The sequence below is a fragment of the Shigella flexneri 2a str. 301 genome (assembly GCF_000006925.2).
Taxonomy (GTDB): domain Bacteria; phylum Pseudomonadota; class Gammaproteobacteria; order Enterobacterales; family Enterobacteriaceae; genus ECMA0423.
The window spans coordinates 169,295-221,618 of the sequence record NC_004851.1; the positions used below are offsets into that span (position 1 = coordinate 169,295).

General features: G+C 49.4%; 65 protein-coding genes, 2 pseudogenes and 22 other annotated features (2 of these 89 cut by a window edge). Of the genes and pseudogenes, 42 read left to right on the plus strand and 25 right to left on the minus strand.

The window, feature by feature from the left end; all coding sequences use genetic code 11:
* Positions 1–207, plus strand: a mobile genetic element (partial); it begins 1,567 nt to the left of the window's first position.
* The 7 genes from CP0204 to CP0210 all read right to left on the minus strand — a co-directional run.
* On the minus strand, positions 1–67 hold the beginning of the coding sequence (locus CP0204; RefSeq protein NP_858337.1) for an ISSfl4 ORF3. Its footprint begins 1,535 nt before the window's first position; the window shows 67 of its 1,602 coding nt (coding positions 1–67); the start codon lies at positions 65–67; its stop codon lies beyond the left edge, outside the window. It overlaps the preceding feature by 1,602 nt.
* Positions 64–414 carry an ISSfl4 ORF2 gene (locus CP0205; RefSeq protein ID NP_858338.1) on the minus strand — a complete coding sequence of 117 codons (351 nt, stop codon included), beginning with the start codon at positions 412–414 and terminating at the stop codon, positions 64–66. The genes CP0204 and CP0205 overlap by 4 nt, the downstream gene beginning before the upstream one ends.
* Positions 202–1,167 (plus strand) — a mobile genetic element (partial). It overlaps the preceding gene by 213 nt.
* Positions 411–1,085: an ISSfl4 ORF1 gene (locus CP0206; RefSeq protein ID NP_858339.1), complete on the minus strand. Its 675-nt coding sequence runs from the start codon at positions 1,083–1,085 to the stop codon at positions 411–413. Its footprint overlaps the feature before it by 675 nt. Before CP0206 ends, CP0205 begins: the two co-directional genes overlap by 4 nt.
* Positions 1,033–1,770, minus strand: a complete 738-nt coding sequence (locus CP0207; RefSeq protein ID NP_858340.1) for an IS2 ORF2 — start codon at positions 1,768–1,770, stop codon at positions 1,033–1,035. Before CP0207 ends, CP0206 begins: the two co-directional genes overlap by 53 nt.
* Positions 1,168–2,297, plus strand: a mobile genetic element (partial). (Overlaps the previous gene by 603 nt.)
* A complete protein-coding gene (locus tag CP0208; RefSeq protein NP_858341.2) occupies positions 1,841–2,206 on the minus strand; it encodes an insertion sequence 2 OrfA protein in 366 nt (121 codons plus the stop codon). (Overlaps the previous feature by 366 nt.)
* Positions 2,298–2,677: 380 nt before the next feature.
* Complete coding sequence (locus CP0209; protein ID NP_858342.1) at positions 2,678–3,316, minus strand: hypothetical protein; 639 nt, start codon at positions 3,314–3,316, stop codon at positions 2,678–2,680.
* Between the two features lie 180 nt (positions 3,317–3,496).
* Positions 3,497–3,837 (minus strand) — a mobile genetic element (partial).
* Complete coding sequence (locus CP0210; protein NP_858343.1) at positions 3,673–3,945, minus strand: iso-IS1 ORF1; 273 nt, start codon at positions 3,943–3,945, stop codon at positions 3,673–3,675. It overlaps the preceding feature by 165 nt.
* A 116-nt stretch (positions 3,946–4,061) precedes the next feature.
* Positions 4,062–6,815: a mobile genetic element, on the minus strand.
* Here CP0210 and CP0211 point away from each other — a divergent pair.
* From CP0211 to CP0214, 4 genes are all read left to right on the plus strand, one after another.
* Entirely contained in the window at positions 4,144–4,818 is a 675-nt protein-coding gene (locus tag CP0211) for an ISSfl4 ORF1 (protein ID NP_858344.1), read from the plus strand. Its footprint overlaps the feature before it by 675 nt.
* Positions 4,815–5,162 carry an ISSfl4 ORF2 gene (locus CP0212; RefSeq protein NP_858345.1) on the plus strand — a complete coding sequence of 116 codons (348 nt, stop codon included), beginning with the start codon at positions 4,815–4,817 and terminating at the stop codon, positions 5,160–5,162. The genes CP0211 and CP0212 overlap by 4 nt, the downstream gene beginning before the upstream one ends.
* Complete coding sequence (locus tag CP0213; protein NP_858346.1) at positions 5,182–6,783, plus strand: ISSfl4 ORF3; 1,602 nt, start codon at positions 5,182–5,184, stop codon at positions 6,781–6,783.
* A 156-nt stretch (positions 6,816–6,971) precedes the next feature.
* Positions 6,972–7,205, plus strand: coding sequence for an IS100 ORF2 (locus tag CP0214; RefSeq protein NP_858347.1), 234 nt, complete (start codon positions 6,972–6,974; stop codon positions 7,203–7,205).
* Positions 6,973–7,168, plus strand: a mobile genetic element (partial). (Overlaps the previous gene by 196 nt.)
* Before the next feature lie 51 nt (positions 7,206–7,256).
* Here CP0214 and CP0215 read toward each other — a convergent pair.
* Complete coding sequence (locus CP0215) at positions 7,257–7,547, minus strand: hypothetical protein (protein NP_858348.1); 291 nt, start codon at positions 7,545–7,547, stop codon at positions 7,257–7,259.
* The gene (locus tag CP0216; RefSeq protein NP_858349.1) at positions 7,516–7,767 is read right to left on the minus strand and encodes a hypothetical protein; all 252 of its coding nucleotides are present in this window, start codon (positions 7,765–7,767) and stop codon (positions 7,516–7,518) included. The genes CP0215 and CP0216 overlap by 32 nt, the downstream gene beginning before the upstream one ends.
* A 451-nt stretch (positions 7,768–8,218) precedes the next feature.
* Between CP0216 and CP0217 the strand changes: the two genes are divergently transcribed.
* The 3 genes from CP0217 (at position 8,219) to CP0219 (ending at position 9,010) form a co-directional block, all read left to right on the plus strand.
* The gene (locus CP0217) at positions 8,219–8,503 is read left to right on the plus strand and encodes a hypothetical protein (protein ID NP_858350.1); all 285 of its coding nucleotides are present in this window, start codon (positions 8,219–8,221) and stop codon (positions 8,501–8,503) included.
* The gene (locus CP0218; RefSeq protein ID NP_858351.1) at positions 8,503–8,778 is read left to right on the plus strand and encodes a hypothetical protein; all 276 of its coding nucleotides are present in this window, start codon (positions 8,503–8,505) and stop codon (positions 8,776–8,778) included. The genes CP0217 and CP0218 overlap by 1 nt, the downstream gene beginning before the upstream one ends.
* Before the next feature lie 52 nt (positions 8,779–8,830).
* Positions 8,831–9,010, plus strand: a complete 180-nt coding sequence (locus CP0219; RefSeq protein ID NP_858352.1) for a hypothetical protein — start codon at positions 8,831–8,833, stop codon at positions 9,008–9,010.
* Positions 8,989–9,756: a mobile genetic element, on the minus strand. (Overlaps the previous gene by 22 nt.)
* Here CP0219 and insB read toward each other — a convergent pair.
* Entirely contained in the window at positions 9,004–9,507 is a 504-nt protein-coding gene (gene insB, locus CP0220; protein ID NP_858353.1) for an IS1 ORF2, read from the minus strand. It overlaps the preceding feature by 504 nt. The genes CP0219 and insB overlap by 7 nt on opposite strands.
* Here insB and CP0221 point away from each other — a divergent pair.
* The 7 genes from CP0221 to ospG all read left to right on the plus strand — a co-directional run bounded on the left by CP0221 (position 9,582) and on the right by ospG (position 15,120).
* Positions 9,582–9,884, plus strand: a complete 303-nt coding sequence (locus CP0221; RefSeq protein NP_858354.1) for an IS1 encoded protein — start codon at positions 9,582–9,584, stop codon at positions 9,882–9,884.
* Positions 9,885–10,092: 208 nt before the next feature.
* Complete coding sequence (locus CP0222) at positions 10,093–10,311, plus strand: hypothetical protein (RefSeq protein NP_858355.1); 219 nt, start codon at positions 10,093–10,095, stop codon at positions 10,309–10,311.
* A gap of 18 nt (positions 10,312–10,329) precedes the next feature.
* Complete coding sequence (locus CP0223) at positions 10,330–10,710, plus strand: ISSfl4 ORF3 (RefSeq protein NP_858356.1); 381 nt, start codon at positions 10,330–10,332, stop codon at positions 10,708–10,710.
* 535 nt (positions 10,711–11,245) lie between these two features.
* Positions 11,246–11,464, plus strand: a complete 219-nt coding sequence (gene ccdA, locus CP0224) for a plasmid maintenance protein CcdA (RefSeq protein NP_858357.1) — start codon at positions 11,246–11,248, stop codon at positions 11,462–11,464.
* A gap of 1 nt (position 11,465) precedes the next feature.
* Positions 11,466–11,771 (plus strand): plasmid maintenance protein CcdB, encoded by a 306-nt coding sequence (gene ccdB / locus CP0225; protein NP_858358.3) that lies wholly within the window; start codon positions 11,466–11,468, stop codon positions 11,769–11,771.
* 392 nt (positions 11,772–12,163) lie between these two features.
* Positions 12,164–13,801: an invasion plasmid antigen, secreted by the Mxi-Spa secretion machinery gene (gene ipaH9.8, locus CP0226; RefSeq protein ID NP_858359.2), complete on the plus strand. Its 1,638-nt coding sequence runs from the start codon at positions 12,164–12,166 to the stop codon at positions 13,799–13,801.
* A gap of 728 nt (positions 13,802–14,529) precedes the next feature.
* The gene (gene ospG, locus CP0227) at positions 14,530–15,120 is read left to right on the plus strand and encodes a protein OspG (protein ID NP_858360.1); all 591 of its coding nucleotides are present in this window, start codon (positions 14,530–14,532) and stop codon (positions 15,118–15,120) included.
* A 67-nt stretch (positions 15,121–15,187) separates the two neighbouring features.
* Here the strand turns inward: ospG and mob9 are convergent, their stop codons facing one another.
* The gene (gene mob9 / locus CP0228) at positions 15,188–15,367 is read right to left on the minus strand and encodes a plasmid mobilization protein (protein NP_858361.1); all 180 of its coding nucleotides are present in this window, start codon (positions 15,365–15,367) and stop codon (positions 15,188–15,190) included.
* A gap of 372 nt (positions 15,368–15,739) precedes the next feature.
* Positions 15,740–17,075 (plus strand) — a mobile genetic element (partial).
* Positions 15,806–17,127: a sequence feature (Similar to Shigella flexneri orf, conserved hypothetical protein ref: NP_085397.1 (439 aa). BLAST with identity of 77% in 438 aa. This CDS contains an in-frame stop codon. The sequence has been checked and is believed to be correct.), on the plus strand. Its footprint overlaps the feature before it by 1,270 nt.
* Between mob9 and CP0230 the strand changes: the two are divergent.
* From CP0230 to CP0233, 4 genes and pseudogenes are all read left to right on the plus strand, one after another.
* Positions 15,806–17,127: pseudogene (locus CP0230) on the plus strand. (Overlaps the previous feature by 1,322 nt.)
* Positions 17,076–18,384 (plus strand) — a mobile genetic element. Its footprint overlaps the pseudogene before it by 52 nt.
* Complete coding sequence (locus CP0231) at positions 17,130–17,459, plus strand: IS629 ORF1 (protein NP_858364.1); 330 nt, start codon at positions 17,130–17,132, stop codon at positions 17,457–17,459. (Overlaps the previous feature by 330 nt.)
* The gene (locus CP0232) at positions 17,674–18,342 is read left to right on the plus strand and encodes an IS629 ORF2 (RefSeq protein NP_858365.1); all 669 of its coding nucleotides are present in this window, start codon (positions 17,674–17,676) and stop codon (positions 18,340–18,342) included. Its footprint lies within the feature at positions 17,076–18,384.
* A gap of 278 nt (positions 18,385–18,662) precedes the next feature.
* Positions 18,663–18,991: a mobile genetic element (partial), on the plus strand.
* Positions 18,814–19,032, plus strand: a complete 219-nt coding sequence (locus CP0233) for an IS3 ORF2 (protein ID NP_858366.1) — start codon at positions 18,814–18,816, stop codon at positions 19,030–19,032. Its footprint overlaps the feature before it by 178 nt.
* Here CP0233 and CP0234 read toward each other — a convergent pair.
* Positions 19,020–21,932, minus strand: coding sequence for a hypothetical protein (locus tag CP0234; protein NP_858367.1), 2,913 nt, complete (start codon positions 21,930–21,932; stop codon positions 19,020–19,022). The genes CP0233 and CP0234 overlap by 13 nt on opposite strands.
* 482 nt (positions 21,933–22,414) lie before the next feature.
* Between CP0234 and shf the strand changes: the two genes are divergently transcribed.
* The 4 genes from shf (at position 22,415) to msbB2 (ending at position 26,312) form a co-directional block, all read left to right on the plus strand.
* Positions 22,415–23,257, plus strand: a complete 843-nt coding sequence (gene shf, locus CP0235; protein NP_858368.1) for a carbohydrate transport protein — start codon at positions 22,415–22,417, stop codon at positions 23,255–23,257.
* Positions 23,258–23,259: 2 nt separating this feature from the next.
* A complete protein-coding gene (gene rfbU, locus CP0236) occupies positions 23,260–24,348 on the plus strand; it encodes a UDP-sugar hydrolase (protein ID NP_858369.1) in 1,089 nt (362 codons plus the stop codon).
* Between the two features lie 4 nt (positions 24,349–24,352).
* Positions 24,353–25,303 (plus strand): hypothetical protein, encoded by a 951-nt coding sequence (gene virK, locus CP0237; protein NP_858370.1) that lies wholly within the window; start codon positions 24,353–24,355, stop codon positions 25,301–25,303.
* Positions 25,304–25,367: 64 nt separating this feature from the next.
* Positions 25,368–26,312 carry a lipid A biosynthesis (KDO)2-(lauroyl)-lipid IVA acyltransferase gene (gene msbB2 / locus CP0238; RefSeq protein NP_858371.1) on the plus strand — a complete coding sequence of 315 codons (945 nt, stop codon included), beginning with the start codon at positions 25,368–25,370 and terminating at the stop codon, positions 26,310–26,312.
* A gap of 130 nt (positions 26,313–26,442) precedes the next feature.
* Positions 26,443–27,390 (minus strand) — a mobile genetic element (partial).
* On the opposite strand, the gene CP0239 is transcribed toward msbB2, so the two are convergent.
* The 3 genes and pseudogenes from CP0239 to CP0242 all read right to left on the minus strand — a co-directional run bounded on the left by CP0239 (position 26,466) and on the right by CP0242 (position 28,590).
* Positions 26,466–27,422 carry an IS630 orf gene (locus CP0239; protein NP_858372.1) on the minus strand — a complete coding sequence of 319 codons (957 nt, stop codon included), beginning with the start codon at positions 27,420–27,422 and terminating at the stop codon, positions 26,466–26,468. Its footprint overlaps the feature before it by 925 nt.
* Positions 27,391–28,654 (plus strand) — a mobile genetic element. It overlaps the preceding gene by 32 nt.
* Positions 27,431–28,252: a sequence feature (Similar to Shigella flexneri orf, conserved hypothetical protein ref: NP_085323.1 (272 aa). BLAST with identity of 100% in 272 aa. This CDS contains an in-frame stop codon. The sequence has been checked and is believed to be correct.), on the minus strand. It overlaps the preceding feature by 822 nt.
* A pseudogene (locus CP0240) lies at positions 27,431–28,252 on the minus strand. It overlaps the preceding feature by 822 nt.
* Positions 28,288–28,590 (minus strand): IS600 ORF1, encoded by a 303-nt coding sequence (locus CP0242; RefSeq protein ID NP_858375.1) that lies wholly within the window; start codon positions 28,588–28,590, stop codon positions 28,288–28,290.
* Between CP0242 and traD the strand changes: the two genes are divergently transcribed.
* Positions 28,629–28,814 (plus strand): DNA transport protein, encoded by a 186-nt coding sequence (gene traD / locus CP0243; protein ID NP_858376.1) that lies wholly within the window; start codon positions 28,629–28,631, stop codon positions 28,812–28,814.
* Before the next feature lie 8 nt (positions 28,815–28,822).
* Here traD and mvpA read toward each other — a convergent pair whose 3' ends face one another.
* Positions 28,823–29,221, minus strand: a complete 399-nt coding sequence (gene mvpA / locus CP0245) for a plasmid maintenance protein (RefSeq protein ID NP_858378.1) — start codon at positions 29,219–29,221, stop codon at positions 28,823–28,825.
* The gene (gene mvpT / locus CP0246; protein ID NP_858379.1) at positions 29,221–29,448 is read right to left on the minus strand and encodes a plasmid maintenance protein; all 228 of its coding nucleotides are present in this window, start codon (positions 29,446–29,448) and stop codon (positions 29,221–29,223) included. Before mvpT ends, mvpA begins: the two co-directional genes overlap by 1 nt.
* A 60-nt stretch (positions 29,449–29,508) precedes the next feature.
* Between mvpT and CP0247 the strand changes: the two genes are divergently transcribed.
* From CP0247 to yigB, 7 genes are all read left to right on the plus strand, one after another.
* Complete coding sequence (locus tag CP0247) at positions 29,509–29,901, plus strand: oriT nicking and unwinding protein (protein ID NP_858380.1); 393 nt, start codon at positions 29,509–29,511, stop codon at positions 29,899–29,901.
* 20 nt (positions 29,902–29,921) lie between these two features.
* On the plus strand, positions 29,922–31,286 hold the full coding sequence (locus tag CP0248) for an oriT nicking and unwinding protein (RefSeq protein NP_858381.1): 1,365 nt from the start codon (positions 29,922–29,924) through the stop codon (positions 31,284–31,286).
* The gene (locus CP0249; RefSeq protein NP_858382.1) at positions 31,283–34,783 is read left to right on the plus strand and encodes a conjugal transfer nickase/helicase TraI; all 3,501 of its coding nucleotides are present in this window, start codon (positions 31,283–31,285) and stop codon (positions 34,781–34,783) included. Before CP0248 ends, CP0249 begins: the two co-directional genes overlap by 4 nt.
* Positions 34,784–34,802: 19 nt before the next feature.
* Positions 34,803–35,549: a conjugal transfer pilus acetylation protein TraX gene (gene traX / locus CP0250; RefSeq protein NP_858383.2), complete on the plus strand. Its 747-nt coding sequence runs from the start codon at positions 34,803–34,805 to the stop codon at positions 35,547–35,549.
* Positions 35,550–35,603: 54 nt separating this feature from the next.
* On the plus strand, positions 35,604–36,164 hold the full coding sequence (gene finO, locus CP0251; RefSeq protein ID NP_858384.1) for a conjugal transfer fertility inhibition protein FinO: 561 nt from the start codon (positions 35,604–35,606) through the stop codon (positions 36,162–36,164).
* A gap of 130 nt (positions 36,165–36,294) precedes the next feature.
* The gene (gene yigA / locus CP0252) at positions 36,295–36,507 is read left to right on the plus strand and encodes a hypothetical protein (protein ID NP_858385.1); all 213 of its coding nucleotides are present in this window, start codon (positions 36,295–36,297) and stop codon (positions 36,505–36,507) included.
* Positions 36,508–36,690: 183 nt separating this feature from the next.
* Complete coding sequence (yigB, locus tag CP0253) at positions 36,691–36,993, plus strand: hypothetical protein (protein NP_858386.1); 303 nt, start codon at positions 36,691–36,693, stop codon at positions 36,991–36,993.
* Positions 36,991–38,254, plus strand: a mobile genetic element. Its footprint overlaps the gene before it by 3 nt.
* On the opposite strand, the gene CP0254 is transcribed toward yigB, so the two are convergent.
* Together CP0254 and CP0255 are read right to left on the minus strand one after the other, a co-directional pair.
* Complete coding sequence (locus tag CP0254; RefSeq protein NP_858387.1) at positions 37,034–37,852, minus strand: IS600 ORF2; 819 nt, start codon at positions 37,850–37,852, stop codon at positions 37,034–37,036. (Overlaps the previous feature by 819 nt.)
* Entirely contained in the window at positions 37,888–38,190 is a 303-nt protein-coding gene (locus tag CP0255) for an IS600 ORF1 (protein NP_858388.1), read from the minus strand. Its footprint lies within the feature at positions 36,991–38,254.
* A gap of 57 nt (positions 38,255–38,311) precedes the next feature.
* Here CP0255 and CP0256 point away from each other — a divergent pair.
* The 6 genes from CP0256 to CP0261 all read left to right on the plus strand — a co-directional run bounded on the left by CP0256 (position 38,312) and on the right by CP0261 (position 41,903).
* The gene (locus CP0256) at positions 38,312–38,479 is read left to right on the plus strand and encodes a hypothetical protein (protein ID NP_858389.1); all 168 of its coding nucleotides are present in this window, start codon (positions 38,312–38,314) and stop codon (positions 38,477–38,479) included.
* Positions 38,480–38,772: 293 nt separating this feature from the next.
* Positions 38,773–39,363, plus strand: a complete 591-nt coding sequence (gene yihA / locus CP0257; protein ID NP_858390.1) for a hypothetical protein — start codon at positions 38,773–38,775, stop codon at positions 39,361–39,363.
* Positions 39,364–39,602: 239 nt separating this feature from the next.
* Positions 39,603–39,863, plus strand: a complete 261-nt coding sequence (repB, locus tag CP0258) for a replication protein (RefSeq protein ID NP_858391.1) — start codon at positions 39,603–39,605, stop codon at positions 39,861–39,863.
* A 223-nt stretch (positions 39,864–40,086) separates the two neighbouring features.
* Complete coding sequence (tap, locus tag CP0259) at positions 40,087–40,161, plus strand: leader peptide RepL (protein NP_858392.1); 75 nt, start codon at positions 40,087–40,089, stop codon at positions 40,159–40,161.
* On the plus strand, positions 40,154–41,011 hold the full coding sequence (gene repA / locus CP0260) for a replication protein (protein NP_858393.2): 858 nt from the start codon (positions 40,154–40,156) through the stop codon (positions 41,009–41,011). The genes tap and repA overlap by 8 nt, the downstream gene beginning before the upstream one ends.
* Positions 41,012–41,711: 700 nt before the next feature.
* A complete protein-coding gene (locus tag CP0261) occupies positions 41,712–41,903 on the plus strand; it encodes a hypothetical protein (protein ID NP_858394.1) in 192 nt (63 codons plus the stop codon).
* 43 nt (positions 41,904–41,946) lie between these two features.
* Positions 41,947–42,237: a mobile genetic element (partial), on the minus strand.
* Here the strand turns inward: CP0261 and CP0262 are convergent.
* Entirely contained in the window at positions 42,133–43,329 is a 1,197-nt protein-coding gene (locus CP0262; RefSeq protein ID NP_858395.1) for an IS1294 transposase, read from the minus strand. It overlaps the preceding feature by 105 nt.
* Positions 42,233–43,646 (minus strand) — a mobile genetic element (partial). (Overlaps the previous gene by 1,097 nt.)
* Positions 43,339–43,527 (minus strand): IS1294 transposase, encoded by a 189-nt coding sequence (locus tag CP0263; RefSeq protein NP_858396.1) that lies wholly within the window; start codon positions 43,525–43,527, stop codon positions 43,339–43,341. (Overlaps the previous feature by 189 nt.)
* 26 nt (positions 43,647–43,672) lie before the next feature.
* Here CP0263 and CP0264 point away from each other — a divergent pair.
* Positions 43,673–43,840 (plus strand): transposase, encoded by a 168-nt coding sequence (locus tag CP0264; RefSeq protein ID NP_858397.1) that lies wholly within the window; start codon positions 43,673–43,675, stop codon positions 43,838–43,840.
* 17 nt (positions 43,841–43,857) lie between these two features.
* On the opposite strand, the gene ipaH1.4 is transcribed toward CP0264, so the two are convergent.
* From ipaH1.4 to CP0266, 3 genes are all read right to left on the minus strand, one after another.
* Positions 43,858–45,585: an invasion plasmid antigen, secreted by the Mxi-Spa secretion machinery gene (ipaH1.4, locus tag CP0265; RefSeq protein ID NP_858398.2), complete on the minus strand. Its 1,728-nt coding sequence runs from the start codon at positions 45,583–45,585 to the stop codon at positions 43,858–43,860.
* A 388-nt stretch (positions 45,586–45,973) separates the two neighbouring features.
* Positions 45,974–46,240 carry an OspE1 gene (ospE1, locus tag CP0265a; RefSeq protein YP_001449237.1) on the minus strand — a complete coding sequence of 89 codons (267 nt, stop codon included), beginning with the start codon at positions 46,238–46,240 and terminating at the stop codon, positions 45,974–45,976.
* A 100-nt stretch (positions 46,241–46,340) separates the two neighbouring features.
* Positions 46,341–46,467 (minus strand) — a mobile genetic element (partial).
* Positions 46,468–46,887: 420 nt separating this feature from the next.
* Complete coding sequence (locus tag CP0266; RefSeq protein ID NP_858399.2) at positions 46,888–47,040, minus strand: hypothetical protein; 153 nt, start codon at positions 47,038–47,040, stop codon at positions 46,888–46,890.
* Positions 47,015–47,355: a mobile genetic element (partial), on the minus strand. Its footprint overlaps the gene before it by 26 nt.
* On the opposite strand from CP0266, the gene CP0267 reads away from it, so the two are divergent.
* The 5 genes from CP0267 to icsP/sopA all read left to right on the plus strand — a co-directional run bounded on the left by CP0267 (position 47,079) and on the right by icsP/sopA (position 51,953).
* Complete coding sequence (locus tag CP0267; RefSeq protein NP_858400.1) at positions 47,079–47,462, plus strand: IS600 ORF1; 384 nt, start codon at positions 47,079–47,081, stop codon at positions 47,460–47,462. Its footprint overlaps the feature before it by 277 nt.
* Positions 47,460–48,708: a mobile genetic element, on the plus strand. It overlaps the preceding gene by 3 nt.
* Entirely contained in the window at positions 47,496–47,834 is a 339-nt protein-coding gene (locus CP0268) for an IS911 ORF1 (RefSeq protein NP_858401.1), read from the plus strand. It overlaps the preceding feature by 339 nt.
* Positions 47,861–48,700: an IS911 ORF2 gene (locus tag CP0269; protein NP_858402.1), complete on the plus strand. Its 840-nt coding sequence runs from the start codon at positions 47,861–47,863 to the stop codon at positions 48,698–48,700. (Lies within the feature at positions 47,460–48,708.)
* Positions 48,709–49,470: 762 nt before the next feature.
* Positions 49,471–49,651: a mobile genetic element (partial), on the plus strand.
* Positions 49,473–49,625, plus strand: a complete 153-nt coding sequence (locus CP0270; protein ID NP_858403.1) for an IS3 ORF2 — start codon at positions 49,473–49,475, stop codon at positions 49,623–49,625. (Overlaps the previous feature by 153 nt.)
* Before the next feature lie 1,354 nt (positions 49,652–51,005).
* Entirely contained in the window at positions 51,006–51,953 is a 948-nt protein-coding gene (gene icsP/sopA / locus CP0271) for an outer membrane protease (protein NP_858404.2), read from the plus strand.
* Here the strand turns inward: icsP/sopA and CP0272 are convergent.
* On the minus strand, positions 51,922–52,089 hold the full coding sequence (locus tag CP0272) for an IS629 ORF1 (protein NP_858405.1): 168 nt from the start codon (positions 52,087–52,089) through the stop codon (positions 51,922–51,924). The two genes, icsP/sopA and CP0272, sit on opposite strands and share 32 nt — an antisense overlap.
* Positions 51,990–52,143: a mobile genetic element (partial), on the minus strand. It overlaps the preceding gene by 100 nt.
* Between the last annotated feature and the right edge of the window lie 181 nt (positions 52,144–52,324).

The following is a 52,324-nucleotide window of genomic DNA, read 5'->3' on the forward strand; positions in this document are numbered from 1 at the left end:
GCCGACTCTGTTGCTTACGCAACATGGCTTTAAGCAGCTCAATATCATCGGGGAGTTCATTGTTCATTCCCTTGTTTTATCACGGGTTATATCCGGATGCCAGGCCGTTCTGTCCGTTTGGGATGTTGCCACGCGATCCCCTCCAGTAGCATGGATAACTGAGCTGGCGTCAGGTGCACTTTCCCTTCCCGGGTCACCGGCCAGACGTTTGGCGAACAGGCATAACCCGTCACGATCGGCCCACAGTATTTTCACCATTTTGCCACTGCGGCCCCGGAAGACGAAGATATGCCCGGAGAACGGGTCATCTTTCAGCGTGTTCTGCACCTTCGAAGCCAGGCCATTGAAGCCACAACGCATATCTGTGATGCCAGCGATGATCCAGATTTTGGTACCGGTCGGCAGCGTTATCATCGGATACCCCCTTTCATTTCGCGGATTAGCGCCCGTAACAGTTCCGGAGTGAGAGGGTCAAACAGTTTTACCACACCTGATTTAAGATGCAGCTCGCACCGTGGGACGTTTCCGGGAGCCCCCTCAGGGCGCTCATCATGCTTGTTACGCCAGAAGGGATTTGTAACTGGTCTGGTCGGCTCCGGCGTATCAGTCAGTGCCACCGGGACAGGCATGCATTCCTGTATGTCATCATCGCTCAGTAAGCCGTCCTCGTACTGGCTTTTCCATTTAACCAGCAGGTTATTATTGATATCGTGTTCTCTGGCGATCCGGGCAACAACAGCCCCAGGCTGTAATGCCTGCTTAGCCAGACGGACCTTAAATTCACGGCTATAGCTGGTTCGCCGTTCTTTTCGCCATGAGCCTTCTCTGATTTGAGGCTCTGTTAATTCCTTCTTTCTGTTGGCATAAAGGATGGCGTCAAGTTGAGCGAATGAAACTGAATCGGGCAATGGCCATGCGATACCGGATGCAAGAAATCGCTGAAAAAGCGTATGTATTGTGGAATGACTGAGACCCAGACGCTGAGCGATGGCCCGGATGGTCAGTTTATCTTCAAATCTTAAACGCAGGGCATCAGGCAAATAAGAACGGAAGCAGGGAATATCTTTTGTTGTCTGGGAATTCATCGTTCGTGTCCATCAATATAGATGGGCGCGATTGTTGCCAGACAGGACAATTTTCACAAGACGTCGCTGATGGGGCGCTTACCGTTTTCACGAAGCTCTCTGCTATTCCGTTACTCTCCGGACTCCGCACCGCCGTGTTCTTCGGTTCAAGTCCCAACATCCGGGCGAACTGGCGTGTTTCATTAGCCCGGTAGCATGAACCATTATCCGTCAGCCACTCCACTGGAGACGACGGAAGATCGTTGCCGAAGCGGCGTTCCACCGCTCCCAGCATGACGTCCTGTACTGTTTCACTGTTGAAGCCGCCGGTAGTCACCGCCCAGTGCAGTGCCTCACGATCACAGCAGTCCAGCGCGAACGTGACACGCAGTCTCTCTCCGTTATCACAGCAGAACTCGAACCCGTCAGAGCACCATCGCTGATTGCTTTCTTTCACGGCCACTCTGCCTGTATGTGCCCGTTTCGATGGCGGTACAGCAGGTTTTCGCTCAAGCAACAGCGCGTTCTGGCGCATGAGCCGGTAAACACGTTTGGCATTGATCGCAGGCATACCATCAAGTTCTGCCTGTCTGCGAAGCAGCGCCCATACCCGACGATAACCATACGTGGGCAGCTCTCCGATAACATGGTGTATACCGAGAAGCACATCCGTATCATCAGTGTGACTACTGCGGGGGCCATCCATCCAGTCATCGGTTCGTCTGAGAATGACGTGCAACTGCGCACGCGACACCCGGAGCAACGGCTGACTAAGCTTACTCCCCATCCCCGGGCAATAAGGGCGCGTGCGCTATCCACTTTTTTGCCCGTCCATATTCAACGGCTTCTTTGAGGAGTTCATTTTCCATCGTTTTCTTGCCGAGCAGGCGCTGGAGTTCTTTAATCTGCTTCATGGCGGCAGCAAGTTCAGAGGCAGGAACAACCTGTTCTCCGGCGGCCACAGCAGTAAGACTTCCTTCCTGGTATTGCTTACGCCAGAGAAATAGCTGGCTGGCTGCTACACCATGTTGCCGGGCAACGAGGGAGACCGTCATCCCCGGTTCAAAGCTCTGCTGAACAATTGCGATCTTTTCCTGTGTGGTACGCCGTCTGCGTTTCTCCGGCCCTAAGACATCAATCATCTGTTCTCCAATGACTAGTCTAAAAACTAGTATTAAGACTATCACTTAAATAAGTGATACTGGTTGTCTGGAGATTCAGGGGGCCAGTCTACCCAGCAAGCGCTGTAACTCTTTTATTTGTTTTATAGCGGCAGCCAGTTCTGAGGCAGGAACGACATCCTCTCCGGCAGCAACAGCAGTGAGACTTCCTTCCAGATATTATTTTTTCCACTTAAGCAACAGGCTGGGCTGAATACCATGCAAACGCGCCACATGGGACACCGTCATGCCAGGCTCCATTGTCTGCTGAATAATGGCAATTTTTTCCTGAGGAGTTTTACGTTTACGAAGCTCCAGCCCCAGCAAAGTTCCAGTCATCTCAAAATTAGAACTAGTGTTAGACATATATCCAAGCCTATCTCTTATTTTAAGATACATCCACTGTCTGGCGTTTCAAGGGGCCGGCTCAAATCTATGTACAGGCTCTCAGCATCAGCAAAGCCTCTTACTTTTCCAACTACTACTGTTAGCATAGTGATCAAATTCCTGATCAGATACATGAATTACCTGAACCGAACTATTTTCATCTACAAATGCATCTGGCGATTTTTCTACAGGATCATAAAGATTAAATCCCTTTCCTGTTTGAACATCCAAAAACATAATTTTTTCACCATCGTTAAATCCAGCTATCCAATGAGTGGCCTGTTCAATAGAAATCATTACTACACTTCCTTTTGAAGTATTTTGTAAAATATTTTCTGCAATACGCTCACGAAATTTACTATAAGTTTCATTAGGATGTGACACTATGCCTTCACTATCAATTTGCTCTAAATGCCTATGAAAAAATCCGGTCATATACTCTGATATTTCATTAGGTACGGGAGCCTCTCTTACTCCATACCCTAACATAGCCATACAAGCATGAAGCGCACACCCTGAACAGTTACCATCCCCACCAGACGGATTTATCATTTTCTGTAAAGTCGCTGCCAATTCAGAATCTTTATCCATATCACCAAGACTTTTAGAGTTTAAAGATTCCAGCAATTTTTTAACATTTACATTTCCCTCCTCTGTATGTGCCTCATATCCAGCAGTTCCCTGTAACGACACCCCATTAATCATATTGTATCCTGACAGTATATATACTCACTATATTTTCTTCATAACAAATATCCCTCTGATATGACAACAAAAAACGGAGCCGGATTCCTGTTTTTGTGAACTGCAGCTATTCGTGTCTAAAAAGTGATCCACTTACCACCAACGGCCTAATATATACAGAACGGAGTAAACAGGACTAACAGTTCCCGACAGGTCTCATCATTCCGTGGCCCGAAAGTGTAAGCCAACACACCGCCAGTTTTAGTGTTGTACGAATACCAGAGCCAGTGTTGTTGCAGCCTTGCTGCCAACGAAGCGCCACTGCTCATCAAGTTCACAGATAAGGGCAACATCAGCGTGAGCGACTGGCGCAGATGTTATCCGCCGGGGCGGGAGCTTTTTAATGTCCGTATGACGGTATTGATGCCGATTTTCAGTGTCCTGGCGGTATCACGGCCCCCTGCGCCGTTATGTGCCATTTCAACGATCTGCTCCTTAACGCCGGGTTTTCTGGCTTCATAAGAGTAAGTGAGCTGGAAAACACGTTTACATGAGCGACAACGGAAACGCTCATGCCGGGAACAACTACGGCCATGTCGATAAACTTCATCGGAATGACAGCGCGGACAATGAACAGTAACGGTAGCCATGGAAAACCTTAAATACCAGTAGATTACCAGAAACTTCTGTCGATTGAAGACATCACCCGAAGTTTGAATTCATTCGAATACTTTTTACGAGGTTCTTTTCGCCAGTCCTGTAATTCGTAAGCGCCCCATCAGCGACGTCTTGTGAAAATTGTCCTGTCTGGCAACAATCGCGCCCATCTATATTGATGGACACGAACGATGAATTCCCAGACAACAAAAGATATTCCCTGCTTCCGTTCTTATTTGCCTGATGCCCTGCGTTTAAGATTTGAAGATAAACTGACCATCCGGGCCATCGCTCAGCGTCTGGGTCTCAGTCATTCCACAATACATACGCTTTTTCAGCGATTTCTTGCATCCGGTATCGCATGGCCATTGCCCGATTCAGTTTCATTCGCTCAACTTGACGCCATCCTTTATGCCAACAGAAAGAAGGAATTAACAGAGCCTCAAATCAGAGAAGGCTCATGGCGAAAAGAACGGCGAACCAGCTATAGCCGTGAATTTAAGGTCCGTCTGGCTAAGCAGGCGTTACAGCCTGGGGCTGTTGTTGCCCGGATCGCCAGAGAACACGATATCAATGATAACCTGCTGTTTAAATGGAAAAGCCAGTACGAGGACGGCTTACTGAGCGATGATGACATACAGGAATGCATGCCTGTCCCGGTGGCACTGACTGATACGCCGGAGCCGACCAGACCAGTTACAAATCCCTTCTGGCGTAACAAGCATGATGAGCGCCCTGAGGGGGCTCCCGGAAACGTCCCACGGTGCGAGCTGCATCTTAAATCAGGTGTGGTAAAACTGTTTGACCCTCTCACTCCGGAACTGTTACGGGCGCTAATCCGCGAAATGAAAGGGGGTATCCGATGATAACGCTGCCGACCGGTACCAAAATCTGGATCATCGCTGGCATCACAGATATGCGTTGTGGCTTCAATGGCCTGGCTTCGAAGGTGCAGAACACGCTGAAAGATGACCCGTTCTCCGGGCATATCTTCGTCTTCCGGGGCCGCAGTGGCAAAATGGTGAAAATACTGTGGGCCGATCGTGACGGGTTATGCCTGTTCGCCAAACGCCTGGAACGGGGCCGCTTCGTCTGGCCGGTGACCCGGGAAGGGAAAGTGCACCTGACGCCGGCTCAGTTATCCATGCTACTGGAGGGGATCGCGTGGCCACATCCCAAACGGACAGAACGGCCTGGTATCCGGATATAACCCGTGATAAAACAAGGGAATGAACAATGAACTCCCCGATGATATTGAGCTGCTTAAAGCCATGTTGCGTAAGCAACAGAGTCGGCTTCGACAGTATGCCTGTCAGGTCGCGGGCTATGAGCAGGAAATTGAACGGCTGAAAGCGCAACTCGACAGGTTGCGTCGTATGTTGTTCGGCCAGAGTTCAGAGAAAAAGCGTCATAAGCTTGAAAATCAGATCCGACAGGCAGAAAAACGACTGTCGGAACTGGAAAACCGGCTGAACACAGCCAGAAATCTTCTGGAAGATGCATCGTCAGTCACAGATTCACCTGACACCAGTCCCCCGTCAGAAAACCCGATCGCCAGTAAGCCTGAATTCCCGGGACGAAAATCTTCACGAAAACCGCTGCCGGCAGAACTTCCCCGGGAGACACATCGCCTTCTGCCTGCTGAAACCAGTTGCCCGGCCTGTGGAGGTGTTCTGAAAGAAATGGGGGAAACAATCTCAGAGCAACTGGATATCATTAATACCGCCTTTAAAGTTATCGAAACCATACGTCCCAAACTGGCCTGTAGCCGGTGTGATGTCATCGTTCAGGCACCACTTCCCCCTAAACCGATCGAACGCGGTTATGCCAGTGCAGGGTTACTTGCACGGATCCTGGTCAGCAAATATATGGAACATATCCCTTTATATCGCCAGTCAGAAATATACGCGCGACAGGGCGTGGAGCTGAGCCGTAATACCATGGTGCGCTGGGTATCAGAAATGGCAGACAAACTCCGTCCTCTGTATATAGCGCTGAATGACTATGTTCTGGAGGCAGGAAAGGTGCACGCAGATGACACTCCGGTGAAAGTACTGGCCCCGGGGAACGGAAAGACGAAAACGGGTCGTCTGTGGGTATACGTCAGGGATGATCGTAATGCGGGTTCATCCCTGCCGGCAGCCGTCTGGTTCGCGTATTCGGCAGATCGCAAAGGAGAACATCCGCAGCTCCACCTGGCAAAGTATCAGGGCGTACTGCAGGCTGATGCCTATGCAGGTTATAACGTACTGTACGAAACGGGCCGGGTGAAGGAAGCCGGGTGCCTGGCCCACGCCCGCCGAAAAATCCATGACGAGGATGTGCGCCGTCCGACAGAAATGACTCAGGAAGCGCTCAGACGGATAGCAGAGTTATACGACATAGAAGCGGAGATACGTGGCAGTCCGGCAGAGGAACGGCTTGCAGTCAGAAAAGCCAGAAGCGTCCAGTTGATGCAGTCGTTGTACGACTGGATACAGTTGCAGAGGAAAACGCTGTCGAAACATGCGGAGATGGCGAAGGCGTTCGACTATATCCTGAATCACTGGAATGCGCTGAACGAGTTCTGTCGTGACGGCTGGGTGGAAATAGACAACAACATCGGTGAAAACGCGTTACGATCGGTGGCGGTTGGAAGAAAAAATTATCTCTTTTTCGGCTCAGACAAGGGAGGAGAAAGTGCGGCGATCATCTACAGTCTGCTGGTCACCTGCAAACAGAACGAAGTGGAGCCGGAGGACTGGTTGCGCGAAGTGATCGAGAAGCTCAATGACTGGCCGTCGAACCAAGTGCATGAACTGCTGCCCTGGAACTTCTCGTCTGTAAAATAATCCTTACGCTACGTACTTCTCGGGGCGCTTACCATACGGTGGTCGGTTTACGCTTACCGCAGGACAGGTGGTAACTGAAAAATAGTTTGCTGAGGCGACTGGAAACAGAAGGGCAAGATCGATTCCGACAGCAGTGATGGTCAGCTACCTCATCGATAACTTTGCAACAGTGCCCTTCTTGAAGCATCATGCTTCATGAAGAAAAACTGGCACGTCATCAACGTAAACAGGCGATGTATACCCGAATGGCAGCCTTCCCGGCGGTGAAAACGTTCGAAGAGTATGACTTCACGTTCGCCACCGGAGCACCGCAGAAGCAGCTCCAGTCGTTACGCTCACTCAGCTTCATAGAGCGCAATGAAAACATAGTTTTACAGGGGACATCTGACATCACAAATCCCCGGGTGGGGATTTGTGTATAAGAGACAGCCCATGGAGGAAGGGGATATATCGCAGCTCTGACGACTCACTCCTTATTTACCCGGGAAATACTTCTCCAGCAATGCATACAGGATGGCAGCGGTTTCAGCATCCATTATGCCGTCATAATTTTTCTGCCGGAAATGAAGCTGAAAAGCGCGGACAAGCGCCTTATATCCGTCATCCGTCTCCACACCAGAAATACTGTATCCATAGGTCTTCAGCCGTGACACGATATCAACCTTATCCGGAATGCCCTGCGATTCAAAAAATAAATATTTAGTCAGTAATTTTATGTTTTTCCTGAAAAAATTACTCTTTTTCGAACTCCAGTGAGCGTTCACGACTCATCAGTGTGAAAATGATGGCAAAAACAGCAGACAGTATCAGTACGATAAATGTGGCCCCCCATCCCAGATAATCGACAACAAGTCCCATTCCCAGTGTCGCAACAATTGAGCCGAAGATATAGGAAAATGTGCCTGACAGCCCTAACAGAATAAGTTTACGCGTAAATCGCCCGGAATCCAGAAGAGCATTAAGTATCACATAAACAGGTTCCATACCAGTCCTGACCGCATCAGGACGCCAGTAAATAAAATCTCGTAGTCCACCGGCATCAGAGACAAGAGTAATCGTCGTTACCGGTATTTCGACTGGTTTGTACTGGTGTGAGCGGACAAAACTACTGTACGTCTCTCATACACGCTCGTAAGCGGCCCTCACGGCCCGCTAACGCGGAGATACGCCCCGACTGCGGGTAAACCCTTGTCGGGACCACTCCGACCGCGCACAGAGGCATTTTCATCGCTGACAGGCCGCATGGCCTCGCAGAGCCGGAGGGGGACTGGTGATATTCGGACGACCGTACCGGCTTGCGCCGGGCTTCGGCGGTTTTACACCTGTGCTACATGTAACCACCGTATGCCGCCTTATATGCGCTGACTCGCATTATTTGCCTTGTTCCGTCTGAAAGTAATCACTATGATTAAATATGATTAACAACTAATCGGGTATGCAAATGAAAAACAATACCGCACAAGCAACAAAAGTAATTACCGCGCATGTGCCATTACCTATGGCTGATAAAGTCGACCAGATGGCCGCCAGACTGGAACGCTCCCGGGGCTGGGTTATCAAACAGGCGCTTTCTGCATGGCTTGCCCAAGAGGAGGAGCGTAATCGCCTGACGCTGGAAGCCCTGGACGATGTGACATCCGGACAGGTTATCGACCATCAGGCTGTACAGTCCTGGGCGGACAGCCTCAGTACTGACCATCTGTTACCGGTGCCACGCTGATGGAACTGAAGTGGACCAGTAAGGCACTTTCTGATTTGGCGCGGTTATATGATTTTCTGGTGCTGGCCAGTAAACCTGCTGCCGCCAGAACGGTGCAGTCCCTGACACAGGCGCCGGTCATTCTGTTAACTCATCCACGTATGGGAGAACAGTTGTTTCAGTTTGAACCCAGGGAGGTCAGACGGATTTTTACTGGCGAGTACGAAATCCGTTACGAACTTACTGGCCAGACTATTTATGTATTGCGCCTGTGGCACACACGAGAGAACAGGTAGATTGGGTGTGGAGGCAACTTTAACATAGCCTGCAGGTATTAATTCTGGAGCATTGTTATCAGGCCAGATATTTTGCATTCCATTAAATAATCTTGTAGGAGATAAAATAAATTACGATGAAATAACGAAAATTACCGCTCGTGACTGGCGGCAATATCGCGCTCCGGGCTGGCAAATAACCCATCAGAAACGTTATTGCCAGACATTGCGGGTAATGACTCCAACTTACTGATAGTGTTTTATGTTCAGATAATGCCCGATGACCTTGTCATGCAGCTCCACCGATTTTGAGAACGACAGTGACTTCCGTACCAGCCTTGCCAGATGTTGTCTCAGATTCAGATTATGTCGCTCAATGCGCTGAGTGTAACGCTTGCTGATAACGTGCAGCTTTCCCTTCAGGCGTGATTCATACAGCGGCCAGCCATCCGTCATCCATACCACGACCTCAAAGGCCGACAGCAGGCTCAGAAGACGCTCCAGTGTGGCCAGAGTGCGTTCACCGAAGACGTGCGCCACAACCGTCCTCCGTATCCTGTCATACGCGTAAAACAGCCAGCGCTGACGTGATTTAGCACCGACGTAGCCCCAATGTTCGTCCATTTCAGCGCAGACAATCACATCACTGCCCGGTTGTATGCGCGAGGTTACCGACTGCGGCCTGAGTTTTTTAAGTGACGTAAAACCGTGTTGAGGCCAACGCCCATAATGCGTGCGCTGGCGCGACATCCGACGCCATTCATGGCCATATCAATGATTTTCTGGTGCGTATCGGGCTGAGAGGCGGTGTAAGTGAACTGTAGTTGCCATGTTTTACGGCAATGAGAGCAGAGATAGCGCTGATGTCCGGCAGTGCTTTTGCCGTTACGCACCACGCCTTCAGTAGCGGAGCAGGAAGGACATCTGATGGAAATGGAAGCCACGCAAGCACCTTAAAATCACCATCATACACTAAATCAGTAAGTTGGCAGCATTACCCTGCCCCTGTATCGCCAGCAGCACATTTTCTCCCGAATGGGTGTGGAGCTCCCCGTCAGTACAATGGCGGATATGGTCGGTGTTGCCGGAGCTGCACTGGCCCCGCTGGCGAAACTGCTACGCCATGAGCTTCTGACACGGGATGTTATTCATGCAGATGAAACGTCCCTGAGGCTCCTTGATACCCGGAAAGGCGGTAAATCCTGCTCCGGCTGGCTGTGTGCTTACGTCAGCGGTGAAAGAAGCGGTCCGCCGGTCGTCTGTTTTGACTCGCAGACCGGACGGGCCCTCAGATACCCTGAGACCTGGCTGCAGTGCTGGTGTGGCAGTACGCTGGTGAGTGACGGATACAGCGTGTACAAATCTCTGGCGGATAATCACCCCGGCATCACATCAGCCTGTTGCTGGAGTCACGCAGGGCGCGGCTTCGCAAATCTGTATAAGGCCAGCAGGGAGCCCCGTGCAGGCGTGGAGCTGAGAAAAATCGCGGGTCTTTACCGCATTGAGAAACTCATCCGTGAGCGCCCTGTGGAAAAAATACGGCAGTGGCGATAACGGTACTCCCGGCCGATAGTGAATGACCTGTTTGCCTGGCTTGAAGAGCAGGAGCCGTGCTGTCCGCCCGACGGGCCATTAAATAAGGCGATTAACTATATTCTGAACCGGCGCGATGAACTGAGCTGCTTCCTGGGTGACGGAGCTGTGCCCCTGGACAACAATATCTGCGAGCGTGCCATTCGCCCGGTTGTTATGGGACGGAAAGCGTGGCTGTTCGCCGGTTCACTGATGGCCGGAAACCGGGCGGCACAGATAATGAGCCTTCTGGAAACAGCAAAACGTAATGGTCTGGAGCCACATGCCTGGCTGACGGACGTCCTGACGCGTCTGCCGGAATGGCCGGAGGAGCGACTGGCAGAGTTGCTGCCTCTTGAGGGATTTACCTTCACCGGGTGAGTGATACCTGCCGTCAGGTGTTCGTGAACCGGGCTATAACCTGCAGTCGGTTGTTGAACGCCTGACAACAGGAAATCAGCCAGGCCAGCAACCACGCGGACTGACAGAGAATCAGAACCTGAATCAGCCTGAAATCATACCCGGGGCAGTACTTCATCACCAGTCACCAATACCCGTGTCAGTACTTCGCGGCCTGACGCGATCACCCGACTCAGTACTTCTGAGCCCGCCTCCGGTACCATTCTCTGTGGGCCCGTACACAACAACAGAAAAGGGTGCCCGGCCCGGGGCGCAACCGTATTACACTTCCGGAAAATCGTTATACGCAGAAAAATCGGATCACGCTGTGCCTGCTTTCATGTAATTTACTTACGGTGTTATAAGTATGCTAATTATAGTATAAAAAAATCGCAGCAGAAAAAATTGTATTAAAAACTTATAGCGAATTAATGGTGTACTTTTTATGGATATTGATGGTTTGTACCATTAATATATACTCATATACATATCATAAGTATGTTTTTGAGGGCTTATCATGAAGCAGCGTATTACTGTCACTATAGACAGTGACAGCTATCAGTTACTTAAATCCGCAAACGTGAATATCTCAGGCCTGGTAAATACGGCCATGCAAAAAGAGGCCCGCCGTCTGCGTGCGGAACGCTGGCAGGCTGAAAATCAGCAGGGGATGGCTGAGATCGCCCGTTTTATTGAAATGAACGGCTCTTTTGCCGATGAGAACAGGGACTGGTGAAATGCAGTTTAAGGTTTACGCCTATAAAAGAGAGAGTCGTTATCGTCTGTTTGTGGATGTACAGAGTGACATTATTGACACGCCCGGACGACGGATGGTGATCCCCCTGGCCAGTGCCCGCCTGCTGTCAGATAAAGTCTCCCGTGAGCTTTACCCGGTGGTGCATGTCGGGGATGAAAGCTGGCGCATGATGACCACTGATATGGCCAGTGTGCCGATCTTCGTTATCGGGGAAGAAGTGGCTGATCTCAGCCACCGCGAAAATGACATCAAAAACGCCATTAACCTGATGTTCTGGGGAATATAAATGTCAGGCTAGGGTCAAAAATCGTGGCGTTGACAAAATGGCTGCGTTACGTCATTGAGCATATCCAGGACTGGCCGGCAAACCGGGTACGCGATCTGTTGCCTTGGAAAGTTGATCTGACCTCTCAGTAAATATCAATACGGTTCTGACGAGCCGCTTACCGTTCAAATATGAAGTACGATGTTTAACTAACCGAAAAACAAGAACAATACGGTGCAAACAGGCCATTCACGGTTAACTGAAACAGTATCGTTTTTTTACAGCCAATTTTGTTTATCCTTATTATAATAAAAAAGTGCTGAAGTTCATTTCATGGAATGAACTTCATAAAAACTCCTACTTATTTCTTTTAACAAAGCCATTTGTCCACCGGCTTTAACTGGATGCCCATCATGTTACCGATAAATAATAACTTTTCATTGCCCCAAAATTCTTTTTATAACACTATTTCCGGTACATATGCTGATTACTTTTCAGCATGGGATAAATGGGAAAAACAAGCGCTCCCCGGTGAAGAGCGTGATGAGGCTGTCTCCCGACTTAAAGAATGTCTTATCAATAATTCCGATGAACTTCGACTGGACCGTTTAAATCTGTCCTCGCTACCTGACAACTTACCAGCTCAGATAACGCTGCTCAATGTATCATATAATCAATTAACTAACCTACCTGAACTGCCTGTTACGCTAAAAAAATTATATTCCGCCAGCAATAAATTATCAGAATTGCCCGTGCTACCTCCTGCGCTGGAGTCACTTCAGGTACAACACAATGAGCTGGAAAACCTGCCAGCTTTACCCGATTCGTTATTGACTATGAATATCAGCTATAACGAAATAGTCTCCTTACCATCGCTCCCACAGGCTCTTAAAAATCTCAGAGCGACCCGTAATTTCCTCACTGAGCTACCAGCATTTTCTGAGGGAAATAATCCCGTTGTCAGAGAGTATTTTTTTGATAGAAATCAGATAAGTCATATCCCGGAAAGCATTCTTAATCTGAGGAATGAATGTTCAATACATATTAGTGATAACCCATTATCATCCCATGCTCTGCCAGCCCTGCAAAGATTAACCTCTTCGCCGGACTACCACGGCCCACGGATTTACTTCTCCATGAGTGACGGACAACAGAATACACTCCATCGCCCCCTGGCTGATGCCGTGACAGCATGGTTCCCGGAAAACAAACAATCTGATGTATCACAGATATGGCATGCTTTTGAACATGAAGAGCATGCCAACACCTTTTCCGCGTTCCTTGACCGCCTTTCCGATACCGTCTCTGCACGCAATACCTCCGGATTCCGTGAACAGGTCGCTGCATGGCTGGAAAAACTCAGTGCCTCTGCGGAGCTTCGACAGCAGTCTTTCGCTGTTGCTGCTGATGCCACTGAGAGCTGTGAGGACCGTGTCGCGCTCACATGGAACAATCTCCGGAAAACCCTCCTGGTCCATCAGGCATCAGAAGGCCTTTTCGATAATGATACCGGCGCTCTGCTCTCCCTGGGCAGGGAAATGTTCCGCCTCGAAATTCTGGAGGATATTGCCCGGGATAAAGTCAGAACTCTCCATTTTGTGGATGAGATAGAAGTCTACCTGGCCTTCCAGACCATGCTCGCAGAGAAACTTCAGCTCTCCACTGCCGTGAAGGAAATGCGTTTCTATGGCGTGTCGGGAGTGACAGCAAATGACCTCCGCACTGCCGAAGCCATGGTCAGAAGCCGTGAAGAGAATGAATTTACGGACTGGTTCTCCCTCTGGGGACCATGGCATGCTGTACTGAAGCGTACGGAAGCTGACCGCTGGGCGCAGGCAGAAGAGCAGAAATATGAGATGCTGGAGAATGAGTACCCTCAGAGGGTGGCTGACCGGCTGAAAGCATCAGGTCTGAGCGGTGATGCGGATGCGGAGAGGGAAGCCGGTGCACAGGTGATGCGTGAGACTGAACAGCAGATTTACCGTCAGCTGACTGACGAGGTACTGGCCCTGCGATTGCCTGAAAACGGCTCACAACTGCACCATTCATAATCACATCGCATAAAACTGTCAGCGCCAGTGATAGGACAGGTGAAACCTGTCAATACGTACCGGCTTACGCCGGGCTTCGGCGGTTTTACTCCTCTGCCATATGCAACAACGGAGTGCCGCCTTACATGCCGCTGGCGCGGCATATCCTGGTGACGATATCTGAACAGTTATATACTGTGTATATACGTGGTAATGACGAGGTGGCAAATGGCACAGGTTAATATGAGTGTAAGAATCGACGCAGAACTGAAGGATGCTTTTATGGCCGCTGCAAAAAGCATGGACCGTAATGGCTCTCAGTTAATCCGGGATTTTATGCGCCAGACCGTTGAACGGCAGCACAATTCTTGGTTCCGTGACTAGGTTGCGGCAGGCCGTCAGCAACTCGAATGCGGTGATGTGCTTCCCCATGACATGGTCGAATCCTCTGCTGCTGCATGGCGGGATGAAATGAGCAGGAAGATTGCTGATAAATGATGGAGATGTTCTGGACCATGCTGGCCATCCAGGACAGGAAGCGCATTCGTAGTACATTGCGGAGCAGAACCTGATGGCCGCCATTGAACCGGACGAACGGATTGGTTATTCAGCCAGCAGCCTGGCAGGGCAGCCGTATAAAGGCCGCAACGGTCGTGTGGAAGGAACATCTGGACCACACAAGGTAGCGTGTAACGTTATTTTGTGTGAAAATCTCTTGTGATTTTTAAATATCGTAACAAAGGTATGACATGAAAATAACATCTACCATTATTCAAACACCTTTTCCATTTGAGAATAATAATTCTCATGCTGGCATAGTAACGGAGCCCATTCTCGGTAAGTTAATAGGTCAGGGGTCGACAGCAGAAATCTTTGAAGATGTGAATGATTCATCTGCTTTGTATAAAAAGTATGATCTTATTGGCAACCAGTACAATGAGATTCTGGAAATGGCTTGGCAAGAATCTGAGCTTTTTAATGCTTTTTATGGCGATGAAGCATCCGTTGTTATACAGTATGGCGGAGATGTGTACCTCCGAATGCTGCGCGTGCCTGGGACTCCCCTTAGTGACATTGATACAGCTGATATCCCTGATAATATAGAGAGCCTTTATCTACAGTTGATATGTAAATTGAATGAGTTGAGTATAATCCATTACGATCTTAATACAGGTAATATGCTGTATGATAAAGAAAGTGAAAGTTTATTCCCAATAGATTTTCGCAATATTTATGCTGAATATTACGCTGCAACCAAAAAAGATAAAGAGATTATCGACCGACGATTACAAATGCGTACAAATGATTTTTATTCGTTATTAAACAGGAAATATTTATAGACGTATTTGTTGATGCTATAAGCCAGAGGCTCTTCTATGAGAATATGGGGACCATTCCCTCGCGATATTAACGTAATATCTTAATTGTATGCACCGCCAGAATGCGTTCAGTGCGATCACGGCAGCAGACAGGTAAAAATAGCAACAAACCACCCGAAAAACCGCCGCGATCGCGTATGATAAATTTTAACCACATGCATACCTGTGCAACAAGGCGAATCACGCACGGATTTCCAGCCAGAGACACCTGAAACGTAACCGGCTCATTTAAACCGTCTGGTCTGTTACCTCCGGTTCCACAAAAATAATGTCCATCATTTTGAAGTGGACACTATCGTATGGAATACCGGACCTGAATCACTGAAGCTTTACGCCTTCATTTCGAAGAACATTTACCACGGGTTGTGGCCGGATGTCGCCTGGGCGTACCAAAATCAACTGTCTGTGGTATGTTCGTGCGCTTCCGCAACGCTGGCCTTTCATGGCCTCTGCCCGCAGGTATGTCGGAGCAGGAACTTGATGCCCTTCTTTACGGAAGTGCCTCCACAGTACCTGTCGTACTTACTGAAAGCACCGTTATGCCCAAACTCCCGGTGGTAAAAAAACGTCCCCGGCGGCCTAATGCCGATCAGTTAAGGATCAGTTGACCGATCCAGTGGCTGTGTAAGAATCCGGAAACGCTCACTTGTTTCCGGATTTTTTTATGCACATTGGACAGGCTCTTGATCTGGTATCCCGTTACGATTCTCTGCGTAACCCACTGACTTCTCTGGGGGATTACCTCGACCCCGAACTCATCTCTCGTTGCCTTGCCGAATCAGGTACTGTAACGCTACGCAAGCGCCGTCTTCCCCTCGAAATGATGGTCTGGTGTATTGTTGGCATGGCGCTTGAGCGTAAAGAACCTCTTCACCAGATTGTGAATCGCCTGGACATCATGCTGCCGGGCAATCGCCCCTTCGTTGCCCCAGTGCCGTTATTCAGGCCCGCCAGCGCCTGGGAAGTGAGGCTGTCCGCCGCGTGTTCACGAAAACAGCGCAGCTCTGGCATAACGCCACGCCGCATCCGCACTGGTGCGGCCTGACCCTGCTGGCCATCGATGGTGTGTTCTGGCGCACACCGGATACACCAGAGAACGATGCAGCCTTCCCCCGCCAGACACATGCCGGGAACCCGGCGCTCTACCCGCAGGTCAAAATGGTCTGCCAGATGGAACTGACCAGCCATCTGCTGACGGCTGCAGCCTTCGGCACGATGAAGAACAGCGAAAATGAGCTTGCTGAGCAACTTATAGAACAAACCGGCGATAACACTCTGACGTTAATGGATAAAGGTTATTACTCACTGGGACTGTTAAATGGCTGGAGCCTGGCGGGAGAACACCGCCACTGGATGATACCTCTCAGAAAGGGAGCGCAATATGAAGAGCTCAGAAAACTGGGTAAAGGCGATCATCTGGTGAAGCTGAAAACCAGCCCGCAGGCACGAAAAAAGTGGCCGGGACTGGGAAATGAAGTGACAGCCCGCCTGCTGACCGTGACGCGCAAAGGAAAAGTCTGCCATCTGCTGACGTCGATGACGGACGCCATGCGCTTCCCCGGAGGAGAAATGGCGGATCTGTACAGTAATCGCTGGGAAATCGAACTGGGATACAGGGAGATAAAACAGACGATGCAACTGAGCAGGCTGACGCTGAGAAGTAAAAAGCCGGAGCTTGTGGAGCAAGAGCTGTGGGGTGTCTTACTGGCTTATAATCTGGTGAGATATCAGATGATTAAAATGGCGGAACATCTGAAAGGTTACTGGCCGAATCAACTGAGTTTCTCAGAATCATGCGGAATGGTGATGAGAATGCTGATGACATTGCAGGGCGCTTCACCGGGACGTATACCGGAGCTGATGCGCGATCTTGCAAGTATGGGACAACTTGTGAAATTACCGACGAGAAGGGGAAGTGAACCGCCCCGGGAATCCTGGAGACTAAACTTCCTGAGAAAGAGGTAAACAGGATGACTAAAAATACTCGTTTTTCCCCCGAAGTCCGTCAACGGGCAGTCCGTATGGTTCTGGAAAGTCAGGGCGAATATGACTCACAATGGGCGACAATTTGTTCCATTGCTCCAAAGATTGGCTGTACGCCGGAGACTCTGCGTGTCTGGGGTCTTCGCCAGCATGAGCGGGATACCGGGGGCGGTGATGGAGGGCTCACCACCGCTGAACGTCAGCGTCTGAAAGAGCCGGAGCGTGAAAATCGTGAACTGCGCCGCAGTAACGATATCCTTCGCCAGGCTTCCGCTTATTTTGCGAAGGCGGAGTTCGACCGCCTCTGGAAAAAATGATGCCACTGCTGGATAAGCTGCGTGAGCAGTACGGGGTCGGACCGCTATGCAGCGAACTGCATATTGCCCCGTCAACGTATTACCACTGTCAGCAACAGCGACATCATCCGGATAAACGCAGTGCCCGTGCGCAGCGCGATGACTGGCTGAAGAAAGAGATACAGCGCGTATACGATGAAAATCACAAGGTATACGGTGTAAAGTCTGGCGTCAGTTGTTACGGGAAGGTATCAGAGTGGCCAGATGCACTGTGGCACGTCTCATGGCGGTTATGGGACTTGCCGGTGTTCTCCGGGGTAAAAAGGTCCGTATGACCATCAGCCGGAAAGCCGTTGCCGCAGGCGACCGCGTAAACCGTCAGTTCGTGGCAGAACGACCTGACCAGCTGTGGGTGGCTGATTTTACTTACGTCAGCACATGGCAGGGCTTCGTCTATGTGGCGTTCATCATTGATGTGTTTGCCGGATACATCGTGGGGTGGCGGGTCTCATCGTCCATGGAAACGACATTCGTGCTGGATGCACTGGAGCAGGCGTTATGGGCCCGTCGACCGTCCGGCACGGTCCATCACAGTGATAAAGGTTCTCAGTATGTATCGCTGGCCTACACACAGCGGCTTAAGGAAGCCGGATTACTGGCATCAACAGGAAGTACAGGCGACTCGTATGACAACGCGATGGCGGAGAGCATCAATGGTCTTTACAAAGCGGAGGTAATACACCGTAAGAGCTGGAAAAACCGTGCAGAAGTGGAACTGGCCACACTCACGTGGGTGGACTGGTATAATAATCGACGATTGCTGGAAAGGCTGGGCCACATCCCTCCGGCAGAAGCAGAAAAAGCTTATTATGCTTCCATCGGAAACGATGATCTGGCAGCCTGAGTTCACAGATAAAACACTCTCCAGGAAACCCGGGGCGGTTCAAAGGGCCTTCCCGAGAGTGGTAAAGGAGAGGCCCTGGAAATACCCCACAGCCCCGAAAAAGAGCCAGTCAGTTGCTTAACTGACTGGCATTAAGGCCGCCGGGGACGTTTTTTTACCACCGGGAGTTTGGGCATAACGGTGCTTTCAGTAAGTACGACAGGTACTGTGGAGGCACTTCCGTAAAGAAGGGCATCAAGCTCCTGCTCCGACATACCTGCAGGCAAAGGCCATGAAAGCCCTGATTTCCGGAAGCGAGCGAACAGTCCACAAACTGTTGAACGTGGTGTCAGCGGCGGACAGGGATAAGCCCTCGTCAGCAGTTCCGTCAGCACTGCGACAGCGTTCTTTACCCGGTCAAAACAGCGTTGCGGTGCACCACGCCTGACGGATGAACTGCGTGCTCAGGGTTACCACTTTAACGTAAAAACCGTGGCGGCAAGCCTGCGCCGTCAGGGGCTGAGGGCAAAGGCCTCCCGGAAGTTCAGCCCGGTCAGTTACCGCGCACATGGCCTGCCCGTGTCAGAAAATCTGCTGGAGCAGGATTTTTACGCCAGTGGTCCGAACCAGAAGTGGGCGGGAGACATCACGTACTTACGTACAGATGAAGTTCGGTTACATCCTGTCAGCACGGAACCTCACGCTTTTTGAGCGGCACGACGGATCCCCCCCACCCAGTATCCGACAGACTTTTCACTGCGTTCGTAAAAACCCTTCTTCCCTCCCAGCATATCCACTAATTCCGGTGACATATCCTGCAGATAAGTCTGCAAATCATGCCCCAGATCTTCCGGTGACTGCAACTCATAAACCGCGCGCCACACATCACCCTTCCTTATTTTAAGCCCCGGGTTAAGAATATACTGTCCGTGGTTCAGCCTCAGAAAAAGCTTTTTTCCATAAGGATTTTTGCTGTTAACTTCATGTTGAGAGAGCTGGCTGCTGATATAACTCCTTCGTTTGCGGCGTTCCGGCAGCAACGCTTCAGGAAGATGAACCACACACTCTGCCAGTCGTGCCGCACTGAAGGCTTCCGAAAAAAACAGAGCACTTCCCAGATGCGTGTGGAACAGCGCCTGCATCAGGATCACCAGAAACATTGCCATCTGCCGGTTGTCCAGTTTGATGAGGCGTCCTTCCACCTGCAGTGACAGACTTTCAGGTTTCAGCAGGGTATACAACTGCGCACTTTTCTGTTGCGCATAACGGGGCGTACTGACCGCCGCTGACAGAACTTGATGATAAGCCGCCAGCCCGTCATTACCGGTCAGCAAGGGATCTGCACCACGCTCCAGCAGTAACTGAACCAGTGCAATATTACCTGCCCGGGCTGCTGACATCAGCGGAGTAAGATTAAACGGCGAACGGTGATCAACACCATAACGTTCAATATCCCGCAACACGGCAACCGGGTTATTCATTGAGTATGGCCGGAAATACTTCAGCTCCAGTAACTGCAGAGTCTTCGTTCTGGGCTGCCTTGTGGGCTTAAAATCTTCCCGGTACAGTGCATTATACAGCGGGAACAGGGAATAAATCAGACTGTACTCCAGCGCCTGCAGTTGTATGGTTTTATCGGCTGTACCTGCGAGGATATGCTGTTTCCACTGTCGTGCATCCTCTGCGGTGATAATCTGCCATGGCATCTCAGATGTCTGCAGGATCCGGCTACGGATGGTGTCCGCCTGCTCCTGCTTCCCCTGTTTTTCAAGCAGATGTGCGGTTTTCTGCCACTCATCACGGCTGGAAATCTCTTCCTGCAGATTCAGAGGCTCTTCCTGATGCGTGAGCGCAAGCAGACTCCACAGAGGATGCTCCACCTGCTGTTCAACAAGATACACATTGTGTTTAGCACGGGTGAGCGCAACATACAGCGCGTTGGTAAAAAATTTATAGATTTCCGCTGAACGATCCTGCCTGTCCCGCGGACGGGAATAACGGGCCTCGCCCTCAAGATCAGCCGGTGTAAGACCCTCGCAAATATCATCAAATGCCTGCCGGGCAGCGCTTACTATATTGTAAAGGATCACCGTTTCGTATTCCAGCCCCTTAACCTCCTGAACCGAAAAGACCAGCGGCGTACTGAACCAGCATCGCGCCTGTGCTTTCTGTTCCGGATGCATCACAATGACCGCTACACGATTCGAAAGTGAGGTTTTGGCATTCAGTTCCTGCTTTGTCTCTTCCCTATCGTCCAGCAACCGGATGGTCCCTTCTGCCTGACCGCAGCTTCTGACAAAATGGTGACTTTCCCGATCAATAGCACTAAAGCGGACCTGTTTGAGTCTCAGCAACCGGTTAGCCAGTGCAGTGACGTGGTGCCCGTTACGGTAATTCGCCTGCAGGATATTAACGGTTGTGTCGTTTCCCTGTTGCTGCCGGAAAAAGAGACTTTTGAGCGAACTCCATGAGAAAAAGCTCGGATGAACTATCTGATTGGCATCACCACAGAGTAAAAACTGACCGGGATGACGTAGCGTTTTCAGTACCAGTTGCAGTTGAACAGGCGTCATATCCTGAACTTCATCAACAAAAATGACATCATAACGGGGAGTTGCCAACGAAAGATACTGATGACTGAGCAGATTACTGTCATACTGATGCGACTGTTTCAGCCATGCGATATAACGTTCAAACAGGACATAGACCGTCGGGCGGTCCTCCATGCCATAGAGCGACTGCCGTATCCCCAGTGACAGATACGCCTCCCGGGACAGCGGCCCATTCCCGGAGGCAACCGCACCGATCACGCCCCTGAACTCCTCATACAGGGTATGGGCAGCCCCCAGTGCGGCGATAGCCCTGTTGCGGGGCAGCCAGTCGCTGAACGCACTGAAAGTCACCTCCCTGCCTTCCGGAATGCGCAGAGTTTCCAGAAATTCCGTCAGCGAAAGAAAGTCAATATTCTGTACCTCACTCCCTTCCCCTGAAGCGTCATAGAGAGTACGCGCTTTTTCCACCAGAAATGAGGAAAGGCTGAGATACAGTATATCACCAGCAGCCTGCTTCATTTTTTCCAGTACCAGCGCCGTCTTACCACTTCCCGCCGAGCCAACAATCACCAGCGGTAGCGGGTGTTCGTACAGTGCCTGCTGATCATCATCAAAGGACAGCATTTTATCCAGGCGGTGGAAACGCCCATGAGACGGATTGATATACGTCAGCGCTTCAGTCGCGATATCAACAGGATCCGGCACTGGTTGTTGTTGTAAGCGCCCTTCATCAATCACCACGTTTCTGCGAAGAAAACGTGAAGTGTTATAGGCATGATTGCGAATATATTCCAGAACAAGGCAGATAGTTTCACCGTGGTAGCGATACAGCGAAAACAGTAATCGGTCCCGGATACTGAGCCGGGCGCGGTAAAGATTGGTGTCAATTTTACGAACATCAGCCTGAACAAAGTTATCGGTGGCAATAGCCTGTGCAAATTTTTTATAACCCGGGATCGTGTCAGGATTCAGAGTATGATAAAGACAGATTTTCATGGCTGCCGGTTTCCGTCGTGCAAAAAACATGCTGATTTTACGAAGGAATGCCTTACTGAACAACCTTGCCCGGAATACCCCCCGAAATCAGATGGAACAATCAGAAAAATGCTCTGCAGTTATGGAATAAAGAAGGTGGGGTGGTACGCCGGGAGGGCGATCCGCTGGAAATGGCGCAGTAGCTGCAGGCCTGTCATGATGCAGGAATAGAAGTTCGTGTACAGGTTAATGAAAGCGTCACCCCGTAAATAAACTCTGCGCTGAAATTCCTTTTTTTCATTGGAGTACCTGTGTTGTTCTGAGGTGAACATATCACCTCTGTTCAGGTAGCCAAATTCAGTGTGCCACCTCAAGGTTCTTAGTGAGTCGTTTTTAAAAGATATGATAATATATCATTGTTTATGAATTGTTGATGTTTAATTTAGTAAATTATATCAAATATGCCATGGGTTTGCTATGTTATTCATCCAGTATCTGGAAATAAAATGCACCAGCTTTATTGGGTTTTCCTTTTGTCTCTGCTTGCTAGGTGCCAGAAACTTTAAATGTTAAACGAAGGGGGCATTTTGTTCAAAGCCAATCATGTTCCGGTATTAATGTATCATCATGTCAGTCATTGCCCCGGACTGGTTACACTTTCTCCCGTGACATTCCGGAAGCAAATAAAATGGTTGGCTGAAAACAACTGGAAAACACTGTCATCAGATGAACTGGAGTTTTTTTATCGGGGCGGAAAACTCCCCCGGAAAAGCGTTATGTTGACATTTGATGATGGATACCTTGACAACTGGTTTCAGGTATATCCTTTATTAAAAGAGTTTAATCTCAAAGCACATATTTTTTTAATTACCGGTTTTATTGGGAATGGTCCGGTTCGTCACTCTCCTGGAAAGGAATATTCTCATCGCGATTGCGAACATCAAATAGCGACAGGGAATGCTGATAATGTTATGCTTCGCTGGTCTGAAGTAAACGAAATGTTGCAATCTGGTCTGGTCGAATTTCATGTTCATACGCATACTCATACACGCTGGGATAAAAAGTTCAGTTCACGAGAAGAACAGTGTAAACATCTTCGGCAGGACTTGTTGAGCGGGAGAGAATATTTGAAAGAAATGACAGGAAAATGCAGTAAACATTTGTGTTGGCCGGAAGGTTATTATAACAAGGATTATATTCAGGTCGCTGAAGAACTTGGATTCTATTATTTATATACAACAGAAAGAAGAATGAATGCTCCTGCTAAAGGAACTACACGGATAGGAAGAATAAGCACCAAAGAACGGGAAAGTTGCGCATGGCTGAAAAGACGACTTTTTTATTATACAACCCCGTTTTTTTCATCGTTGCTGGCCTTTCATAAGGGGCCAAGATTACCGGATGATTAATAATGAATATACTATTTACGGAATCATCACCGAATATAGGTGGTCAGGAATTACAGGCTGTTGCTCAAATGAAGGCCCTGAAGAAAATGGGGCATTCAGTTCTGCTTGTCTGCAGGGAAAACAGCAAAATTGCTTTTGAAGCCAGTAAATTGGGGATTGATATCACATTCGCGTTATTTCGAAACAGTCTTCACATCCCTACTGCATGGAGATTACTCGGAATAGTTCATGGTTTTCAGCCCAATGCAATCGTTTGTCACAGTGGGCATGATAGCAATATTGTTGGTTTAGTACGGTTATTCACTAGGAAACATCCATTCAGAATTATCAGGCAAAAGACATATTTGACACGAAAAACAAAAGTTTTTTCAATAAATCATTTTTGCGATGAGGTGATTGTTCCCGGAACAAGTATGAAGACACATCTGGAGCAGGAAGGATGTCGAACCCGGGTTACTGTTGTGCCTCCAGGCTTTGATTTCCAGAAATTATACGTTGATTCCCGAAACAGTTTGCCTCCAAATGTTCTTTCTTGGCTGGCGTCCCGAAGGGGATGCCCCGTTATTGCTCAGGTAGGAATGTTGCGCCCGGAAAAAGGGCACGAATTTATGTTGAATTTACTGTTCCATTTAAAAATGAATGGACGACAGTTCTGTTGGTTGATTGTGGGGTCTGGTTCGCCTGAACTGCGGGAGCATTTACAGTATCAGATTGACAGTATGGGCATGCATGATGATGTTTTTATTGCTGACAATGTTTTTCCTGCCGCCCCCGTATATCGGGTTGCCAGTCTGGTGGTTCTGCCTTCAGAAAACGAATCGTTTGGTATGGTACTGGCAGAAGCATCGGCATTTTCTGTGCCTGTACTGGCCAGTCAGATTGGTGGAATCCCTGATGTTATTCAGAATAACCAGACCGGGACATTGTTACCAGCAGGTAATAAGCACGCATGGATGTGCGCCCTGAATGATTTTTTTAATGACCCTGGGCGTTTTTATCAGATGGCTCGCCAGGCAAAACAGGATATAGAAGAGCGGTTTGATATTAATAAAACTGCGTTAAAAATACTCACATTAGCGAAGCACAAGTAACAATATGTTTTCTGTAAGTAACTTATCATTTATCGGTTTCCTTAAAAGGATTGTTTTTTCCTCAGATTCACTCCCGGGGAAGTGGGAACACAGAAAATTCCGGTTCATGTACATTTTGCGATGTGCTATAAATCCGGTTGCCAGTATTCGATATTATTACGAACTGCGTTCCTTGCAGTGCATTGAGGATATTCTGGCAATACAACCCACGTTGCCAGCAAGAATTCATCGACCTTATTTGCATAAAGGGGGGCGAGCCTGGTCCCGGGGGCAATATATTCTTGAGCATTATCGCTTTGTGCAAAATTTGCCAGAAAAATATTCTGAATTTTTGTTTCCACAAAAATCGGTATCATTAGTCCAATTCATCGGGAAAGATGGAGAGGATTTTGATATCCAGTGTTCTCCCAGTGGTTTTGACCGGGAAGGAGAGTTGATGTTGTCATTGTTTTTCAATAAAATAGTGATTGCCCGGTTAACATTTTCAGTCATTCTGACTCAAAATGGACACACCGCTTTTATTGGCGGATTACAGGGAGCCCCCAAAAATACCGGACCTGATATTATTCGGTGCGCAACCCGGGCCTGTTATGGGCTTTTCCCAAAACGGATTATTTTTGAAGCATTTTGTGCGTTGATGAAAGCTTGTAATGTCTCTGAGTGTCTGGCAGTCAGTGAGCACAGTCATGTTTTCCGGCAATTGAGATACTGGTATCAGAAACGCAAAACCTTTGTTGCTGTCTACAGTGATTTCTGGGAGTCTGTAGCAGGGAAAACCTGTGGTGACTGGTACAAATTACCAACACAGGTGGTTCGAAAGCCGCTAAGCAATATAGCTAGTAAAAAACGCTCTGAGTATCGAAAACGATACGCTTTGCTGGATTATATCCATGAAACTGCTATCCGCTCTTTGGATGCATATCCTGTAAACTCAGAACATTATGACTTAAATTAAGGTTAGATGTATTCTCTGAATAAAATATTAATGATGATTATGGTAGGGGCATTCGCACTAAATAATGAAAAAATACAAATCCGAGTTTATTCCTGAATTTAAGAAAAATTATCTTTCCCCTGTTTACTGGTTTACATGGTTCGTTTTGGGAATGATTGCAGGTATTTCAATGTTTCCCCCTTCATTCAGAGATCCTGTCTTGGCCAAAATAGGGCGTTGGGTGGGCAGATTGAGCAGAAAAGCTCGTCGCAGGGCGACGATTAATTTATCGCTTTGTTTCCCGGAAAAGAGTGATACAGAACGGGAAATAATTGTCGACAATATGTTTGCCACAGCATTGCAATCCATAGTGATGATGGCAGAACTGGCAATTCGTGGTCCGGAAAAGTTCCAGAAACGAGTGTTCTGGAAAGGCCTCGAAATTCTTGAGGAAATTCGGCACAATAACAGAAATGTGATTTTTCTGGTTCCCCATGGCTGGAGCGTGGATATTCCTGCAATGTTGCTGGCAGCTCAGGGGGAAAAAATGGCCGCCATGTTTCATCAGCAACGAAATCCAGTGATTGATTATGTCTGGAATTCTGTACGGCGTAAATTCGGGGGGCGCTTACATTCCCGGGAGGATGGGATAAAACCATTTATTCAGTCAGTACGCCAGGGATACTGGGGGTATTACCTTCCAGATCAGGATCATGGTCCTGAATACAGTGAATTTGCTGATTTTTTTGCGACCTATAAAGCGACATTACCAATTATTGGACGTCTGATGAACATCAGTCAGGCTATGATTATACCGCTTTTCCCGGTTTATGATGAAAAAAAACATTTCCTGACTATTGAAGTTCGGCCACCAATGGATGCATGCATTGCCAGCGCGGACAATAAAATGATTGCCCGACAAATGAACAAAACAGTGGAAATTTTGGTGGGGTCACATCCGGAACAGTATATCTGGGTTTTAAAATTGTTAAAAACGCGCAAATCAAACGAAGCGGACCCGTACCCTTGAAATTATAAAGTACAGGTATTTCCACTAGTTGTTTCTTACAGGTTACCAATCGAAACACATCCCCCTTCCGTGTGTTGCCCGTTTGGCACGGAGGACTGTGTAGATGCAGTTCGTTAAATTTAATTTATGCCTAAATAGCTGCGCTTAATACCGCTACACTTTTGCCAGCCCATGTTTGCCTCCGGGGAATGGGCTGACGGTTTCCATAAAATGGCGAACTTTTTTCAACAGTTGCCACATTGAGCGGCACTGATGATTACGCGTTATTGTGTCGTGAAGTGCCTGCCATAGCCGTTCAACATGATTCACCCATGGCGAGTAAACCGGCTGATAAATGCCCCTGAACTTCGGGTTCTCCTTCAGCCAGCTCTGTGTTTCCCGGCTTTTGTGGATAATGTAGTTGTCCACGATCAGCGTGATGGTTTTCGCACGACGGTATGTCGCTTTAAGCCGCTTCAGCAGGCTGATGAACAGCGCCGAACTTTTGCTGTTGCCGCCCACATAGCTGACTTTACCTGTCCCGCTGTGCAGCGCTCCGGCCAGATAATATTTTTCATTCTGTCCCGGCGTGACCACCCGTTTTTGCTGTCCGCGCAGTTGCCAGTCCGCACCGATTTTGGGATGAAGATGGATATCCACTTCATCTTCATAAAAGACCGGATGCTCTGCGCTGCATTCGTCCAGTGCTTTATGGATTGCTGCCATCTTTTCATCTTTATGCGGGTCACGGATACGCAGAGTTGGCGCAGCCCTTCGCCACACAATCCCCACAGACGGCAACCAGCGGCGAACGGTTCCGGCATTTAACTGGCAACCGGTTATCTCATTGATTTTTATTGCCAGCAGTTCTGTACTCCAGCGTGAACGCTGGTAGCCAAAGTCGCCGGGAGAATGTTTTACCAGCTCACGTAACAGTGTGCAGATATGCTCAAACGGCCAGCGACGGGCACGCCCGGCAGGTAATGATTTCAGTCCCTCAACACCCGACTGCGTGAACCAGTTAATCCAGCGTCCAACAGAGGAGCGGGCGCAGCAGAGCGTTCTGGCAACGTCGCTGACACGGTCGCCCCGGTGCAGCTGAGGTGTACTGGCAATAGCGGACACTACCATTTGTTCTTTTTTTAAGCAGCCATCTGATGATATTTTTCCCTGAAGGCTGCCGGGGAGATATTCCCCAGACGAGAGTGACGACGCTGACGATTGTAGAAAATCTCAATGTATTCCCGTATTACTGAGATGGCTTCATCCCGGTTATTAAAACGATAGTGGCTCAGGCTCTCATTTTTCAGCGTTCCCCAGAAGCTTTCCATCGGAGCGTTGTCGTAACAGTTACCTTTACGCGACATTGATGTTTTCAGACCAGACTGCTCCTGTATGACCCGGTAATCGTATGCGCAGTACTGTGAACCTCGATCAGAGTGGTGGATTAGCCCGGCAGGTGGGCGCTGGCTCCTGAGCGCCATAAACAGGGCTTTACCTGTCAGCTCTTTTGTCATGCGCTCTCCCATGGCGTAGCCGACAATTTCGCACGTATAAACATCTTTGATGCCAGCGAGGTACAACTATCCCTCCTGTGTGGCAACATACGTCAGGTCCGCCACCCAGACCTGATTTGGTGCTGTAGGAGCGAACGTCTGGTTCAGCAGATTTGGCGCAACTGGCAGATTGTGGTTCGGGTTCGTAGTCGCTCTGAACTTGCGTTTCTGCTTACAGCGTAGCCTTAGCTCCTTACGAAGACGTGCCAGTCGGTCACGACCAACGATGATGCCATTCTCTGCCAGCTCCGTCTGGAGCCGCCGGGTTCCATATGTTTCGCGAGTGCGGATATGTGCCACCTTAATCTCCAGTTTTAGCCGCTCATCACTTTGTTTTCTGTCTGAGGGTTCATGCTGTACCCAGTTGTAATAACCGCTCCTGGATACACCAAATACCTGACACATCGCTTCAATGGGAAATTGTTGTCGCCATTGTTCGATTAACGCGTATTTTTCAGCGACTCCTGTGCAAAATACGCTGTTGCTTTTTTTAATATATCTCGCTCAAGGCGAGCTTCATTTAACGCCTTACGCAGTTGCAGAATTTCAGATTCCAGTTCAGCCAGCGTGCGGGAACCAGGAGTACCGAGCCCTTTTCTGGCGGCGGTAACCCATTGTCCTAAAGTGCCTTCAGGAAGGAATAATCGGGAAGCGTCTTCACTGATCGAAAGTTGATTTTCAAGAACCGTTCTGACAGCTTCGGCTTTGAACTCTTTAGAGTAACGTTGGGTTTTTCTGCTCATTATTAGCTCCTTCTGATGCCATTCTATTTCAGGAAGGAGTGTCCGTTAAACTCAGGCTACCTCAGATCAGTGAATCCGGTGAAGTGGTGGATATGGCCGCTTATGAGGCATGGCAGCAGGAAAATCATCCGGACACCTGGCAGCAGATGCAGCGTCGTGAAGAGGTGAACATCAATGTGCACCGGGAACGCGGGGAGGATGTTGAGCCGGGAGATGATTTCTGATGAACAGGTCAGCTCCAGTCTTCAGTTCTCAGGCCGCCCACACGTTCAAATTCCCGGGTGTTATTAGTCACAATAATCAGCCCCCGACTGCGGGCATGACCTGCGATCATTTGATCAAATGGCCCGACAGGGCGTCCCTGACGGGCAAGTTCTGCTCTTATCTGGCCGGTGTGTGTGGCTGCAGCAGCGTCGTAATCCAGAACATCAATGCGGGAAACAAATCCCTCGATCACAGCGAGATTACGTTCAGGCATCTGGCTTTTTTCTGCACCATATATCAGCTCCATCAGGGTGACCGAACTGATACACATTTTCCCCTGGTTCAGGTTAAAACGCTCCCTGACGCTGGCGGGTTTGTTCTTTATCGTAAAAATGCAGATGTTGGTATCGAGCATAAACTTCAGCATCAGAATGACTCCCTTTCTTGCATGCCGGGCTGTTCCCTGTTATCCATAAAATCGGTGCTGACGCTGTGTCCGTCGAACCATTCGTCCCATGTCTCTCCGGCTGGCGTAATGATTCTGGTTCGTCCGACAGCAATCACTTCAACGCGTTTTACGTTTTCCGGCAATGCAACCGCTTTTGGCAGTCTGACCGCCTGGCTGCGGTTGCTGAGAAATACGGTGGTTTCCATTATTTGCCTCCTTATGTGGATATGTCTTGTGTATATCTATTGTGGGATTGATACCGGGATATGTCAAAGGGATATACGTTTATGATGAGTATCGCGCAGGTCAGATCGGCCGGAAGTGCCGGTAATTATTATACCGACAAGGATAATTACTATGTGCTGGGCAGCATGGGAGAACGCTGGGCCGGCCAGGGGGCTGAACAACTGGGGCTGCAGGGCAGTGTCGATAAGGATGTCTTTACCCGCCTTCTGGAGGGCAGGCTGCCGGACGGGGCGGATTTAAGCCGCATGCAGGATGGCAGTAACAGGCATCGTCCCGGCTACGACCTGACCTTCTCCGCTCCCAAAAGTATCTCCATGATGGCCATGCTCGGGGGGGACAAACGTCTTATTGAAGCACATAACCAGGCCGTGGATTTTGCTGTCCGTCAGGTGGAGGCCAGTGCCTCCACCTGACGGACGGACAGTCAGAAACGGTGCTGACCGGTAATCTGGTGATGGCACTGTTTAACCACGACACCAGTCGCGATCAGGAACCACAGTTACACACGCATGCGGTGGTGACTAATGTTACGCAGTATAACGGCGAATGGAAGACACTGAGCAGTGACAAAGTGGGGAAAACGGGGTTCATTGAGAATGTGTACGCTAATCAGATTGCCTTTGGCAGGCTCTACCGGGAAAAACTGAAAGAGCAGGTTGAGGCGCTGGGCTATGAAACTGAAGTGGTCGGTAAGCACGGTATGTGGGAAATGCCGGGTGTACCGGTGGAGGCCTTTTCCGGACGCTCACAGACTATCCGGGAGGCCGTCGGGGAAGACGCCTCGCTGAAATCCCGGGATGTGGCGGCGCTGGATACGCGTAAATCCAAACAGCACGTCGATCCTGAAGTCAGAATGGCCGAGTGGATGCAGACGCTGAAGGAAACCGGGTTCGACATCCGGGCATATCGTGACGCAGCGGAACAACGGGCATATACCCGCACGCAGACACCCGGACCCGCTTCACAGGACGGGCCGGATGTGCAGCAGGCGGTGACACAGGCCATTGCCGGATTAAGTGAACGCAAAGTGCAGTTTATGTATACGGACCTGCTGGCCAGGACGGTCGGCATACTGCCGCCGGAAAATGGTGTGATTGAACGGGCACGCGCCGGTATCGATGAGGCCATCAGCCGTGAGCAGCTTATCCCCCTCGATCGTGAGAAGGGGCTGTTCACGTTCGGGATTCATATGCTCGATGAGCTGTCAGTCCGGGCACTCAGTCGTGACATCATGAAACAGAACCGGGTGACCGTACATCTGGAGAAAAGTGTCCCCCGGACGGCCGGTTACAGCGATGCCGTCAGTGTTCTGGCACAGGACCGTCCGTCGCTGGCCATTGTGTCCGGGCAGGGCGGTGCAGCCGGGCAGCGTGAGCGGGTGGCTGAACTGGTCATGATGGCCCGGGAGCAGGGGCGGGAGGTGCAGATTATCGCTGCTGACCGTCGCTCGCAGATGAACCTGAAGCAGGATGAACGGCTGTCCGGTGAACTGATAACCGGACGTCGTCAGTTGCTGGAAGGAATGGCCTTCACGCCGGGCAGTACCGTTATCGTCGACCAGGGCGAAAAACTCTCCCTGAAAGAGACGTTAACCCTGCTGGATGGTGCCGCACGTCATAACGTACAGGTCCTGATAACCGACAGCGGGCAGCGAACCGGTACAGGCAGTGCACTGATGGCCATGAAGGATGCCGGGGTGAACACATATCGCTGGCAGGGGGGAGAACAGCGACCGGCCACCATCATCAGTGAACCGGACCGTAATGTCGGCTGGCCGGAGATTTTGCGGCCAGCGTGAAAGCCGGAGAAGAGAGCGTGGCACAGGTCAGCGGAGTACGGGAACAGGCCATACTGACACAGGCCATTCGCAGTGAGCTGAAAACACAGGGCGTGCTCGGACACCCGGAGGTAACCATGACCGCCCTGTCACCGGTCTGGCTGGACAGCCGGAGCCGTTATCTGCGGGATATGTACCGCCCGGGAATGGTGATGGAGCAGTGGAACCCGGAGACACGCAGTCATGACCGCTATGTGACAGAACGTGTGACGGCGCAGAGTCACAGCCTGACCCTGCGGAATGCGCAGGGCGAAACGCAGGTGGTGCGTATTTCTTCCCTGGACAGCAGCTGGTCGCTGTTCCGGCCGGAAAAAATGCCGGTGGCAGACGGTGAGCGTCTGAGGGTGACAGGGAAAATTCCCGGACTCCGCGTCTCCGGCGGTGACCGCCTGCAGGTGGCATCCGTCAGTGAAGATGCGATGACGGTTGTTGTGCCGGGACGGGCTGAACCGGCCACCCTGCCTGTGAGCGATTCACCGTTCACGGCACTGAAGCTGGAGAACGGCTGGGTGGAAACGCCCGGGCATTCCGTCAGCGACAGTGCGACGGTTTTTGCCTCCGTCACACAGATGGCAATGGACAATGCCACCCTGAATGGTCTGGCCCGCAGTGGTCGTGATGTCCGGCTGTATTCCTCACTGGATGAAACCCGTACTGCGGAAAAACTTGCCCGCCATCCCTCCTTTACGGTGGTTTCTGAGCAGATAAAGGCGCGTGCCGGTGAGACATTGCTGGAAACCGCTATCAGTCTGCAGAAAGCCGGGCTTCACACGCCGGCACAGCAGGCCATTCATCTGGCCCTTCCTGTGCTGGAAAGTAAAAACCTGGCCTTCAGCATGGTGGACCTGCTGACAGAGGCGAAGTCGTTTGCTGCAGAAGGAACCGGTTTTGCTGACCTGGGAGGGGAAATCAATGCGCAGATAAAACGGGGTGATTTACTGTATGTGGATGTGGCAAAAGGCTATGGCACAGGCCTGCTGGTTTCCCGTGCGTCGTATGAGGCAGAAAAGAGCATTCTTCGCCATATTCTCGAAGGTAAGGAGGCGGTCACGCCGCTGATGGAGAGAGTACCTGGCGAACTCATGGAGAAACTGACATCAGGACAGCGCGCCGCCACCCGTATGATACTGGAAACGTCTGACCGTTTCACGGTGGTGCAGGGCTATGCCGGTGTGGGTAAGACCACACAGTTCCGGGCGGTGATGTCAGCCGTGAACATGCTGCCGGAGAGTGAACGTCCCCGTGTCGTGGGGCTGGGGCCCACACACCGTGCGGTCGGGGAGATGCGCAGCGCCGGCGTGGATGCACAGACACTGGCGTCCTTTCTGCATGACACGCAGCTGCAGCAGCGCAGCGGAGAAACTCCGGATTTCAGCAACACGCTGTTCCTTCTCGATGAGAGCTCTATGGTGGGCAATACCGACATGGCACGGGCATACGCCCTGATTGCGGCCGGTGGCGGTCGGGCTGTGGCCAGCGGTGACACGGACCAGCTGCAGGCCATCGCGCCCGGTCAGCCTTTCCGTCTCCAGCAGACGCGCAGTGCTGCCGATGTGGTCATCATGAAGGAGATTGTGCGTCAGACGCCGGAACTGCGGGAGGCGGTATACAGCCTGATTAACCGGGATGTGGAAAGGGCGCTGTCCGGGCTTGAGCGTGTGAAACCGTCTCAGGTGCCACGTCTGGAGGGCGCATGGGCACCGGAGCACTCCGTGACGGAGTTCAGTCACAGCCAGGAAGCGAAACTGGCAGAAGCGCAGCAGAAGGCGATGCTGAAAGGCGAGGCTTTTCCGGATGTCCCCATGACACTGTATGAAGCCATTGTCCGCGACTATACCGGCAGGACACCGGAAGCACGGGAGCAGACGCTGATTGTCACGCACCTGAATGAGGACCGGCGCGTACTGAACAGCATGATTCATGATGCACGGGAAAAGGCCGGAGAACTGGGGAAGGTGCAGGTCATGGTGCCTGTCCTGAACACAGCGAATATACGCGACGGGGAGCTGCGTCGTCTCTCCACCTGGGAGAATAACCCGGATGCCCTTGCCCTGGTGGATAATGTGTATCACCGGATTGCCGGTATCAGTAAGGATGACGGGCTGATAACCCTGCAGGATGCGGAAGGTAACACGCGGCTGATTTCGCCCCGGGAGGCGGTGGCTGAAGGCGTCACGCTGTACACCCCGGACACCATCCGGGTGGGGACCGGTGACAGGATACGCTTCACGAAGAGTGACCGGGAGCGCGGTTATGTGGCCAACAGCGTCTGGACGGTGACAGCGGTTTCCGGTGACAGTGTCACACTTTCTGACGGTCAGCAGACCCGTGTGATTCGCCCCGGTCAGGAGCGGGCAGAGCAACATATTGACCTGGCCTATGCCATCACCGCCCACGGTGCACAGGGGGCGAGTGAAACCTTTGCCATCGCGCTTGAAGGCACGGAAGGTAACCGGAAACTGATGGCCGGCTTTGAGTCAGCCTACGTGGCCCTGTCGCGTATGAAGCAGCATGTGCAGGTGTACACCGATAACCGTCAGGGCTGGACGGATGCCATCAACAATGCCGTACAGAAAGGAACTGCCCACGATGTGTTTGAGCCGAAACCGGACCGGGAGGTCATGAATGCAGAGCGGCTGTTCAGTACGGCGCGGGAGCTGCGGGACGTGGCGGCAGGCCGTGCCGTTCTCCGTCAGGCGGGGCTGGCCGGGGGAGACAGTCCTGCACGGTTTATTGCTCCGGGACGTAAATATCCGCAACCGTATGTGGCACTGCCGGCGTTTGACCGTAACGGCAAGTCCGCCGGTATCTGGCTGAACCCGCTGACCACGGATGACGGAAACGGGCTGCGGGGATTCAGCGGTGAAGGTCGGGTAAAAGGCAGCGGGGATGCGCAGTTCGTGGCCCTGCAGGGCAGCCGTAACGGAGAAAGCCTGCTGGCTGATAATATGCAGGATGGCGTCCGGATTGCCCGTGATAATCCTGACAGTGGTGTGGTGGTAAGAATCGCCGGTGAAGGCCGTCCGTGGAATCCCGGTGCCATCACCGGTGGCCGCGTGTGGGGGGATATCCCGGACAACAGCGTCCAGCCAGGAGCCGGAAATGGTGAACCGGTCACGGCAGAGGTACTGGCACAGCGGCAGGCTGAAGAGGCCATCCGCCGTGAAACGGAACGTCGCGCAGATGAAATTGTCCGTAAAATGGCAGAGAACAAACCTGACCTGCCGGACGGCAAAACAGAGCAGGCTGTCAGGGAAATTGCCGGGCAGGAGCGTGACCGGGCTGCCATAACTGAACGGGAAGCCGCGCTGCCGGAGAGTGTACTGCGTGAACCACAACGGGTGCGGGAAGCGGTCCGGGAAGTTGCCCGGGAAAATTTGCTGCAGGAGCGTCTGCAGCAGATGGAGCGGGATATGGTTCGTGACCTGCAGAAAGAGAAAACCCCGGGCGGAGACTGATACAGGAAGACAAACACTGATGACAACGGATAACACGAACACGACACGTAACGATTCACTGGCTGCACGGACCGATACCTGGTTGCAGTCATTTCTGGTCTGGTCACCCGGACAGCGGGATATCATCAAAACGGTGGCACTGGTGCTGATGGTACTGGACCACATCAATCTGATATTCCAGCTGAAGCAGGAATGGATGTTTCTGGCCGGGCGAGGAGCCTTTCCGCTTTTTGCCCTGGTGTGGGGGCTGAATCTGTCCCGTCATGCGCATATCCGGCAACCGGCCATTAACCGGCTGTGGGGATGGGGAATTATTGCCCAGTTCGCATATTATCTGGCAGGCTTTCCTTGGTATGAGGGGAATATCCTGTTTGCCTTTGCAGTGGCGGCACAGGTGCTGACGTGGTGTACCACGCGCAGTGGGTGGCGTACAGCAGCGGCCATACTCCTGATGGCCCTGTGGGGGCCTTTGTCCGGCACCAGTTACGGTATTGCCGGGTTGCTGATGCTGGCAGTCAGCAACCGGCTGTACCGGGCGGAAGACAGAGCGGAACGTCTGGCGCTGGTCGCCTGCCTGCTGGCTGTTATTCCGGCGCTTAACCTTGCCACCAGTGATGCAGCGGCGGTGGCCGGTCTTGTGATGACGGTGCTGACCGTTGGTCTGGTGTTGTGTGCCGGAAAATCATTACCCCGTTTCTGGCCCGGAGACTTTTTCCCGACGTTCTATGCCTGTCATCTGGCTGTGCTGGGCGTTCTGGCGCTGTGACGGGTGTGGTATCTTTGGCCGCAAGAGGATGATTCGTCAGAGGCAGAACACAGCATGACAGAGCAGAAGCGACCGGTACTGACACTGAAGCGGAAGACAGAGGGAACAGCGCCTGTCCGCAGCCGGAAAACCATCATCAATGTCACCACGCCACCAAAGTGGAAGGTGAAAAAGCAGAAGCTGGCCGAGAAAGCGGCCCGTGAAGCAGAGCTGGCGGCAAAAAAAGCGCAGGCCAGACAGGCGCTGTCCATTTATCTGAACCTGCCCACGCTGGATGAGGCTGTGAATACCCTGAAGCCCTGGTGGCCGGGATTATTTGACGGTGACACGCCCCGGCTTCTGGCCTGCGGTATCCGGGACGTGTTACTGGAAGACGTGGCGCAGCGGAATATCCCGCTCTCGCATAAAAAACTGCGCAGGGCGCTGAAGGCCATCACCCGTTCAGAAAGCTATCTGTGTGCCATGAAAGCCGGTGCCTGCCGGTATGACACGGAAGGGTATGTGACGGAGCATATTTCTCAGGAGGAGGAAGCGTATGCGGGAGCGCGTCTGGCGAAAATTCGTCGCCAGAACCGGATAAAGGCAGAACTTCAGGCCGTGCTTGATGAGAAATAAAAAAAGCCTCCCCCAGAGAGAGGAGGCAGGGAAATAAGGCTTAAAAGGAAATAACTTCCGCTTCCGAAAGGAAGCCAGTCCACTGAATTATTTATCACAATAATACTGACAACTAAAGGGGGACAAGAAAATGAATGGATTCAGAAACAGTTCACGGAACGGCCAGGTCTGGCGTTACCAGCGTGCCGGCGGGCGGGCCGTTATTCTGGAAGTCAGTGGACGCTGGATGGAAGCGGCAGAAGCATGGCGACGGGCTGCCTGTGTTGCGCCTAGGACAGACTGGCAGCAGTTTGCCCGGAAAAGGGCTGAACACTGCCACCGGCGCTGCCGGGGAAGGGTGTAACGAAAAAAGCAGCCTTCATTACTCTAGGAGTCAGAAGGCTGAAAGGAGTTTATGAGATTTGCTTCTTAATATCCGGTCGGGCAGTATGACCGGACAGTTCTGAGTAGCACAGAGTCTTTTCCGCATTAAGTCGATTTTTTATATTTTGTGATTAGTTTCACAAAATAAGGTGTTATTCAATGTGTGCTGCACTATTCAGGGGGGCTGAAATACAGGTGGCATTTATCTGATATGGAGAATAACATGAGGAAATATATTCCACTGGCATTATTTATCTTTTCATGGCCGGTATTGTCTGCAGATATTCATGGACGGGTTGTTCGTGTACTGGACGGTGATACCATCGAGGTCATGGACTCACTGAAGGCGGTGCGGATCAGGCTGGTAAATATTGATGCACCGGAAAAGAAACAGGATTATGGCCGGTGGTCAACAGACATGATGAAATCACTGGTCGCAGGAAAAACGGTTACCGTCACATATTGAGGTGTACTGGCAATAGCGGACACTACCATTTGTTCTTTTTTTAAGCAGCCATCTGATGATATTTTTCCCTGAAGGCTGCCGGGGAGATATTCCCCAGACGAGAGTGACGACGCTGACGATTGTAGAAAATCTCAATGTATTCCCGTATTACTGAGATGGCTTCATCCCGGTTATTAAAACGATAGTGGCTCAGGCTCTCATTTTTCAGCGTTCCCCAGAAGCTTTCCATCGGAGCGTTGTCGTAACAGTTACCTTTACGCGACATTGATGTTTTCAGACCAGACTGCTCCTGTATGACCCGGTAATCGTATGCGCAGTACTGTGAACCTCGATCAGAGTGGTGGATTAGCCCGGCAGGTGGGCGCTGGCTCCTGAGCGCCATAAACAGGGCTTTACCTGTCAGCTCTTTTGTCATGCGCTCTCCCATGGCGTAGCCGACAATTTCGCACGTATAAACATCTTTGATGCCAGCGAGGTACAACCATCCCTCCTGTGTGGCAACATACGTCAGGTCCGCCACCCAGACCTGATTTGGTGCTGTAGGAGCGAACGTCTGGTTCAGCAGATTTGGCGCAACTGGCAGATTGTGGTTCGGGTTCGTAGTCGCTCTGAACTTGCGTTTCTGCTTACAGCGTAGCCTCAGCTCCTTACGAAGACATGCCAGTCGGTCACGACCAACGATGATGCCATTCTCTGCCAGCTCCGTCTGGAGCCGCCGGGTTCCATATGTTTCGCGAGTGCGGATATGTGCCACCTTAATCTCCAGTTTTAGCCGCTCATCACTTTGTTTTCTGTCTGAGGGTTCATGCTGTACCCAGTTGTAATAACCGCTCCTGGATACACCAAATACCTGACACATCGCTTCAATGGGAAATTGTTGTCGCCATTGTTCGATTAACGCGTATTTTTCAGCGACTCCTGTGCAAAATACGCTGTTGCTTTTTTTAATATATCGCGCTCAAGGCGAGCTTCATTTAACGCCTTACGCAGTTGCAGAATTTCAGATTCCAGTTCAGCCACCGTGCGGGAACCAGGAGTACCGAGCCCTTTTCTGGCGGCGGTAACCCATTGTCCTAAAGTGCCTTCAGGAAGAGATAATCGGGAAGCGCCTTCACTGATCGAAAGTTGATTTTCAAGAACCGTTCTGACAGCTTCGGCTTTGAACTCTTTAGAGTAACGTTGGGTTTTTCTGCTCATTATTAGCTCCTTCTGATGCCATTCTATTTCAGGAAGGAGTGTCCGTTAAACTCAGGCTACCTCATATTTTCAGCGAGATCGTTATGGTCGTATTCTCGGGCAGGTTTATGCACCAGACGGAATGAATATTAATCAGTTTATGGTCCGGGCCGGGGCTGCCTGGGTATATGAGCAGTACAACACAGATCCCGTGCTACCTGTCCTTCAGAACGAAGCCAGACAACAAAAACGTGGGCTCTGGTCAGATGCTGATCCGGTTCCCCCCTGGATATGGAGGCACCGTAAATAAAGCGATGGCAATCCTATCATTCATCTGTTCTCAGCGGGAATAAAAATGGCAAAAACAAAACAGGAATGGCTGTATCAGTTACGGCGATGTTCATCAGTCAATACGCTGGAAAAAATTATTCATAAAAACAGAGACAGTTTATCAAACAGTGAACGTGAATCATTTAATTCAGCAGCAGACCACCGGCTAGCGGAATTAATCACCGGAAAGTTATATGACAGGATACCAAAAGAGATATGGAAATATGTAAGGTAATAATTCAGCAATAATTAATTGCCAGGAGCAGATAAATAATGAAGTTGATTATTTTTATTCTCATTGTTCTGATTATTGCAGCGCTACTTATCCGGATTATCCTCAGAAGTGTAAATCAGCATTCTCCTTTGCTGATGCAATTGCATGCGGCAGGTATACGGACTGGTGATGCAGAGCGAATACTGTCCAGCGGTGAATACTGGCAACGTCAGAAGACGCTGCTGACAGAAAGGGAAGTCAGTTTTATGAAAGGACTGTTCAGAATTGTGGATATGAAGCGGTGGTATCTGTGTCCGCAGGTACGGGTAGCGGATATCGTCCAGCTGAACGGGAATATCCGGCCACGATCACGCCAGTGGTGGCAGTTATTCAGGATGGTGTCTCAGTGGCATGTTGATGTGGTTATCGTTGAGCTGCGTTCGTTCAGTATTGTTGCAGCAGTAGAGCTGGATGATGCCAGCCATTTACGACCGGAACGCAGACGCCGGGATATTCTTCTGGAAGAGGTTCTGAGGCAGGCTGGTATTCCGTTGCTCAGAAGCCACGATGCCAGAAAACTGCTGCAGATGACCGGAGAATGGCTGAATACAACAGGGGCTGATCAGCAGTCACCGGAACATCGTAGCTGACGCCTTCGCGTTGCTCAGTTGTCCAACCCCGGAAACGGGAAAAAGCAAGTTTTCCTCGCTCCCGGCGTTTCCATAACTGAAAACCATACTATTTCACAGTTTAAATCACATTAAACGACAGTAATCCCCGTTGATTTGTGCGCCAACACAGATCTTCGCCACAATTCTCAAGTCGCTGATTTCAAAAAACTGTAGTATCCTCTGCGAAACGATCCCTGTTTGAGTATTGAGGAGGCGAGATGTCGCAGACAGAAAATGCAGTGACTTCCTCATTGAGTCAAAAGCGGTTTGTGCGCAGAGGTAAGCCTATGACTGACTCTGAGAAACAAATGGCCGCTGTTGCAAGAAAACGTCTTACACACAAAGAGATAAAAGTTTTTGTCAAAAATCCTCTGAAAGATCTCATGGTTGAGTACTGCGAGAGAGAGGGGATAACACAGGCTCAGTTCGTTGAGAAAATCATCAAAGATGAACTGCAGAGACTGGATATACTAAAGTAAAGACTTTACTTTGTGGCGTAGCATGCTAGATTACTGATCGTTTAAGGAATTTTATGGCTGGCCACGCCATAAGGTGGCAGGGAACTGGTTCTGATGTGGATGTACAGGAGCCAGAAAAGCAAAAACCCCGATAATCTTCTTTAACTTTGGCGAGTCAGAAAGATTACCGGGGCCCACTTAAACCGTATAGCCAACAATCAAGCTATGCGGGGAGTATAGTTATATGCCCGGAAAAGTTCAAGACTTCTTTCTGTGCTCGCTCCTTCTGCGCATTGTAAGTGCAGGATGGTGTGACTGATCTTCAACAAACTTATTACCGCCAGGTAAAGAACCCGAATCCGGTGTTCACACCCCGTGAAGGTGCCCGGACGCTTCCGTTCTGCGGGAAACTGATGGAAAAGGCGGTGGGCTTCACCTCCCGTTTTGATTTCGCCATTCATGTGGCACATGCCCGTTCGCTTGGTCTGCGTCGGCGCATGCCACCGGTACTACGTCGCCGGGCCATTGATGCGCTGCTGCAGGGGCTGTGTTTTCACTATGACCCACTGGCCAACCGCGTCCAGTGTTCCATCACCACGCTGGCCATTGAGTGCGGACTGGCGACGGAGTCTGCTGCCGGAAAACTCTCCATCACCCGGGCCACCCGGGCCCTGACGTTCCTTGCAGAGCTGGGACTGATTACCTACCAGACGGAATATGACCCGCTTATCGGGTGCTACATTCCGACCGATATCACGTTCACATCTGCACTGTTTGCTGCCCTCGATGTATCAGAGGAGGCAGTGGCCGCCGCGCGCCGCAGTCGTGTGGAATGGGAAAACAGACAGCGCAAAAAGCAGGGGCTGGATACCCTGGGTATGGATGAACTGATGGCGAAAGCCTGGCGTTTTGTTCGTGAGCGTTTCCGCAGTTACCAGACAGAGCTTAAGTCCCGTGGAATGAAGCGTGCCCGTGCGCGTCGTGATGCGGACAGGCAGCGTCAGGATATTGTCACCCTGGTGAAACGGCAACTGACGCGTGAAATCTCGGAAGGGCGCTTCACTGCCAGTCGTGAGGCGGTAAAACGTGAAGTGGAGCGTCGTGTGAAGGAGCGCATGATTCTGTCACGTAACCGTAATTACAGCCGGCTGGCCACAGCTTCCCCCTGAAAGTGACCTCCTCAGAATAATCCGGCACGCGCCGGAGGCATTCGCACGCCTGAAGCCCGCCAGTGCACAAAAAATCAGCGCTACATACAAAAAACAACCTCATCATCCACCTTCAGGTGCATCCGGTCCCCCCTGTTTTTGATACAAAACACGCCTCACAGACGGGGAATTTTGCTTATCCACATTAAACTGCAAGGGACTTCACCATAAGGTTACAACCGTTCACGTCATAAAGCGCCAGACGTCAACCCTACAGGGTGCAATGTATCTTTTAAACACCTGTTTATATCTCCTTTAAACTACTTAATTACATTCATTTAAAAAGAAAACCTGTTCACTGCCTGTCCTGTGGACAGACAAATATGCACCTCCCACCGCAAGCGGCGGGCCCCCAACCGAAGCCGGTTTAGTTACAACATGCAAACATAAACCCCTAAAAAACCCAAGTCCAACGCAAAACTGAAACCACAACGCCCCCCTCATAACTGAAAAGCGCCGCCGCCCCCGCCCAAAGGGCGGGAACAGAGTCGCTTTTAATTATGAATGTTGTAACTACATCATCATCGCTGTCAGTCTTCTGGCTGGACGTATCGAATACACGCTCGTAAGCGGCCCTCACGGCCCGCTAACGCGGAGATACGCCCCGACTTCGGGTAAAACCCTCGTCGGGACCACTCCGACCGCGCACAGAAGCTCTATCATGGCTGAAAACGGGTATGGCTTGGCAGGGCTGGGGATGGGTAAGGTGAAATCTGTCAATCAGTACCGGCTGACGCCGGGCTTCGGCGGTTTTACTCCGGTATCACATGTAACCACAGCGTGCCGCCTTCCATGCCGCTGGCGCGGCATCAGAATAATACAAGCAGCATTTAATGCATTTGCAAAAGTGTGAGTAATATTAAGTGGTCGTTTCAGGGATATCGTTAAGACTTGAGCGATAGGAATTAAAACCCCAAAAAGATTAAAAAAACACCACAAAACGGATGTTTCTTCAACACCACTTTTGCTCCATATGAACGGAACCGACGATTAAACTGGATGGCTCTGATTGATTCAGGGTATGAATGGCGGTTTTTTGCTCCGTTTCCCTCAAAATGGACGCAACTTCCCCTCTGCGGCTCTCAGCCGCACCACCGCATCCGGGCCAGCGGCTCATGCATCAGGACCTGCTCTGCCAGACGGTAGCCCCGCTTCAGCCCCGTAAAACGCATCTGACTCCCGCACAGCACGCATTCGAACGGGTCACGACTCAGGAACTGTTTCACCATTTGTGCATAGCACACTTTCGCCACTGGTTCCGGTTTATCCATCCCCAGAGCACGGTACACCTGCGGCAGCTTCTCTCCACACACCCGGTTGGCAAGGAACCCGAAGTACCTCACCATCTTAAAAAACTTCTCCGGGATGTGCTGTTTCAGCCTCGCGACCAGCTCACGCTGTGTCAGCGTTTCCGTCGCCGTTTCTCCCGTTTTGTGGTCCAGGTAACGGAAGCTCAGGCTCGCCCCTCCGTTGTAATGTGCCAGCCGGGAGGCCGCTATCGGCGGCTTCTTCAGATAACGACCCAGGTAGCGCGCCGTATTCCTCCCGCCGGCCGTTTTTTTCGACATGTACACATGCCAGTATTTTCCTCCGGCTTTCAGCACCAGGCTTCTCCTCTGTGATTCCGTCGTGATATGTGACAACGACTCCGGCATCGCCAGCCCCTCTGACCACGCTTTCAGAAGCCGTTGCCGCATATTCCACATCCACCGCGAACGCATCGCGTCTTTCAGGAAGCTCAGCTTTTTCCACTGACCATGCTTATTCAGACCTCCACAGGTTACAGACACATGTACATGCGGATGCCAGTTGAGACGACGGCCATACGTGTGGATGGCGCAGAAGATACCGGGTTCCTGCCCCCGTTTCCGGGCGGCATACAGCAGATTCTCCACCGCCAGACGGCACACGTCATTCAGCAGCCACCGGTTGCTTTCGAACACCGGCCACTGCGTGTCCGGCAGGGTGAAGACCAGGTGTACCCAGTCGCAGTCAGGAAGACGATTCAGCTGTGTCGCTATCCACAGGTCTGTGGCCTTTTTTCCGCAGGACGGGCAGGCACGGCTGCCGCATGAGTTAGTGACGTATCTGACGTGGGGGCACTCAGGTTTATCGCAGATGTATTCCTTCACGCCCAGTATCCGCGTGCCGCAGGCCAGCATTTTTGTGACAGCCTCAACCTCGATATCGCGCAGACCGCCCGCATCCAGGAAGGATGTCCAGCACTGGTTGGTTGTGAACAGGCGTTTCAGCGGTCGGGGAGTAAAAGCGGACAACATGAGGACGGATTAACCCCCGGTATCCTGTAGCCGGGTAAGGGCTGCTGTGTCGCCACGGCGCTCCAGGATGGAGGCCGCGACCATCGCAGGTGGTGGGTCCATGGGTTTGAGCATCTTCATCCAGTCCCATTCACGTTGTGAGAGCTTCTCAGCACCAACAGAGAGCAGAACGGTATCTATACTTTTGCGGGTCAACATAAGAGGATGAGTCCTTAATAAAACAGGTCCTCAGAGCATACATATTCTGCGGAGCGTGCGGCAACACCAGGACGAACAGGGGCAGTTTTCAATTTGCAGCCGTCAGGCTGCCGTGGTTCACTCCAACAACGGAGACAGGTAAATTATGGACGAAAAGAAGCTTAAAGCCCTTGCGGCTGAACTGGCTAAAGGCCTCAAAACCGAGGCCGACCTCAATCAGTTTTCCCGTATGCAGACGAAATTAACTGTCGAAACGGTGCTTAATGCGGAACTAACTGACCATCTCGGGCATGAAAAAAGCTACATCCGGTAGTAAACATTATCAGTGGGTTATGCGATATGATTTGAGCCGTTTTCAGACAATCGCAGGGCCAGTACCTCGTCAGTCAACTGACGGTAAATCTGCTGTTCAGTCTCACGCATCACCTGTGCACCGGCTTCCCTCTCCGCATCCGCATCACCGCTCAGACCTGATGCTTTCAGCCGGTCAGCCACCCTCTGAGAGTACTCATTCTCCAGCATCTCATACTTCTGCTCTTCTGCCTGCGCCCAGCGGTCAGCTTCCGTACGCTTCAGTACAGCATGCCATGGTCCCCAGAGGGAGAACCAGTCCGTAAATTCATTCTCTTCACGGCTTCTGACCATGGCTTCGGCAGTGCGGAGGTCATTTGCTGTCACTCCCGACACGCCATAGAAACGCATTTCCTTCACGGCAGTAGAGAGCTGAAGTTTCTCTGCGAGCATGGTCTGGAAGGCCAGGTAGACTTCTATCTCATCCACAAAATGGAGAGTTCTGACTTTATCCCGGGCAATGTCCTCCAGAATTTCGAGGCGGAACATTTCCCTGCCCAGGGAGAGCAGAGCGCCGGTATCATTATCGAAAAGGCCTTCTGATGCCTGATGGACCAGGAGGGTTTTCCGGAGATTGTTCCATGTGAGCGCGACACGGTCCTCACAGCTCTCAGTGGCATCAGCAGCAACAGCGAAAGACTGCTGTCGAAGCTCCGCAGAGGCACTGAGTTTTTCCAGCCATGCAGCGACCTGTTCACGGAATCCGGAGGTATTGCGTGCAGAGACGGTATCGGAAAGGCGGTCAAGGAACGCGGAAAAGGTGTTGGCATGCTCTTCATGTTCAAAAGCATGCCATATCTGTGATACATCAGATTGTTTGTTTTCCGGGAACCATGCTGTCACGGCATCAGCCAGGGAGTGTTCTGGAGCGGAAATTGTGGCAGAATTTCCCATAGAGAAAAATATTTGAGGACCAGAATAATCTGGTCCGGTGGTTATTTGTTGTAGTGTACGCATGGTATGGCCAGACAATGGATTACCTGCAACATTTACGAAGGCATTCTGAGCTAATCTCAGGACACTTTCCGGAAGTGTTGTCAGATTATTATTCATTAGCACAGCCCTGTTCATACTAAAAGGTAATTCCGGTAGTTGTTCTATAAAATTATTAGCCAGAGCCAGCCCTTCAAGCTTATCTGGAAAGGGGGGAATGCTGTCTAATCTGTTTCCAGAAACTACCAGTAATTTTAGTTCCGGTGGCAATAGTGGCAGAATATGCAATCGGTTATTATGAACCCGTAAATGAGTTAGATTTTCAGGAAGAAATGGTAATTCTTTTATCTTGTTATCACCCGCATTAAGCTCTTCTAACGTCTCGGGTAAGGCAGGTAAGCTTTCCAGTTGATTAAATTGAGCATGTATTACCTTAAGCATTGGTGGTAAATCAGGGAGATGTGTTAATAGGTTTTTTCTTATTTCCAGTGTTGTTATCTGAGGCGGTAAATCTGGTAATGTTTTTAAATCTAACTCAGATAAATTTAATTCTGCCTCTTGATTTTGTAAACATATTTTCAGCCTATTGAAGGCGATATTGCGTTGCTCGCCTGGGGTACCGTTCTTTTCCCATTCGCTCCAGGTTTTTAAATAAAATTCATTACAAGATGGAGTCAGTTCCATAGGTAAAGATAATGGAGTTAACGAGTATACATTGTTTATTTGATGCATAATGCCAGAACCGATTGCCTGTATATTGGTTGATTTAATCATTATAACTAGAATTCTTATCAACGATAAGAATTCTAGTTAAATAGAATATGGCTTATTAATTTTAAAACAGTTTGCTTTGTACCCTTTCTCCGGGTATTGCTTTCCCCCTAAGCCGTCTATGGGAAGGAGTCTGCTGTTATTCCTGAGAATGGTAATTCAGCCATAAAAAGGTATTTAAGGTCATTGCGTCTCTCCCTATACTCGAATAATGGTGAAGAAAGCATGATGAATATATCACGATAACGTTCAGTACGTATCGAGGATAGATGGAGTTACTCCTCTCTGAAATAGAATTACTGCTCTATTTTTTTCTGTTTTCAGAAGTTATTAGTAACAAACCCTGATATATTTTTTTGAAAATGGAGCTTAAACGAGTCTGAAATTAACTTCAGAAATCAGAATACCGTTGGCTTTGTTTTTCATCAATTCCGGCTTCATTTATCTTTGTCAACCATTGCATTTCTGTAGCAGTGAATTTCAACGTTTTCGTCCGGCTGGCAGCAGGTATTTGTAATTCGTATATAGCTGCTTTTTTATTGAAAACAGTATATCCATCTGTAGTAACAGTAGAAGATAATAATACAGGATTTGATACTTCAAGGATGATATTTTCTTGTTTTTGTGGAAGACAAGGGAATATAGTTTGTGTAAGCATATTACTTCCTTATGTTATATTTTGGTAAAAAATTTATTTTTTTACATTATAGTCGGCTAAATGAAGTTTACTGTAAAAAAACGATACTTTTTCGGGTGGCGCTTCCAATCAGTAGAATATGTGTTTTTCAATGAAGGAGCCGATGACTTTTCGTGGATTTCCACGGAACGCGAGAAGCAGATTGTTTTACGTGCCAGCCGCTTGATGCGGGTGCGGAGGGTCAGGTTGTTACGTTCAAGATATAGCATGTGCTGGATGAAGATCCCTTTTCTGGTCACCTGTTTATCTTTCGTGGCCGACGGGGTGACACTGTTAAAATGTAATGAACGCATCCCACACAATTAAACACGGAGTAGTATGATGGTTAAAAGGGTGAAACTGGCAGGTGTGGAGCCTCGCAGCTTTCCGGCATCATACTGCCCAATACGGGATGCATAAAGCGTCCTCAGACTGGAGACTCCACAAATGAAATATACACCGGTTGGCGTTGATATGGCAAAACATGTCATTCAGATTCACTTCATCAATGAGCACATGTCAGCGCCAGTGATATAAGACGGTAATGGGGATGCGGACGATTTCCTGGACTCTCAGAAGATGAAACATGTTTACTGAAGAACAAAAAATTCGCGCTATTGAGCTTTATTTCAAATATGGTAAGAAGCTTGAGGTGTACTGGCAATAGCGGACACCACCATTTGTTCTTTTTCTAAGCAGTCATCTGATAATATTTTATCCTGAAGGCTGCCGGGGAGATATTCCCCAGACGAGAGTTGAGGTAGCCTGAGTTTAACGGACACTCCTTCCTGAAATAGAATGGCATCAGAAGGAGCCAATAATGAGCAGAAAAACCCAACGTTACTCTACGGAGTTTAAAGCCGAAGCCGTCAAAACGGTTCCTGAAAATCAGCTTTCGATCAGTGAAGGCGCTTCCCGATTATCTGTTCCTGAAGGCACTTTAGGACAATGGGTTACCGCCGCAAGAAAAGGGCTCAATACACCAGGCTCCCGCACAGTGGCTGAGCTGGAATCTGAAGTTATGCAACTGCGTAAGGCTTTAAATGAAGCACGACTTGAGCGAGATATATTAAAAAAAGCAACAGCGTATTTTGCACGCAATCCGCGCCCGATCCAGCAGTGTTTTAAGTTCACGCTGCTCGCGTTCAGTCATCTCTTTTTGGGTAATACGGGGGAGTGCCATGATGGTGCCCTCAGTGAGTGAAGTGGCACACTGAATTTGGCCACCTGAACAGAGGTGATATGCTCACCTCAGAACAACACAGGTGCTCCAATGAAAAAAAGAAATTTTAGCGCAGAGTTTAAACGCGAATCCGCTCAACTGGTTGTTGACCAGAAATACACGGTGGCAGATGCCGCCAAAGCTATGGATGTTGGCCTTTCCACAATGACAAGATGGGTCAAACAACTGCGTGATGAGCGTCAGGGCAAAACACCAAAAGCCTCCCCCATTACCCCGGAACAAATTGAAATCCGTGAGCTCAGGAAAAAGCTACAACGCATTGAAATGGAGAATGAAATATTAAAAAAGGCTACCGCGCTCTTGATGTCAGACTCCCTGAACAGTTCTCGATAATCGGGAAACTCAGAGCGCATTATCCTGTGGTCACACTCTGCCATGTGTTCGGGGTTCATCGCAGCAGCTACAGATACTGGAAAAACCGTCCTGAAAAACCAGACGGCAGACGGGCTGTATTACGCAGTCAGGTACTTGAGCTACATGGCATCAGCCACGGTTCGGCCGGAGCAAGAAGCATCGCCACAATGGCAACCCGGAGAGGCTACCAGATGGGACGCTGGCTTGCTGGCAGGCTCATGAAAGAGCTGGGGCTGGTCAGCTGTCAGCAGCCGACTCACCGGTATAAACGTGGTGGTCATGAACATGTTGCTATCCCTAACTACCTTGAAAGGCAGTTCGCCGTGACCGAGCCAAATCAGGTGTGGTGCGGTGATGTGACCTATATCTGGACGGGTAAGCGCTGGGCGTACCTCGCCGTTGTTCTCGACCTGTTCGCAAGAAAACCAGTGGGCTGGGCCATGTCGTTCTCGCCGGACAGCAGGCTCACCATGAAAGCGCTGGAAATGGCATGGGAAACCCGTGGTAAGCCCGGCGGGGTGATGTTCCACAGCGATCAGGGCAGTCATTATACGAGCAGGCAGTTCCGGCAGTTATTGTGGCGATACCAGATCAGACAGAGTATGAGCCGGCGCGGAAACTGCTGGGATAACAGCCCAATGGAACGCTTCTTCAGGAGTCTGAAGAACGAATGGATGCCGGTGGTGGGTTACGTAAGCTTCAGCGAGGCAGCTCACGCCATAACGGACTATATCGTTGGATATTACAGCGCACTAAGACCGCACGAATATAACGGTGGGTTACCCCCAAACGAATCGGAAAATCGATACTGGAAAAACTCTAACTCGGTGGCCAGTTTTTGTTGACCACTTCATACAATTAATATACATTAAGTAACAGGCATTCGAGCCTTGATTTGAGAAAGCCTGTCATTCATTTGTTTTATGTAGCTATCTATTTCCTCTGATGCATAACTAAAAAGTTCTCCCATTTCACGAGCAATAATAATCTCAGATTTAATAGACTTTAATCTCTGGCGACTCATCTCTTAACACTTGCATAATCTCTCTTTTTATATCATATAGTTCTATAAACCGATTTGCCCGTAGTTCTCCTTGGGAAGAATCATTTCTGAATACAACAATTATATACAAAAAATCACTATTTTCTTTAGAGAAGATCTTACAACTAATCTCTGGGAGCTCACATAATGCATGTAAGTCAGGATGGTACAAACTATCCACAGAAAATTGCCCCATAGGACGTTTTCCAGATATAACTGTCAACCAGCTTCCTTCCGGTGTACTGGCTTCGGCTCTGGAAATAGGCTGAAAATCTTCCGGACATGGAGAATACATTGTCTTCATATAATTAAGTCGTCTGGATTTCTCATTAATAAACTCCTCTATTTTTAATTGTGCCATACTTCTGGTTATACCAGAGATATACTTCTTGTCATATATGTTTGGTGATTCATTAAAGTAACCATGTTCAACTCTAGGATAAATATTTCTCACTATATATTCAGTATTTGCAGTATTTATTGGAAATACGTTCTTAATATTCTTGATGGGACTAATCATTTTAATCTCTATACTCAAATATAAACATTACCATGAACAATATAATTGTTCCTAAGTGGAATGTCTCCACGGAGAACACTTTATCTATCGGGAAATAGTGCGGGCAACAGTGTTTAATTATATCGAGTGCAATTACAATCGCTGGCGACGGCACCGTTGGTGTGGCGGCCTCAGTCCGGAACAATTTGAAAACCAGAACCTCGCTTAGGCCTGTGTCCATATTACGTGGGTAGGCTCACAGAGCCTCACTTACGACTGCGTCCATATTATGTGGGTAGGATCAATAAAGACGTTTTATATGTGTCTGCTTGCAGCCAGAAAATTTATACCCTGCAGGTATCATAAACATGCTTGATAACTTAATTGGGGCTCCCTCTTCCTTTTATGGTGTAATTGTTTGATTGAATACTTCCGGGGATTTCAGTATGAAATGAAGTATATTTAATATACTTTACAAAAAGTTTGTATTAGTGGAATAAGGACAATAGCTTATCCAAACTGCCAAGCCTCTTTATTATAAGTAAGATCTGGCACTGGAATATTCTCAAAAGGACTAACATCATCACCACGACCTTCAACCAACCATTTTATTGCATTTAAATCCCAGAATAGTTCAGTAGTGGTCAATTTGGGAAACGCACAATATTGTACGGTTACGTTATCGCAATAGAGTGAACTCTCGCCCTATACGGCGTTTTCAAGGATTAGTCCTTAATCGGACAACCACATTAAAGCATAATAAATAATTAAGCTTTAATAATATACTATAGATACAGTTCTATTATAAAAAATACTATTTTAGGTGATGCATTAAATTAGTAGAATATTTATTCTTTTATAAAAGCACCAATGAATTGTCCAAGTAAACATGAGATAAAATGTGTAGAGGATAACTGAGTTTGGTCACTTTAACTGTATTAGTCGCAGTCTGACTCTCGACTTTAAAAGGATGGGAATTACCTGTACTGATAGTGAGAAAGCTTTCCATTGAAATAAGTCAAATAAAAGTTGATGGCTTCAGTGCTAAAGTGAGGTGCCCGCTAGCCGTATTCACTCGAATCGGAATTCAATGTATTGCTTCTGCCATTTCCATAATATTTCACGGGAAAAACAAAATCTGAAAAACTATACTTAAGTGTTGTATTGAGTCAGTTGAGATACAAATACATATTTATCAGCACACGTTACGTCAAATACAGGAGGTTGTCATGTTGGTACTGAAAGGCACGTTGGCTATTGCAGCCGTGATGACAATTTATTGTCTTATCGTTGTTCTTATGGAACGCTTTTCTGATTGATTTCATATTGGCGAGAGAACAAGAAGGTGAGTAGAATTGTCGCGGAATCCTGAAACTATCAGCCTCAGGTATGAACACCAAAAGGTAGGTAGAGAAATCTATGGCCCCCGTTACTTTATTCGCACAATGAGGTATTTTTTTATTTTTACAAAAGTTCAATAAATATTATAATAAAAGATATGTTCTTGGTAACATAAACAAATATTTAATTAAAATAATGCTTGGCATTGACGTTTATCTTATAAAGTAAGAAGATCATGGACATTTCAACCAAAAAAGTAGAGTTCTCGATGAAATTAAAATTCTTTGTACTTGCACTTTGTGTACCTGCGATCTTTACTACACATGCTACCACTAACTATCCACTTTTCATACCGGACAACATCAGTACGGATATTAGTCTAGGATCTCTGAGTGGCAAAACAAAAGAACGCGTTTATCATCCCAAGGAAGGGGGGAGAAAAATTAGTCAACTGGACTGGAAATACAGTAATGCGACTATTGTTAGAGGTGGCATCGATTGGAAGCTAATTCCAAAAGTGTCTTTCGGAGTTTCCGGTTGGACTACTTTAGGTAACCAGAAAGCAAGCATGGTTGATAAAGACTGGAACAATTCCAATACCCCTCAGGTATGGACCGACCAGAGCTGGCATCCCAATACGCATCTCCGTGATGCTAACGAATTCGAGCTGAATCTTAAAGGTTGGTTATTAAATAATTTGGATTATCGACTTGGACTAATAGCAGGTTACCAAGAGAGTCGTTACAGTTTTAATGCAATGGGAGGGAGTTATATTTATAGTGAAAACGGGGGGAGCAGGAATAAAAAAGGGGCACATCCTAGTGGTGAAAGAACAATAGGTTACAAACAGCTCTTCAAAATACCTTATATTGGATTAACTGCTAATTACCGCCATGAGAATTTTGAGTTTGGAGCAGAACTGAAATATAGTGGTTGGGTTCTTTCATCTGATACAGATAAACACTATCAGACTGAGACAATTTTTAAAGATGAAATAAAAAACCAAAATTACTGCTCTGTTGCTGCGAATATTGGATACTATGTCACCCCCAGTGCAAAATTTTATATAGAAGGCTCCAGAAATTACATTTCTAATAAAAAAGGTGATACATCTCTTTATGAGCAAAGTACCAATATATCTGGCACCATTAAAAATAGTGCAAGTATTGAATATATTGGTTTTCTCACTTCCGCAGGTATAAAGTATATTTTTTGAATTGGTTCACCGAGTTGATTACGTTTTCATGGCTAAAAATTGCCGCCCATTGTGAGTCATATTCGCCCTGACTTTCCAGAACCATACGAACTGCCCGTTGACGGACTTCGGGGGAAAAACGTGTATTTTTAGTCATTCTGTTTACCTCTTTCTCAGGGCGTTTAGTCTCCAGGATTTCCGGGGCGGTTCAAAAAACTCTTCGTTGATTACTGTGGACTTACTGTTGGCATTACCGACCCTGAGACCGGAGAAATAAGAACCGCTTAGATCATCGTGGCTGTTCTCGGGGTATCAAGTTACACATGGGCAGAGGCTACCCAAGGTCTACTATTATCGCCTGAAAGCGCTGATGGAACAGTGCTATCAGGGAC

What these genes read in the sequence shown, in the direction of transcription:
- CP0207 (NP_858340.1), bottom strand. Translation starts at nt 1,770, where the DNA reads ATGGATGGCCCCCGCAGTAGTCACACTGATGATACGGATGTGCTTCTC.
- CP0267 (NP_858400.1), top strand. Translation starts at nt 47,079, where the DNA reads ATGAGCAGAAAAACCCAACGTTACTCTACGGAGTTTAAAGCCGAAGCC.
- CP0216 (NP_858349.1), bottom strand. Translation starts at nt 7,767, where the DNA reads ATGGAACCTGTTTATGTGATACTTAATGCTCTTCTGGATTCCGGGCGA.
- ccdB (NP_858358.3), top strand. Translation starts at nt 11,466, where the DNA reads ATGCAGTTTAAGGTTTACGCCTATAAAAGAGAGAGTCGTTATCGTCTG.
- CP0212 (NP_858345.1), top strand. Translation starts at nt 4,815, where the DNA reads ATGATAACGCTGCCGACCGGTACCAAAATCTGGATCATCGCTGGCATC.
- ipaH9.8 (NP_858359.2), top strand. Translation starts at nt 12,164, where the DNA reads ATGTTACCGATAAATAATAACTTTTCATTGCCCCAAAATTCTTTTTAT.
- CP0264 (NP_858397.1), top strand. Translation starts at nt 43,673, where the DNA reads ATGGACGAAAAGAAGCTTAAAGCCCTTGCGGCTGAACTGGCTAAAGGC.
- CP0217 (NP_858350.1), top strand. Translation starts at nt 8,219, where the DNA reads ATGCAAATGAAAAACAATACCGCACAAGCAACAAAAGTAATTACCGCG.
- ospG (NP_858360.1), top strand. Translation starts at nt 14,530, where the DNA reads ATGAAAATAACATCTACCATTATTCAAACACCTTTTCCATTTGAGAAT.
- CP0218 (NP_858351.1), top strand. Translation starts at nt 8,503, where the DNA reads ATGGAACTGAAGTGGACCAGTAAGGCACTTTCTGATTTGGCGCGGTTA.
- mvpA (NP_858378.1), bottom strand. Translation starts at nt 29,221, where the DNA reads ATGCTGAAGTTTATGCTCGATACCAACATCTGCATTTTTACGATAAAG.
- CP0231 (NP_858364.1), top strand. Translation starts at nt 17,130, where the DNA reads ATGACTAAAAATACTCGTTTTTCCCCCGAAGTCCGTCAACGGGCAGTC.
- CP0262 (NP_858395.1), bottom strand. Translation starts at nt 43,329, where the DNA reads ATGTTGTCCGCTTTTACTCCCCGACCGCTGAAACGCCTGTTCACAACC.
- CP0255 (NP_858388.1), bottom strand. Translation starts at nt 38,190, where the DNA reads ATGAGCAGAAAAACCCAACGTTACTCTAAAGAGTTCAAAGCCGAAGCT.
- repB (NP_858391.1), top strand. Translation starts at nt 39,603, where the DNA reads ATGTCGCAGACAGAAAATGCAGTGACTTCCTCATTGAGTCAAAAGCGG.
- CP0211 (NP_858344.1), top strand. Translation starts at nt 4,144, where the DNA reads ATGAATTCCCAGACAACAAAAGATATTCCCTGCTTCCGTTCTTATTTG.
- CP0261 (NP_858394.1), top strand. Translation starts at nt 41,712, where the DNA reads ATGGCTGAAAACGGGTATGGCTTGGCAGGGCTGGGGATGGGTAAGGTG.
- ospE1 (YP_001449237.1), bottom strand. Translation starts at nt 46,240, where the DNA reads ATGCTTACACAAACTATATTCCCTTGTCTTCCACAAAAACAAGAAAAT.
- CP0210 (NP_858343.1), bottom strand. Translation starts at nt 3,945, where the DNA reads ATGGCTACCGTTACTGTTCATTGTCCGCGCTGTCATTCCGATGAAGTT.
- CP0239 (NP_858372.1), bottom strand. Translation starts at nt 27,422, where the DNA reads ATGGTAGTGTCCGCTATTGCCAGTACACCTCAGCTGCACCGGGGCGAC.
- ipaH1.4 (NP_858398.2), bottom strand. Translation starts at nt 45,585, where the DNA reads ATGATTAAATCAACCAATATACAGGCAATCGGTTCTGGCATTATGCAT.
- mvpT (NP_858379.1), bottom strand. Translation starts at nt 29,448, where the DNA reads ATGGAAACCACCGTATTTCTCAGCAACCGCAGCCAGGCGGTCAGACTG.
- CP0209 (NP_858342.1), bottom strand. Translation starts at nt 3,316, where the DNA reads ATGATTAATGGGGTGTCGTTACAGGGAACTGCTGGATATGAGGCACAT.
- shf (NP_858368.1), top strand. Translation starts at nt 22,415, where the DNA reads ATGTTAAACGAAGGGGGCATTTTGTTCAAAGCCAATCATGTTCCGGTA.
- CP0242 (NP_858375.1), bottom strand. Translation starts at nt 28,590, where the DNA reads ATGAGCAGAAAAACCCAACGTTACTCTAAAGAGTTCAAAGCCGAAGCT.
- traX (NP_858383.2), top strand. Translation starts at nt 34,803, where the DNA reads ATGACAACGGATAACACGAACACGACACGTAACGATTCACTGGCTGCA.
- CP0214 (NP_858347.1), top strand. Translation starts at nt 6,972, where the DNA reads ATGCTTCATGAAGAAAAACTGGCACGTCATCAACGTAAACAGGCGATG.
- yigA (NP_858385.1), top strand. Translation starts at nt 36,295, where the DNA reads ATGAATGGATTCAGAAACAGTTCACGGAACGGCCAGGTCTGGCGTTAC.
- CP0254 (NP_858387.1), bottom strand. Translation starts at nt 37,852, where the DNA reads ATGTGTCAGGTATTTGGTGTATCCAGGAGCGGTTATTACAACTGGGTA.
- rfbU (NP_858369.1), top strand. Translation starts at nt 23,260, where the DNA reads ATGAATATACTATTTACGGAATCATCACCGAATATAGGTGGTCAGGAA.
- CP0247 (NP_858380.1), top strand. Translation starts at nt 29,509, where the DNA reads ATGTCAAAGGGATATACGTTTATGATGAGTATCGCGCAGGTCAGATCG.
- CP0208 (NP_858341.2), bottom strand. Translation starts at nt 2,206, where the DNA reads ATGATTGATGTCTTAGGGCCGGAGAAACGCAGACGGCGTACCACACAG.
- finO (NP_858384.1), top strand. Translation starts at nt 35,604, where the DNA reads ATGACAGAGCAGAAGCGACCGGTACTGACACTGAAGCGGAAGACAGAG.
- virK (NP_858370.1), top strand. Translation starts at nt 24,353, where the DNA reads ATGTTTTCTGTAAGTAACTTATCATTTATCGGTTTCCTTAAAAGGATT.
- icsP/sopA (NP_858404.2), top strand. Translation starts at nt 51,006, where the DNA reads ATGAAATTAAAATTCTTTGTACTTGCACTTTGTGTACCTGCGATCTTT.
- CP0263 (NP_858396.1), bottom strand. Translation starts at nt 43,527, where the DNA reads ATGTTGACCCGCAAAAGTATAGATACCGTTCTGCTCTCTGTTGGTGCT.
- CP0256 (NP_858389.1), top strand. Translation starts at nt 38,312, where the DNA reads ATGAATATTAATCAGTTTATGGTCCGGGCCGGGGCTGCCTGGGTATAT.
- CP0213 (NP_858346.1), top strand. Translation starts at nt 5,182, where the DNA reads ATGAACAATGAACTCCCCGATGATATTGAGCTGCTTAAAGCCATGTTG.
- CP0206 (NP_858339.1), bottom strand. Translation starts at nt 1,085, where the DNA reads ATGAATTCCCAGACAACAAAAGATATTCCCTGCTTCCGTTCTTATTTG.
- msbB2 (NP_858371.1), top strand. Translation starts at nt 25,368, where the DNA reads ATGAAAAAATACAAATCCGAGTTTATTCCTGAATTTAAGAAAAATTAT.
- insB (NP_858353.1), bottom strand. Translation starts at nt 9,507, where the DNA reads ATGTCGCGCCAGCGCACGCATTATGGGCGTTGGCCTCAACACGGTTTT.
- CP0205 (NP_858338.1), bottom strand. Translation starts at nt 414, where the DNA reads ATGATAACGCTGCCGACCGGTACCAAAATCTGGATCATCGCTGGCATC.
- ccdA (NP_858357.1), top strand. Translation starts at nt 11,246, where the DNA reads ATGAAGCAGCGTATTACTGTCACTATAGACAGTGACAGCTATCAGTTA.
- CP0272 (NP_858405.1), bottom strand. Translation starts at nt 52,089, where the DNA reads ATGACTAAAAATACACGTTTTTCCCCCGAAGTCCGTCAACGGGCAGTT.
- yihA (NP_858390.1), top strand. Translation starts at nt 38,773, where the DNA reads ATGAAGTTGATTATTTTTATTCTCATTGTTCTGATTATTGCAGCGCTA.